This is a genomic window from Burkholderia sp. Ax-1719, from assembly GCF_011753055.1.
Lineage (GTDB): Bacteria > Pseudomonadota > Gammaproteobacteria > Burkholderiales > Burkholderiaceae > Paraburkholderia.
Window position 1 is genome coordinate 1 of the sequence record NZ_VWWJ01000045.1, and the last position, 40,437, is coordinate 40,437.

Consider the following 40,437-nt stretch of genomic DNA (forward strand, 5'->3'; position numbering starts at 1 on the left):
GCAGCAGCGTGGACTTGCCGCAGCCCGAGCTGCCGAGCAGGGCGAAGAGCTCGTTCTTCGCGATGTTCAGGCTCACGTTGTTCACGGCGGTGCTGTCGCCGAACTTTTTGACGACGTTTTCGATGCGGATAAACGAAGCCGCGGGTGTCGCCAGCTTGATGCCGTTATTCGTATTGCTCATTGCCTGTCTCCATGTTTATGCGAATCCAGTTGCTACGGGCGTGCGTATCCCGCGCACCGTGTGACGGTGCAAATCGATGAGGAATAGGAAAGAGGGTTCGCCGGGCGCGGCCCGCGTAACACGCTGCGGACCGCGAGGCTGGTGTGCGATTAGTGCCCGGTCTTGAGCTGTGCCCAGAGACGGTTTTCGAGGCGCAGGATGTCGGCGGGGAGTGCCTTCATCATTGTCATTTTCGCGAGCACATCCGGCGGCGGATAGACGCCGGCATCATTGGCCACCGATGCGGTTACGAAGGGGCGCGCCGCCTTGTTCGGCGTGGGATAGAACACTTCGTTGGTGATGCCCGCATTGACCTTCGGGTCCTCGATGTAGTTGATCCACGCGAGCGCCGCTTCAGGATGGGGCGCATCCTTGGGAATGCCCATGATGTCGAACCATATCAGGCCGCCTTCCTTCGCATTTGAAAACTTGATGTCGTAAGCACGTTTGGCGTCCACCGCGCGGCGATGCGCGATACCAATGTCGCCGGACCAGCCAAATGCCACGCAAATATCGTTGTTCGCCAGATCGTTGATATACCCCGACGAATTGAACTGCGTGATATACGGCCGGATCTTCTTCAGCGTCTCGTACGCAGCCTGATAATCGCCGGGATTGGTGCTGTTCGGATCTTTGTGCATGTATTGCAGCGTCGCCGCGAATACATCGACGGCCTGATCGAGGAAAGACACACCGCAACTCTTGAGTTTCGACAGGTTCTCAGGATCGAACACCAGCGCCCAGCTATCCACAGGCGCGTTGCCGCCCAGCGCCTTCTGCACGGCCTGTACGTTGTAGCCCATCCCATCGGTGCCATAAGCGTAAGGCGCGCCGTACTGATTGCCCGGATCGGCCTGCGCGATGATCTTCATCAGGCCGGGATCGAGATTCGCCAGATTCGGCAATTTCGATTTATCGAGCTTTTGATAAATGCCGGCTGGAATCTGGCGCGCCATGTAATTCGATGTGGGCACCACGATATCGTAGCCGGAGCTGCCTGCCAGCAGTTTGGCCTGCAGCGTGTCGTCGCCGTCGTAGTTATCGTATTTGACCTTGATGCCCGTCTGCTTTTCGAAGTCCGGAATCGTGTCCTTGCCGATGTAGTCAGACCAGTTATAGACGTTCAACTGCGTTTCGGCGGCCATCGCGGGTGAAGCCGTGAAAGCGCCTACGCTGGCGATGGAGGCCAGTGAAGCCACTGCAATCGCGGGACGCACAATCTGCCGGAATCGATCGATGCTCATGATGTTCTCTCTACGGATGAAATAGACGGGAGTCCATGCGCCTGCTGCGTGAAGACCGTGATGGGCGCACGAAAGATCAGAGATGCAACAGCAAATGCTTGCGTTCCCACGAACTGATGGGCCGGAAGAACGCGTCGTATTCGGTTTTATTGAGTGCGGCGTGGCGCAAAGGGCGAGACAGGAATGGAGTGATCGCCTCGACTTCCGTGACGCGATGCTTCCGTAAAAGCTTGTCGATTTCGTTCATGCCGCCTTCTTTCCGCCAGGTTGGTGGTGGGCGCTGCTCCGATATCCCTGTCGTCTCGTCGAGCTGGTCATATGAGCGGACCGCGACGAACGACGGCTGAAGCGTAGCACCGCGAAAATGGCGAGAAAAAAATAGTTTAGCTAGCTCATGTATAGATTTTTTCTATGTACAAATCAGGTTCAGTAAAAATCCGGAAAGCATCTAGAAAGTCTGAGCCTGGAGAGTCGTTAGCGGCGACTGGATCGCATAGAAAAATCCAATGCAATAGCCAGAAATTGCTTTCTTTACCTTCTTATTTTGTCGATGGAGAGTGACTCGAAGCTGGTGATCGCACTTGTTGCGAGCACCGAGGGTAAGCACCAGGAGCAACGGTGACCAATCGAAGTCCGAATTCTGGAACCTGAATATGAATGCACACGATCTTCCCCAGCGCAGCACCCGTGACTACCAGACGAGCGATGCCGCGCATCATCTGCATGCTTTCGTCGACCAAAAGGCGTTGAACGCGGAAGGCCCGCGCGTGATGGTGCGAGGCGAGGGCGTCTATCTCTGGGACAACGACGGCAATCGCTATCTGGACGGGATGTCGGGTTTGTGGTGCACGAACGTCGGCTATGGGCGCAAGGAACTGGTTGACGCGGCGGCGGCGCAGATGAAGGAACTGTCTTACTACAACATGTTCTTTCACACCACGCATCCTTCGGTAATCAAACTGTCGGAGAAACTGTTTTCGCTGCTGGGCGGGAAGTTCAGCCACGTGGTGTATACAAACTCGGGCTCCGAATCCAATGAAGTGCTGATCCGCACCGTGCGGCGCTTCTGGGACGTGATGGGCAAGCCTGAAAAGAAAGTGCTGATCGGACGTGTCAACGGCTATCACGGCTCGACGGTGGGCAGCGCGTCGCTGGGCGGCATGGCATTCATGCACGAGATGGGCGATCTGCCGATTCCCAATATCACGCACGTGGACGAACCCTACTGGTACGCCAACGGCGGCGATCTCTCGCCCGAGGCCTTCGGCAAGGCTGCGGCGCAATCGCTGGAGCGCAAGATTCTTGAACTCGGCGCGGATAAGGTGGCGGCCTTCGTTGCCGAACCATTCCAGGGCGCCGGCGGCATGATCTTCCCACCGGACGGCTACTGGCAGGAAATCGAGCGCATTTGCCGGCAATACGATGTGCTGCTCTGTGCGGATGAAGTGATCGGTGGCTTTGGGCGCACGGGCGAATGGTTCGCTCATCGCCACTTTGGCTTCGAGCCCGATTTGATCTGCATTGCGAAGGGATTGACTTCGGGTTACGTGCCCATGGGCGGCCTCATCATGAGCCGTCGCGTGGGCGAAGCGCTGGTTGAGCGCGGCGGCGTCTACGCGCATGGGCTGACCTACTCGGGCCATCCCGTTGCGGCTGCGGTGGCGCTCGCGAATCTGGATGTACTTGACCGCGGTGGCCTGGTCGAACGCACAAAGACCGACACCGGCCCCTATCTGCAGAAAGCATTGCGCGACGCATTTGCCGATCACCCGCTAATCGGCGAGGTGCAGGGTGTAGGCGCCGTCGCGGCGATCCAGTTCGCGAAGGACAAGACCACGCGCGAGCGTTTCGCCAATGAAGCGGATCTGACGTGGCATAGCCGCTCCGTAGGCTTCGATCTGGGCGTGATCGTGCGCTCGACGAATGGCCGTTTGATCGTCGCGCCGCCGCTGGTGATCGATCATGCGCAGATCGACGAACTGGTGGACAAGATGCGCCAGGCGGTGGATGCGACGGCGAAAAAAGTGCTGGGCCAGGCGACCTGACGCGACCGTAGTCGACAGATAGAGCGGGTGATCTCCACGCCCGTCTCGCTCTCATGCGGGGGCGAGCGGGCGTTTTTTATTGCGCGCCGATTCAAATTAAAAACATTTCAAAAAAGCCGAAAAACTTTTTTGCTTGGCAGGAACGACAAAAATCATCGTTTCGCAAATCACCGACTCTGAACAGAATAGACACGACACAACATCACTCACCACGGAGTCGCACAGGCGCTGTCTACGCCGATTACAGACCGCCGTGCATAAGGAAACCGCAATGACAATCGAAACCGTAGATACGCTCGTGGTCGGCGCTGGCCAGGCCGGCGTGGCGATGAGCGAACACCTGGGCAAGCTGGGTGTGCCGCATCTCGTGCTGGAGCGCGAGCGCATCGCCGAGCGCTGGAGAACCGGCCGCTGGGATTCGCTGGTGGCGAACGGCCCGGCGTGGCACGACCGCTTTCCCGGGCTGGAATTCGACGATCTCGACCCGGACGCTTTCGCATCCAAGGATCGGGTGGCTGACTATTTCGAAGCGTACGCCAAGCAGATCGACGCACCGATCCGCACGGGTGTCGATGTGACGAAGGTGGTGCGTAACGAAGGTCGCCCCGGCTTTACCGTCGAAACCAGTCGTGGCGTGATCGAGGCGCAACGCGTCGTCGTGGCCACCGGCCCGTTCCAGCGTCCCGTGATTCCGCCGATCGCGCCCACGGCATCCACCGATCTCGTGCAGATTCACTCGGCCGACTATCGCAATCCGCAGCAATTGCCCGAAGGAGCGGTGCTCGTAGTGGGCGCAGGCTCATCGGGTGTGCAGATCGCCGAGGAAATGATGCGTGCGGGCAAGCGTGTCTATCTATCGGTCGGGCCGCATGACCGCCCGCCGCGCGCGTATCGCAATCGTGACTTCTGCTGGTGGCTGGGTGTGCTGGGCCTCTGGGATATGGAGACCGCCGTGCCGGGCCGGGAACACGTGACGATCGCCGTGAGTGGTGCGCGCGGCGGCCATACCGTGAATTTCCGCAAGCTCGCGCACGAAGGTATGACGCTCGTGGGCTTGACCAAGGCTTTCAACGATGGCGTGGTGACGTTCGAAGCGGATCTCGCGACGCATCTTGCGAATGGCGACGCCAACTATCTTTCGCTGCTCGACGCTGCCGACGCCTACGTAACGCGCAACGGTCTCGATCTGCCGGAGGATCCTGAAGCTCGCGCCAGCGTGCCGGACCCCGAATGCGTGACCCAACCCATTCTGGAACTCGACCTGCGCGCGGCCGGTGTGACTTCGGTCGTCTGGGCCACCGGCTACGCCAACGATTACGGCTGGCTCCAGGTCAATGCCTTCGACGCCAAGGGCAAGCCGAAGCATCAACGCGGTGTGTCCAGCGAACCGGGCGTTTATTTCGTGGGCTTGCCGTGGCTCTCGCGGCGCGGTTCATCGTTCATCTGGGGCGTGTGGCACGACGCGAAACACGTTGCCGGCCATATCGCCACGCAGTCCCAATACCTCGACTATCGCGACGCCACGCAGCGTAAGCAGGGCGAGCAGAACACACCGGGCCGGCACGCAGAAGGCGTGGAAACCGGCTCGGAAATCAACAACGCAATGGGAGTCGTTTAAATGCCTACGCATACCCGTATCCGCATGTTCAACACCAAGGATACTTATCCGAATCAAACGCTCGACAATGATTTGTGCCAGGCCGTTCGCGCCGGCAATACCGTCTATGTGCGCGGCCAGGTGGGCACCGATTTCGACGGCAAGCTCGTCGGTCTGGGCGACCCGCGCGCGCAGGCCGAACAGGCGATGAAGAACGTCAAGCAATTGCTCGAAGAAGCTGGCAGCGATCTCACGCACATCGTCAAGACGACCACGTATCTGATCGATCCGCGCTACCGTGAACCGGTTTATCAGGAAGTGGGCAAATGGCTCAAGGGCGTGTTTCCGATTTCGACGGGTCTGGTGGTGTCGGCGCTCGGTCAGCCGCAATGGCTCATGGAGATCGACGTGATCGCCGTGGTTCCGGACGGCTGGACGCCGGTTCAGGCCTGAAAACAAGGTAGAAAATCAAGGAGAGCACGCCATGACCTTTTCGATTGTGGGCCGTTGCGCCGAAACCGGGCAGCTTGGCATCGCCATCAGCTCGTCGAGCATCGCGGTGGGGGCGCGCTGCCCTTGGGCGCGCGCGGGCGTGGGCGTGGTGGCCACGCAGAATGTGACGCTGCCCGCACTGGGCCCGCAGGTGCTCGATCTACTGGAGCATCAACAACTCGACCCCGCTGCCGCGCTGGACCGGGCGCTGAACTCGAACGGCTGGAGCCAGTATCGCCAGGTGACGGTGATCGACGTGCAGGGCCGCACGGCGTTTTTTAGCGGTAAGGAAGCGCTGGGCGTTTATCACGCTGTGGCGGGCGAGCAGTGCGTGGCGGCGGGCAATATGCTCGCGGGCCCCGAGGTCGTCGAGGCCATGGTGCAGGCCTTCGAAGGCGCGTCGGGCGTGCTGGCCGACCGGCTGCTGGCCGCCATGCACGCGGCCATGGCGGCAGGCGGCGAAGCGGGACCGGTGCATTCGGCGGCGCTGAAGATCGTCGACGACCATACCTGGCCCGTGGTCGATCTGCGCGTCGATTGGGCGGATCACGATCCGTTGGGCGAACTTGACCGTCTGTGGCAAGCCTATCGCCCGCAGATGCAGGACTATCTGACGCGTGCGCTGAATCCCACCGCCGCGCCAAGTTACGGAGTGCCAGGCGATGAATGAGCGAACCAGCCGCGCGTTGCTGGAACGGTTGATCGGCTTCGCGACGGTCAGCCGCGATTCGAACCTCGAATTGATCGCATTCATTGAACGCTATCTCGCGGAATACGGCATACGCAGCGAGCTTTTCTACAACGCCGAGCGCACCAAGGCCAATCTGTTTGCCACCATCGGCCCGCTGGATCGCGGCGGCGTGGTGCTTTCGGGGCACACGGACGTGGTTCCCGTGGACGGCCAGGCGTGGACGGTCGAGCCGTTTCGCCTGAGCGTGCGCGACGGTCGTCTCTACGGACGCGGTACGGCGGACATGAAGGGCTTTATCGCTTCCGTGCTGGCTGCCGTCCCCGACTTTCTGGCCGCCGATCTGAAAACACCGGTACATCTGGCGTTTTCGTATGACGAAGAAGTGGGTTGCCTTGGCGTGCGTCCGATGCTCGAAGAGCTGGCGAAGCGGCCACACAAACCGCTCCTGTGCCTGATCGGCGAGCCAACGGAACTGAAGCCCGTGCTGGGCCACAAGGGCAAGCTCGCGATGCGCTGCTGCGTGAAGGGCGCGGCCTGTCATTCGGCGTACGCACCTTACGGCGTCAACGCGATCCAGTACGCGGCCAGGTTGATCGGGCAACTCGACGAGATCGGTACGCGGCTTGCCCTCCCGGAACATCGTGACGAGCGCTTCGATCCGCCGTATTCAACCGTGCAAACGGGGCTCATCAAAGGCGGCCGCGCGCTCAATATCGTGCCGGCGGAATGCGAATTCGATTTCGAAGTGCGCGCGTTGCCGGGTTTCGAGGCGCAAACCGTCGCTGACGAACTAGAGCACTACGCGCAGACGGAATTATTGCCCGCCATGCGCGCCGTGCAGCCGGATACCGATATTCAATGGCAGCCGCTTGGCGAATACCCTGGGCTGGCGACGCCGCCTGAAAGCGAGGCCGCGCGTCTGCTCACGCACATCAGCGGTTCGACCGAATTCGGCACGGTAGCGTTCGGCACCGAAGGCGGGCTGTTCGAGCAGGCGGGCATTCCGACCGTGGTGTGCGGCCCCGGCAGCATGGACCAGGGCCACAAGCCCGATGAGTTCATTAGCGAGACACAGCTCGCAGATTGTGACGCCATGCTCGAACGACTCGCGCAATATCTCGCGCAATAAGCGCGATGTGCTCGATGTGCGGGGCAATCAGCCGCGCGCCTCGTGCAGGCTCGCGAGGCGTTCGCGGCAGAAGTCCACGAACAGCTGCGCGGGCTTGGTCAATTGACCCCGCTTCAGGCGCGCGCTCACGAGACCGGAGGTGGCCACGGGCTCGGCGATGTCGATCATGAGCACTTTCTGGCCGTCGTAAGTGCATTCGGAATGCGGGCGCGTGACGAGCAGCGAAAAGCCGAAACCCTGGCCAACCATGCCGCGCACCATTTCGATCGAAGGCGAGCCGAACACGATGTTGGGCGTAAGCCCCAGGTCGTGAAAGAGGCTGACGAAATAGGTGCGGCTGGGCTGCACGTCGAGCAGGATCATCGGCTCCGCGCTGAGGTCGCGTAGCGAAACATGGGTTTGACCCGCGAAACGATGATTGGCGGGGAGCAGCACATAGGGCTTTTGCGGCGGCATCAGCGGTTCGGTGGCGATGGTGCCGTCCAGTTCGTGATCGTAGAGAAAGGCCACGTCGAACGTGCCAGCGGTGAGACCCTGAACGAGTTCTTGCTGTTCGCCGTCACGAATGCGGATATTGACGCCGGGATAGCGCTCGCGAAAGCCCGCAATCAGTTGCGGCAGATAGAGCGGGGCGACGGTTTCGAAGCAGCCGATGTCGATCTGGCCTGTGATGACGTCGTTGTCAGCCAGCGCGTTCTGCTCGAATTCGTGCGCCATGCGTAGCAGTTCCTGCGCCTTGCGATAGAAGCGCGTGCCGCCCGGTGTGAGCGATACGCCTTGCGCGTGGTGGCGGATGAACAGCTTGACGTTGAAGCTTTCTTCCAGCCCTTTGATTGCGCTGGAAATGGAGGGCTGGGCAATATGAAGCTGGCGCGATGCCTCGGCCACGCTGCCGGCTTCGACGGTGGTCACGAAGTACTTGAGTTGTCGCAATGTATAGAAAGCCACCTGGACCTCTGCTGCATGGCCGCGCTCACCTAGGTGGGCGGCTTGATGAATCGGTTCGAAATGCGCAGTGTTTTAAAGCGCGGAGTAAGGCGTTTTTTGCCGTTACCTTACCCTGGTAGCGCAGCCGGAAAAAAACCTTTTTGCATAGTTTTATCGTATGACCCGAGAATATTTTTATTCATTTTCCTTTGCCAGAAAATGACGCACCATCGCCGCTAACCCTTGCTTTTCCCTATGAACAAGGGCTGCCAAGGCCGCCCTACAGGAGTCCAGCATGTTTGATCTCGGCTATTGGCAGCGCCGCGCTGCCGGGCAGGTTTTCATCGACCAGGCGCTGATTGGCGGCCGGCGCGTGGCGGCTGTTTCCGGCGCCACGTTCGACGCCGTGAATCCGGCCACGAACCGCCTGCTCGCGCGCGTCGCGGCATGCGACGAGGCGGATGTCGATCTTGCCGTGCGCGCCGCGCGCGAAGCTTTCGACAAAGGCGTCTGGTCACGCACGCCGCCCGTCGAACGCAAGAAAGTGCTGCTGCGTCTGGCTGAATTGATGCTCGCGAATCGCGAGGAACTCGCGCTGCTCGATTCGTTGAACATGGGCAAACCGGTGGCGGATGCCTGGAACATCGATGTGCCGGGCGCCGCGCACGTGTTCGCCTGGTATGGCGAGTCGCTCGACAAACTCTACGATCAGGTCGCGCCCACGGCCCCCAATGCGTTCGCGACCATCACGCGCGAGGCGCTGGGCGTGGTGGCGGCCGTCGTGCCGTGGAATTTCCCGCTCGATATGGCCGCCTGGAAACTCGCGCCGGCGCTGGCCGCGGGCAACAGCGTGGTGCTCAAGCCTGCGGAGCAGTCGCCGTTTTCCGCGCTGCGCCTGGCTGAACTCGCGCTGGAAGCCGGTTTGCCAGAGGGCGTGCTGAACGTCGTGCCGGGTCTGGGAGAGCAGGCGGGGCGTGCTCTCGGTCTGCATCCCGATGTGGATTGCCTGGTCTTTACAGGCTCGACCGAGGTCGGCAAATACTTCATGCGTTACGCGGCCGAGTCAAATCTCAAGCAGGTCTGGCTCGAATGTGGCGGCAAAAGCCCGAACCTGATTTTCGAAGATTGCGGCGATCTCGATCTTGCCGCTGAAAAAGCGGCCTTCGGCATCTTTTTCAATCAGGGCGAAGTTTGCTCGGCGAATTCGCGCCTGTATGTGCAGCGCTCGATTCAGGACGACTTCATTGAACGGCTGTTGAGCAAGGCGCGCGACTGGATGCCGGGCGATCCGCTCGACCCCGCAAGCCGTGCAGGCGCAATCGTCGATGCGGGGCAGACTACGCGCATCGTGAATGCGATCGAACGGGCCCAGCGCGATGGCGCAAGACTGCTCAAAGGCGGCAAGCGTCTGAGTTTCAATGGTTCGGACAATTTTATCGAGCCGACGATCTTTACCGGCGTGCGCAACGACATGCCGATCGCGCGCGAAGAAGTGTTCGGCCCGGTGCTGGCAATCAGCGCCTTCGACACGGAAGAGGAGGCGCTGCGCCTCGCCAATGACAGCGTGTACGGTCTCGCGGCCTCGCTGTGGACAGACAATCTTAATCGTGCGCATCGCGTGGCGCGTGCGCTGAAGGCGGGTACGGTGTCGGTGAATACCGTGGATGCGCTGGATGTGAGCGTGCCGTTCGGCGGCGGCAAACAATCGGGCTTTGGCCGCGATCTCTCGCTACATTCGTTCGACAAATACACGCAGTTGAAGACGACCTGGATCCAGTTGCGCGGTTGATGCAGGACAGCAGACCGACTGCGTTAAGAACGCAGCCGGTCTGATCAAAGCAGAAGTGTCATGAAGTGTCATGCAGGCGAAAACGTCAATCAGTAATCCGAATCGATGGGTGAAAGAGCCCATGCAGGAGACAGTATCGTGGCCAGTACGGATAGCAGTAACGCGCAGTTGATCGAGAAACACACCATCGGCTATGTGCCGCCCGAGGATCGTCACGGCAAGGTCCGCGATCTTTTCACGCTCTGGTTCGGCGGCAATATCGCGCCGCTGCCTATCGTCACGGGCGCGCTCGGTGTACAGATGTTCCACCTGAATCTGTTTTGGGGAATTATTGCGATCGTTGTTGGGCAGGCAGTGGGCGGCGTGCTGATGGCGCTGCATTCGGCTCAGGGGCCGCAGATGGGCATCCCGCAGATGATTCAAAGCCGCGCGCAGTTTGGCTCATGGGGCGCGCTGCTCGTGACGGTAATTGCGGGCGTGATGTATGTGGGCTTTTTTGCTTCGAATATTGTGCTTGCCGGCAAGTCGCTGCACGGGATCGAGGCGTCCGTTTCGGTGCCGGTGGGTATCGTGATCGGTGCGGTGGGATCGGGGCTGATCGGCATCATCGGATATCGATTCATCCACTTCCTCAATCGCATCGGCACGTGGGTGCTGGGTATCGGCATTTTCGTGGGCTTTGCGTATATTTTCACGCACGTGTCGACCGCCGATTTCCTCACACGTGGCGGCTTCAATATTGCCGGCTGGCTCGCGACGGTTTCGCTCTCCGCGCTGTGGCAAATTGCGTTTGCGCCGTATGTCTCGGACTACTCGCGTTATCTGCCCGAAGACGTGCGCGTATCGTCGACGTTCTGGGCCACCTGGCTCGGTTGCACGATAGGCTCGACGCTCGCGTTCGTATTCGGCGCGGTGGCGGTGCTCGCCGTGCCGCCTGGCGCGGACACGATGGACGCGGTCAAGCTCGCAACGGGGCCGCTCGGTCTGCCGATGCTGGTGTTGTTTCTGCTGAGTGTCATCAGCCATAACGCGTTGAATCTCTATGGGGCAGTGCTTGCGAGCATCACGTCCATCCAGACGTTTGCCAGCCGCTGGATTCCTACGGCCAATGCCCGGGCGGTGTTTTCAGTGGTGATCCTCGTTTCGTGCTGTTACGCGGCGATTGGCGCGTCGACCAATTTCGTCAGTAACCTGGTCGATCTGGTGCTGGCGCTGCTGGTTGTGCTGGTGCCGTGGACGGCGATCAACCTGATTGATTTCTACGTGATTCACAAAGGCAAATACGACGTCGCCTCCATTTTCGAAGCCGATGGCGGGATCTATGGCCGTTTCAACCCGCAAGCCTTGATTGCCTACGCCGTGGGTATCGCCGTGCAGATTCCGTTCATGAACACGCCGATGTACGCGGGCCCGGTGCCCCAATACCTGGATGGCGCGGACTTGTCCTGGGTGATAGGACTGGTGCTCACTTCGCCGCTGTATTACTGGCTCGCGACGCGCGACACGGCTTATCGCCGTCGGGTCGATGCGGGAGCAGGGGCGGCATTGCGATAAAAATTGAATTCAATCGCCGGTTTGTACACAGGTTAGATAACGCCGCTTCGCCTTGAAGCGGCGTTTTTTGTTTTGGGGCTCAAGCCTTTAGCAACGCCCGCAAAGCCCCTTCACGCAAGCCACGGCATCTCTTCTTACGATTCCATGCAGGTATGGTGCGCCGCACTATCTAACCCTCGACAAAATCCACCATACCTACAGAGTATGGAAACCGGTGTCCAAAAGTATTGGACGGTCCATTTGGCCGGGGCGTATAAAACCATTCCATGAACTCCACGCATGCAACGCCCGCCATGACCTCAGTGACGATTGAACGCATCGAAACCCGCCTCGTTGATCTGCCGACGATCCGCCCGCACAAATTGTCGGTTGCGACGATGTACGGGCAAACCCTGATGCTGGTAAAGATCTATTGCAGCGATGGCGTGACCGGCATCGGCGAGGGCACCACGATCGCAGGTATGGCCTACGGCCCCGAAAGCCCGGAAGCGATGAAGGTGGCTATCGATACCTACTTTGCGCCCGCGATGATCGGCCAGGACGCCACGCGCATCCAGGCGCTGATGGCATATCTGAGCAAGCTGGTGAAGGTGAACCACTTTTCGAAGAGCGCGCTGGAAACCGCGTTACTCGACGCGCAGGGCAAGCGCCTGGGCGTGCCGGTGAGCGAACTGCTGGGCGGCCGCCGTCGTGACCGGTTGCCGGTTGCGTGGACGCTGGCTTCGGGCGACACGGCAAAAGATATCGCTGAAGCCGAGCACATGCTCGAAGTGCGCCGCCATAACGTCTTCAAGCTGAAGATCGGCGCGAAGGCGCTGGAAACCGATATCAAGCACGTTGCCGAAATCAAGAAGGCGGTGGGCGACCGCGCTGCCGTGCGTGTCGACGTGAATATGGCGTGGAGCGAAACGCAGGCTGCGCGTGCGATTCCCGCGCTGGCCGATGCGGGCTGCGAACTGGTCGAGCAACCGGTGGCGTCGGCCGCAGCGCTTGCGCGTCTGATGCGCCGTTTCCCCGTCGCGCTGATGGCTGACGAAATCCTGCAAGGCCCGGAAAGCGCCTTCGACATCGCGAAGAATAACGGCGCGGATGTCTTCGCGATCAAGATCGAGCAGAGCGGCGGCTTGTTCGCTGCCCAACGCGTGGCCGCGATTGCAGACGCCGCAGGCATTGAACTGTATGGCGGCACCATGCTCGAAGGCGCATTCAGCACGGTCGCATCGGCGCATCTCTTTGCGAGCTTCGCCAACCTGCAGTGGGGCACCGAATTGTTCGGACCGCTACTTATCACCGAAGAGATTCTGACGAAGCCGCTCGATTACAGCGATTTCGCGCTGACCGTACCCAGCGGCCCGGGTCTGGGCATCGAGCTGGACGAAGCGAACGTTGAGCGCTTTACGCGCGACGGCCTGAAGAAAGTCACGAAGTAACCCGAATCACGTAACAGGACGCAGACAATGCTTTTCCACGTACGCATGGATGTGAATATCCCGGCCGATATGCCCGCCGAGATCGCCAACGAGATCAAGACGCGCGAGAAGGCCTATTCGCAGGAACTGCAGCGCAGCGGCAAGTGGCGCCATATCTGGCGACTGGTCGGCGAATACGCGAATTACAGTATTTTCGATGTCGAAAGCAACGCGGAACTGCACGATATTCTCACCGCGCTGCCGCTGTTTCCGTACATGAAGATTTCGGTGACGCCGCTGTGTCGCCACCCGTCGTCGGTTCGCGACGACGACGCCTGAAGCTAAAAAACCATTCAGGCGATTTTCCCCAAAATACAAGTGTGGAGACACTAATCATGAGCGTCAAAGTATTCGAAACCGCAGAAGTTCAGGACTTGCTCAAGGCCGCAGCGAATCTCGAAGGCAGCAACGGCAGCGCGCGTTTCCAGCAGATCGTGCACCGCCTGCTGGGCGATCTGTTCAAGGCCATTGACGATCTCGACATCACGCCCGATGAAGTCTGGGCGGGTGTGAACTACCTGAACAAGCTGGGCCAGGATGGGGAAGCGGCGCTGCTTGCGGCGGGCCTGGGTCTGGAAAAATACCTCGATATCCGCATGGATGCGGAAGACAAGGCAGTCGGTCTGGACGGCGGCACGCCGCGCACGATCGAAGGCCCGCTCTATGTGGCCGGCGCACCGGTGCGCGATGGCGTGGCGAAGATCGACTTCGACGAAGACGCCAACGCCGGCCCGCTGGTGATTCGCGGCACGGTCAAGGGCACGGACGGCAAGCCTATTGCGAACGCCGTGGTCGAATGCTGGCACGCCAATTCCAACGGTTTCTATTCGCACTTTGACCCGACCGGCAAGCAAACCGACTTCAACCTGCGCGGCGCGGTGAAGACGGGCGCAGACGGCGTGTACGAATTCCGCACGCTTATGCCGGTGGGCTACGGCTGCCCGCCGCACGGCGCCACGCAGCAATTGCTCAACGGTCTGGGCCGTCACGGCAACCGTCCCGCACATGTGCACTTCTTCGTCACGAGCGGCGATCATCGCAAGCTCACCACCCAGTTCAATATCGAAGGCGATCCGCTGATCTGGGATGACTTCGCTTACGCCACGCGCGAAGAACTGATTCCGCACGTTGTCGAGAAAACCGGCGGCGCAGCGCTTGGCCTCAAGGCCGATACCTACAAGCACATCGAATTCGACGTCACGTTGACGCCGCTGCTGCAAGGCAAGGACAACCAGATCGTCCAGCGTCCGCGCGCAGCGGCCGAGGCTACTGCCACCGCCTGAACGCCTCACACGGCGGCAGCCGCCAGCATAGTTCGCGCTGCCGCCATCCCCAGATTCCCCCGCGAGAACCCGTTCGCCACCGATGCATGCGTCCCGTGCAGGGATCGGTGTAAGCATAGGGAGAGGAAACATGTCCGCCATCATCGACAAAGCCAACGAACTCGACCATCTGCTGGCCACCGCCGTGCAGGACGACAGGCAAGCCGGGATTTTCCGCTGCCGTCGCGATATCTTCACTAACCCCGAATTGTTCGATCTGGAGATGAAACATATCTTCGAGAGCAACTGGGTGTATCTGGCGCATGAAAGCCAGATTCCGAATAACAACGATTACTACACGACGTGGATCGGTCGCCAGCCCATCGTCATTACGCGCGACAAGACCGGTGAGTTGAACGCGGTGATCAATGCCTGCGCGCACAAGGGCGCGATGTTGTGCCGTCGCAAGCACGGCAACAAAGGCAGCTTTACCTGCCCGTTCCACGGCTGGACCTTCTCGAACACCGGCAAGCTGCTCAAGGTGAAGGACGAGAAAACCACGGAATATCCCGTGCAATTCAACACGCATGGCTCGCACGATCTGAAGAAAGTTGCGCGTTTCCAGAACTATCGCGGTTTCCTTTTCGGCAGCCTCAATGCGGATGCGATGCCACTAGAAGAATATCTGGGCGAAGCGCGCGTCATCATCGACCAGATCGTCGATCAGGCGCCCGGCGGTCTGGAAGTGCTGCGCGGCAATTCCTCGTATGTGTACGAGGGCAACTGGAAAATGCAGATGGAAAACGGTTGCGACGGTTATCACGTCAGCACCGTGCACTGGAATTACGCCGCCACCATGGGCCGCCGCAAGGAAGAGGGCACCAAGGCTGTCGATGCGAATAGCTGGAGTAAGTCGGTGGCGGGCGTCTATGGCTTCGAGCACGGCCATATTCTGCTGTGGACCCAGACGATGAATCCGGAAGTGCGTCCGGTTTATCACCAGCGCGACGAAATCAAGGCGCGCGTGGGCGAAGTCGCTGCCGATTTCATCGTCAACCAGACGCGCAATCTGTGCCTTTATCCGAATGTGTTTCTGATGGATCAATTCAGTACGCAGATTCGCGTGGTGCGTCCGATCAGCGTCGACAAAACCGAAGTATCGATTTTCTGCTTCGCACCGAAGGGTGAGAGCGCAACGGATCGCGCCACGCGCATCCGCCAGTACGAAGACTTCTTCAACGTCTCCGGCATGGGCACTGCTGACGATCTGGAAGAGTTTCGCGCCTGCCAGAACGGCTATGCCGGCATCACGGCAATGTGGAACGATCTGTCGCGCGGCGCGCCGCTGTGGGTCGAAGGCCCCGACGAGAACGCGAAGAAGATGGGCCTTAAACCGCTTATCTCGGGCGAGCGTAGTGAAGACGAAGGTCTTTTCGTGTGCCAGCACGAATACTGGGTGCACACGATGCAAGACGCGCTGGAGAAAGAACGCGAGGAGTCCGTAGCATGAGCTTCGATTATCAAACCCTGTGTGCGGTGCTCTATCGTGAGGCGCGCCTGCTCGACGACCGTCAGTGGGACGAATGGCTCACCTGCTACACCGAGGACGTCACCTACTGGATGCCGGCGTGGGACGACGACGACCAGCTCACCGACGACCACGAAAGCCAGATCTCGCTGATGTACTACCCGGATCGCGGCGGCCTGGAAGACCGCGTGTTCCGTATCAAGACCGAACGCAGCGGCGCATCCACGCCGGAGCCGCGCACGAGCCACAACGTCAATAACGTGGAAGTGCTGGCCACGCGCGATAACGAAGTGGATCTGCGCTACAACTTCCAGACGCTCAACCATCGCTACCGTACGACGGATTTTTTCTACGGCACGATGTTCGTTACGTTGCGTCTCGTCGAAGGTCAGTGGTTGATCGCCTATAAAAAGATCGTGCTGAAAAACGACTATATCCGGCAGGTTCTCGACGTTTACCACGTGTAATTAACGCGCGACGTCGAACGCATCAATATCAGGTAGTTGGAGGAGGTCCCTATGTCCAGTTTCAATATTGCGCTGAATTTCGAGGATGGCGTTACGCGCTTCATCGAATGCAAGGCCGGCGAGAAAGTCCTCGACGCGGCATTTCGCGCCCGCATCAATCTGCCGATGGATTGTTCCGACGGCGTGTGCGGCACCTGCAAATGCAAGGCCGAAAGCGGCAACTATGACCTTGGCGACGACTATATCGAAGACGCCCTGAGCGACGATGAAAAAGACGGCGGTCTCGTGCTCACGTGCCAGATGGTGCCGCAAAGCGATTGCGTCATTGCGGTGCCGGCCTCGTCGGCGGTATGCAAGACGGGGCAAAGCAAATGCGCCGCGAAAGTCGCAAAGATCGAATTGCATAACGACGCGGCGGTCGTGCTGGAATTGGACGTCGAAGAAAACGCCCCCGTGTTTCTGCCGGGCCAGTACGTGAATATCGACGTGCCCGGCAGCGCTCAGCATCGCTCGTATTCGTTTTCATCGGCGCCTGGCGATTCGAAGCTCAGCTTTCTCATCAAGAAGATTCCCGGCGGCGTGATGAGCAGCTGGCTCGAAGCTGCAAAGACGGGCGACAAGCTCGAACTGATCGGGCCGCTTGGCAGCTTTTATTTGCGTGACGTGCAGCGCCCGTTGCTGTTTCTCGCGGGCGGCACGGGGCTCGCGCCGTTTCTCTCGATGCTGGAAGTGCTGGCGCGCGCGAATTCGCAGCAGAAGGTGCATCTGATCTATGGCGTGACGCGCGATCTCGATCTCGTGCAGGTCGAAGCTATTGAAGCCTATACGGCGAAGCTGGCCAATTTCAGCTTCAGCACCGTGGTGGCGGACGAAGCGTCGAATCATCCGCGCAAAGGCTGGGTCACGCAGCATATTCCCGCCGATGCCCTCAACGATGGCGATGTCGACGTGTATCTGTGTGGACCGCCGCCGATGGTCGATGCGGTGCGCAAGCATTTCGACGATAACGGCGTGAAGCCCAACAGCTTCCACTACGAAAAATTCACGCCCAACGTCGCACCGAAGGCGGCAGCATGAGCGCACAACGTTTTGCGGGCAAAGTGCTGGTCGTCACCGGCGCAGCGCAGGGCATCGGGCGCGGCGTGGCGCTGCGGGCGGCGGCGGAAGGCGGCAAGGTGCTGTTCGTCGACCGTGCCGATTTCGTGGCCGAAGTCGCGGCTGAAGCAGGCGGCGATCACACTGCAGGTTTCGTCGCGGACCTCGAAACCTACGAAGGTGCGCGCGCAACCATGGCATTCGCCGTGGAGAAGTTCGGCGGCATCGACATTCTGATCAACGGCGTGGGCGGCGCGATCCGCATGCGTCCGTTTGCGGAGTTCGAGCCCGAGCAGATCGACGCGGAAATCCGCCGCTCGCTCATGCCCACGCTTTACACCTGTCACGCGGTGCTGCCGCATCTGCTGGCGCGCGGCGGCGGCACTATCGTCAATATCTCGTCGAATGCCACGCGCGGGATTCGCCGCGTGCCGTATTCGGCGGCGAAGGGTGGTGTGAATGCGATTACGCAGGCGCTGGCGATGGAGTACGCGGAACACAATATCCGCGTAGTGGCGACGGCGCCGGGCGGCACCAGCGCGCCGCCGCGCCGCGTGCCGCGCAATGCCGCAGGCGATAGCGAACAGGAAAAAGCGTGGATGAACGAAGCCGTTCATCAGGTAACCGAATCGACCTTTTTCAAGCGCTATGGCAGCATCGACGAGCAGGTCGCGCCGATCCTGTTCCTCGCGTCGGACGAAGCGAGCTATATCACCGGCTCGGTATTGGCGGTGGCAGGCGGCGATACGGGTTGACCCGTGAGCCAAAGAGCCCCTGAAAATCAGCCTTTTTTGGCGTGAGCCTCGCGATCGGTCGGCGCGAGGTACGCCATGCCTTGCTCGTCGTAGAGGTCGTAAATCAGTTGCAGCATGCGCTGCAGATCCTCGGATTCGTCGAGCATGCGCATGCTCATGATGATTGGCGACACCAGATTGGCGTCGTCGAGATCCTTGTAGAGGACGTCGTCGCGCTTGAGGCCGTAGACGCTCTTCGGCACGATCGAAATCCCTTCTCCCGCCGCCACGAGGCCCAGCGCCACCTGCAATTCGCGCGTCTCCAGCACGCGGCCCGGCTTGAGCGCGCGATCGTGAAAGGCCGCCAGCACCTGATCCGCGTAACTGGGGCGCGGCGACTTCGGGAAAATAATCAGCGTTTCGTTGAGCAGGTCGTGCAGCGACAGTTCGGCTTTCGCGTCGCCCAGCGCATGGCCCTGCGGTAGCGCCACGATCATGCGCTCCTCGCGCAGCACCACGCGGCGGATGCTCGGATCGTCCAGCCGGATGCGCCCAAATCCCACGTCGATACGGCCTTCCTTGAGCGCCTTGATCTGGTCCATCGTCGACATTTCGTTCAGGCTCAATTCGACCTCGGCATGCTGCTGCCGATAGCGCCGGATGATTTTCGGCAGCATCCCGTATAGCGTCGAGCCGACGAAACCCACCGACAGATTGCGCTCGATCTTGCCGACCCGGCGCGTCATCGATTCGAGTTCCGCGGTTTGTGCGAGCAGCTGTGAGGCGTGCTGATAGAAGAAGCGTCCGGTATCGGTGAGCTTGAGCGGGCGCGAATTGCGCTCAAATAGCTGCACGCCGAGGATTTCCTCGAGCTGCTGGATCTGTCGGCTCAGCGGCGGCTGCGCGATATGCAGCCGTTGCGCCGCGCGCGTGAAGCTGCGCTCTTCGGCGACGGCCACGAAGTAGCGAAGATGGCGCAACTCCATGTTCCAACCTCTGGGATATTGATTCGTTACAAAAGGGCGCTCAGACGCATCTCATTATACCTGCGAGGCATGGTGTTTCATGGCGTCACCGTCCCAATAATAGTTGAAATTTTCAACTATTTGTCTATACTCCGATGCGTCGTCGGCCAGGTTTCAACCTTCATCCGGCTTTCATCTTTGGAGCGCGCTCTTGTCTTCCGGCTTGCATCCCGGCTTTCTCACCTTCAGGCTCGATCTCGCGAGCGCGCTGCTGAGCGAGCGCGCCAATGCGATCTACCGCGAGCGGTGGGGCCTGGACGTGCGAGCGCTGCGCGTGCTGCGGCTCGTCTGCGCCGAAACGGGCATCACGCCCAAGACCGTTTCGCAGCGCGCGTTGATCGAGAAAACGCTGCTGTCGAAAACGCTCGCCGAACTTGAAGCGCGCGGCCTGATCGTGCGCGATACCCACGCGCAGGACCGCCGCAGCATCGCGCTGAGCGGCACGCCCGAGGGCGTCGACGTGGCGCAGGCATCGGCGAAAGTCGGCGCGGATCTGGAAGGCGAACTGGCCGCTGCCTTGACGGCGAACGAACGCAAGACGCTCGACCGTCTGCTCGAAAAGCTTTCGGACAGCTTGCTCAACGGCGCGGCCTAGCCCGTGCGCCCTCGATCGGCAAGCCCCACAATCCCAGGAGTCACCATGACCAGATTGATCGATACGCTCGCGCCCGCCATCGGCGCGCTGTTGCCTGAACTGGAGACGATCTACAAGGACCTGCACGAGCATCCGGAACTCTCGATGCAGGAATTCCGTACCGCGAAGATCGTCGCCGATTACGTGGAAAAACTCGGCTACGAGGTCACGCGCGAAGTCGGCGTGACGGGCGTGGTTGCAATCCTGCGCAACGGCGCGGGCCCGGTCGTGATGCTGCGCGCCGATATGGATGCGCTGCCGATGGCCGAAGACACCGGCCTGCCGTACGCCAGCAAGGTGGTGACAAAAGACGAGGACGGCGTGCAGGTGGGCGTGGCGCATAGCTGCGGGCACGACATGCATGTGACCTGGCTGCTGGGCGTCGCACGCCTGATGGCCGAGCATCGCGGCGCCTGGAACGGCACGCTCATGGCGGTATTCCAGCCCGGCGAGGAAGTGGGGCGCGGGGCGCGCAGCATGGTCGACGACGGCATGATCACGCGCTTCCCGAAACCCGACGTGATCTTGGGCCAGCACGTGATGGTGGGCGCGGCGGGCACGGTGGGGTATCGCAGCGGCACGATTCTTTCGGCGGGCGACAGCCTCAAGGTCAAACTGTTCGGGCGCGGATCGCACGGGTCGCAGCCGCAGACTTCGATCGATCCGGTGATCATGGCGGCGTCCACTACGCTGCGTTTGCAGACCATCGTGTCGCGCGAAATCTCGCCGCGCGACAGCGCCGTGCTGACGATCGGCAGCCTGCAGGCTGGCACCAAGGAAAACATCATCCCCGACGACGCTACGCTCAAGCTCAACGTGCGCACCTACGATGAAGACGTGCGCGAGTACATGCTGGGCGCGATCCGCCGCATCTGCTGCGCCGAATGCACGGCGTCCAACGCGCCGCGCGAGCCGGAGTTCACCACGCTCTCCAGCTACCCGCTGACCGTCAACGACGACGCCACCACGGAGCGTCTGCGCACGGCCTTCGAAGCGCAGTTCGGCGAGCGCGCGTACGAGACGGAACCGGCGGCGGCCAGCGAAGACTTCAGCGTGTTCGGCCGCGAGTGGGGCGTGCCTTACGCGTTCTGGTTCATCGGCGGCACTGACCGCGAGGTGTTCGAAAAAGCCCGCGCAGAAAAGAAGATCAACCAGATTCCGAGCAATCACTCGCCGCGTTTCGCGCCGGTGATCGACCCGACGCTGCGCACCGGCCTGGAAGCGATGCTCTGCGCAGCGGGCGCATGGCTGGGCCACGACGCCGCAGCAGCGGATCAACCGATGAGCGAGGCGGCGTGAGCATGGCATTGGGCGCGCACGTTAGCGCGCATATGAACGCCCACACCGCGTACACGGCGCTCGATCTCATCGGCACCTTTGCCTTTGCGATCTCGGGCGCTGTTGCGGCGCGGCAGCGGCGGCTGGATCTGTTCGGCATCCTCGTCGTGACCTTCATGGTGGCGTGCGGCGGCGGTATCGTGCGCGATGTCTGTATCGGCGCGATTCCGCCTGCGGGGCTGTCGAACTGGGCCTATATGGCGGTGACGGTGCTGGCCGCGCTGCTGACCATCGTCGCCTATCCGCAGGTGCGGCGGCTGCGTCATCCGGTGTTGTTCTTCGACGCGATCGGCCTTGGCCTGTTCGCGGTGGCGGGCGCGCAAAAGACGTGGATCTGGACCGATAGCGCGGAAACGGCCATCGTGCTCGGCATGGTGAGCGCGGTGGGCGGCGGCGTGCTGCGCGACATCATGTTGTCGCGTGTGCCGGCGATCCTGGAGCGCGAGATTTACGCGTCGGCGGCGCTGCTGGGTGCGGCGTTGCAGGTCGGGCTGACGTATATGGACTGGTCGACGTTCTGGACGCCGTGGGTTGCGACGCTTGGCTGCGTGGCGCTGCGTCTGGCTTCCCTGTATTTCGGCTGGCGTTTGCCGGTGTTCCATTCGCGCGAGGTCAAGAAGCGGATTCGCGCGATGGAGCAGGAAGCGTTGGAGGCCGGCGAGGATGCGCGGCACGACGGGCGCTAGATGCGCCGTGCGTGCCGTGAAAAGCCTTAGAACGTGATATCCGCCGTTCGTACGGCGCTAATGCGCGGCCCAAAGCTGCGCATGCTCGACAGCGTCTGGTTGTGGTGCTCGCGAATCGTCGCTGCCGTGGCGTGCGATTTGTCGTGCGTGGTGTGCGCATCGGCGACGAGCGTCACCGTGAAACCGTTGGCGGCGGCGCGGCGCGTGGTCGTATCGACGCAGAATTCCGTGGCGTAGCCGCAGATCACCACATGTTTGATCGCGTGCTCTTCAAGCAGCGCGCCCAGCGCCGTGTTCAGGAACGAATCGGGCGTGCGCTTGCTCACAAAATAGTCGCTGGCCTGCGCTTGCGCGGCATCGGCGATTTTCCAGGCTTCGCTGCCGGGCGCGAGTTCTTCGTCCTCGTGCTGGATGAAGACCACCGGCACGCGGGCGGCGCGGGCGCGCTCCGTCAACTGAAAGACGTTGGCGGAGATAGCGGCCGCGTCGCCCGGCAGCGGATCGGTGGCGACTAGTCCGTTCTGGAAATCGATGACGAGCAATGCAGTAGTCATAAAACAGTTCCCCTGGAAAGAGCCGATTCTATCTGCTCGCTTTCTCCTGAAACAGCGCCAGCCCCACCAGGCTGACAATTCCACATCCCAGCACGTACCACGCGGGCGCGAACAGCAAGCCGCCAGCGTCGTCGTCGCCACGCTCACCAACGAGAGGGCCGCACGCGCGGCTCACGATGGACTTACACTCGGCTGGATGAACGACGAAACCGCCGGGCAATGGGCCGCCAACCAGCCGAGCGTACAGCAACAACCTAAGAGCAGCCTAGCGCGCTGCTGTCGTCGCACTTAAGTCGATCTAAGAGCTTGGACATATTGTCTACAACTTTGGATTGGCATTTGATCTGTACCTCGTCCCCCTCATTTCGAGATACGGCTACACCGTATCTAGGCACTGGAGACTCAGTTGCATCGTAGTTTCGAAATATTGAATATTTATAATCTGACTTGATGAATGAGACTCGCGTATATTCAACGCTCGGTCGAAAGTAGTGATTGTATAAAAAATCATTCCCATTGCTCGCTGTTGCTACATAAGACATTTCTATTTTTCCGGGGGATCCAAATCTGTAAGTTATAGTTTGAGGGTGGTTGTTCATGCATAAAGCGACTGACTTTGATTTTGAAGTGGAGCACGAAAAAATCACCGTCTCTGCAGAGGAGCATAATGAGGGCGTGGCTTGAGTTGCATCACATATTGCGAAAAAAAATAAAATTACAATCTTTGATAATTTTTTTTGTGAATGCATTTTTATCCCAAATCCCTGTAATTATTCGCGATGATTGTGTCGTAACCTTGTTGAGCAGGGCCATTGTATCGAACTGCAAACCCGTGCCAGTTTTTGTTGCATATTGCCGCCTTTAGAACGGGGTCTGCCTTGATAAATGACACAAAGGCCCGAAGCTGATTGGCCTCTGATTCGCTTACTGATTCGACGTAGTCTTTTACACTCTGAAATCCTGCCGCCCTGAAATTTTTTCCCAGTATTTGAAATCGCCCCCAAGACGCGGAACGCAGCGCCGCGTCTGGGTCGAGTGCATAAGCCTCCAGTAGCTTCTCGTATTGAATCGATTTTGTCCCGTAACCACCTTGCACGGCATTGGAAATGCGGGAATGACTTTGATCATATATTCCGTGGGTGGCGTGATGAAATAAGTGTCGCTCAAAGAGAATTGCAGGTACCGGGTCATCCCCGGACGCTAGATCTTGACCGGGTTTAAAGTACGGACCCGATGAGCCGGTTTCGGTTTTTGCAACGGCCTTGATCGCCCGTGCTTCACAACCTAGTTCTGTCGCTGCATCCGTGTAGTCCTTTTCAGTAAGGGATTGCCCATTGGATTTATGCAAGAACTGGATTTCGATTCGTTGTCCCTGAATAGTAATGACTGGGTGCGCCGCACAGTTAGCAAAATTCCCCACCAACCCAACCGGATGGATATGCCACACAACCGCGCTGGCCGGAAAGCCATTGACCGTCTGGACCTTGTCCCACCATTGCAGTTTCTTGATGCGCTCCATTTCGGTCGTCCAGGTGGGCTTGCCGACTTCGCCCATGAGCGGCAGGAATTTTTCCCACTTGCCCATATTGCCGCCCCATTCGCTCTCATAGCGGAACATCAGGTGCGAGATGCTTCCGGCGAGCCACGGAACCGTCAATGTGCGGCGTAGATCAGCGGGCTTCACGGTTGCGCTGCCGTCGCCCTGGCGCTTCGCTGCCTTCTCCAGCTTGCCGATAAGCGCGCCAGCGTTTACGTTCGCGGCGATGACGCTGAATTCCTTCTCGTCGTCGCCCTCAGTCAGCCGCGTTGTTTCGAACAGGTTGCGCCGGTACATGTCGAGCAACGGCACGTCCGTGGTGTCCACCGTTTCGAACCCCGGCCACGCCCACGGGCTTTGCCATTGCGTGCCGGGATGGCCCTTTTCGCATATCCATCCAGAGAACGTCCTGCCGTCGCTGTCGCCCGCCTCGACGGACCACCATAGGGTGTCCTGTTCGTCCGTTGCCCTGTCAATTTCGCGTCCCTGGTCAAGCTGCGTGCGCGAGAATACCTGCGGGAATTCGACCGTCGAGCCGCCGGCACTGGCAAGCTGCAACGGGAAATCCGTCCAGGTTGGAAGGGACGCGCCAGCAACCTTGCCCGCATACTTCGTGCGCTCCACCCACAGCGGACTGCCTACTGGCGTACCACTGGCTGGATGGCTTTGCGAATGACCGTGAGCGTGACCGTGGGCATGCGCGGCTGGCTGTGCAGCAGGCCGCGTTGGCTGAACCTTTGCCCAGAGTCCCTTGCCGGGGTCTCCCTGCTTACCTGTCGCAAGCGCCAGCGTCAGCCCCGCAAGCCCAGTGTTGGCCTTCGGATCGGCTGGCTTGACAAGCTTTGCGCCCTGCTGGATCAGCAGTAGTGTTTTTCCGCTTTCCGGCAGTTTCTTCGCCCGCTCCTGGCTGCGCTTGATGAAATCCGCAATCTGCGCCCCGGTAAAGACTTCGACGTGTAGCAGGGGGCGGATGCGTTGAGGCGGTAGCCGGCTCGCTTCGGTGGAGTTCTGGTACTCGCCCAGGTAGCCCACCACGTCGCCCGCCTTGACAGGGAACGGCTTGTCGAGCACGACCACCGTATCCAGCGGTTGCGGTTCGATTACCGCGTCGAGTTCGTCCAGATGCACCCAGCCCGTCGCGGCGCGCGGATCAGGTGTGCCGCCTGCCACGGAGGCGACCGGCGCACCCTTCGTCACGACAGCGATCTGCGCCCAGCCCCTGGCCGCGTTGCCGACGATCTTCAGTTCACCGCCACGCGGCAGGAGGCCAATGACATTGCCGGACGCACGATCGCGGATGCCGATACCAGGGGCACACTGCGGGGCGCTTGCTGCACCGCCTGGCGGCACGGTATAGCGCACCTGGTCCGGATACGTCGTGAGTGCGTCAATACTGTCCGGCGTCGGTCCTGTTGCCACACCGCCAAGCATCGCGCTACCGCCCGGCGCAGCCGTATTCAGCGCAGTTGATGACGTGCGGAGATTGAGCGGTGCGTTCAGTGACCGGGGCTGGGCCTGCTGGTCTTTTGCTTTCGCGCCCACGCGGAAAAAACGGTCGCCCTGCCAGAACGGCAGCGGATGAATCGACATTGCGGCTGCATCGCCGCTGGCCTGTGCCTCCTGATAGCCCTTCCAGTCGAGCTGGTGCATGTACAGACTGTAGAACTCCAGCACGTCATCAGCGGGTGGCTCGTAAGTCTGCGCACCATCGGTGCTGGATGCGCTGGGAGCAGGCGTAGCGGACGTCGCTGGAGCGGGCGTTTCAGGTGTGCCTGTCGGTTTGGGTTCGGGCGGCAGGACAAGACGATGGCGCAGCAGCGCGAAGCCTGTCGAATACAGCGCGTAGCGCGGCGGAAACGGTGTGTAGGCGAGTTCGGGATAAGTCGAATCGAGCCGGTACGCTACTACCTCGCCATCGGCAATGGCCCTGACGCCTTCGCCCTGTTTCAGCTTGCCACCCGTGCCCACGTTGAAGTGAATTCCGCCGTGATACATCCCGTTCGAGCCAAGCGGATAGAAGCCGTCGTCTGATTGCGCCAAGGCACGCAGCCACGTTTGAGGATCGGCTGAATCGCCGTTCGCGGGAGGAAACGGGAAACTCCAGTTCAAGGGTTGCCATTGTGGTGGCGGAGGAGTGGTAGGAGTGGGCGGGGTGGTCGGTGCCGCCGGATGCTGTGGATGACCGTGATGTACCGTCATGGATGGGCCTGGCCTCACTAGTTGTTACCAACAGAGACGCGGCCCGGTACGTCAGGACAGCAAAAATCAGGAAGGCCGCGCGCTGGATGAGCCGGATTTCGGCTCATCCAGCGCTTCTATCGCGCTAGGCGCGCGCCCTCAACCAGGCAAAGGTAAACAACGTTCAAAAGTGCTGTGTGGCTTGATGTTGCGCAAGCGCGCATTTTCGCGAGCGCGCGCCGATTCTCCTTGCATTACGCTGAGTTGATCATCGACGCGTCTAGTGGCCCATGAGTTTGGCGCAGCTGCGTCACCCGGCAGCCGATCCGTGGCAACAAGGCCTTTCTGGAAAACGCTGACGAGCAATGCAAGTGCAGTAGTGTTAAGCGAGTCCCCTGGAAAGAACCGATTCTATCCGCTCGCTTTCTCCCGAAATAGCGCCAATCCCACCAGGCTGACGATTCCACATCCCAGCACGTACCACGCGGGCGCGTAGAAGCTACCCGTCGCGCGCCACAACGCTCCCACGGCCAGTTGCGCAAACCCGCCAAACAGCGTCACGCCCACGGCGTAGATGATGCCCAGCGACGTCGCGCGCACTTCGGGGCGCAGCGCTTCCAGAATCATCAGAAAGCCGGCTGGGCTCGTAAGCGTCATCAATCCAATCAGCACGATGGCGACGATCAACACCGTGTCCACCGTCGGCCTTGCTGCGATCGCAGCGAACGCCGGAAACAGCAGGGCCAGCGAGACAACCGAAGCAACGGCGAGCAGCGGCTTGCGACGCGGCAGCCGATCCGCCAGCTTGCCTGCGAATGGTGAACCGATCAGCAACACCAGACCCGCCGCGCAACCGCTCACCGATGCCGTGGCCGCGGGCATATGCAGTGTGAGCGCGAGGAACGCGGGCAGGAAGAAGACGATGGTGTACATCGTGCCCGTGCCGCCGATCACCAGCATCGTGCCAGCCACGATCACACGCAGCGGCAGCTTGCGGCGCACAGCGGGCGTTTTGGCTTCCGCGTGTGCATGGTGCCCATGGGCTTGCGCAGGCAACGTATCGTCCAGTCGCGCACGCAGGAAAAAGCCCAGCGGACCAATCGCAAGACCGATCAGGAACGGCACACGCCAGCCCCACGTAATCAAGTGCTCGTGCGAAAGCGACTTCGACAGCAGCAACGCGATCAACGCGCCTGCCAGCGCCGCTCCGCCCTGACTCGCCATCTGCCAGCTCACCAGCAGCCCGCGTCGGCCTTCGCGTCCGGCTTCCATCAGCAGCGTGGTGGCCGCGCCCACTTCGCCGCCCGCCGAAAATCCTTGCAGCAAACGGCCCAGCACGATCAGCGCAGGCGCGGCAAGGCCGATCTGCGCGTAAGTGGGCGCAAGGCCGATCAACCCGGTGCCCAGCGCCATCAGCAGCACGGTGAGGATCAGCGCGGGTTTGCGGCCCGCACGATCCGCATATGCGCCGATCGTCACGCCGCCCAGCGGACGCACCACGAAGCCCACGCCGAACGTCGCCAGCGACATCATCAGCGATGACAGCGCGTCATGCGACGGGAAAAATAACTGGCCGATCAGCGCGGAAAAGAAGCTGTAGACGGTGAAGTCAAAAAACTCCAGACCGTTGCCGAGTGCGGCGGCCAGCACCATCGTGCGGCTCGTGCGTGCGGGTGTTGCTGCGCCATGAGTTGCTGCGCGTTCGTGTACGACGTTCATGCGGATGCCTCGATTGCTTGTGCCTGCTTTTTGCCTGTTGTTCAGGCGTTGGCGAAGCGGCGCGCCTGCCTGAAGCGCCGCTTCGCGGGGTGCCTGCGACGACTACTGGCTGCCCTTGATGCCTTCGTCGTCGCGAATCACCAGTTTGGTCGTGACCGAACGCACGCCGCTCACGCCTTGCGCGACGGAGGTGGCCAGTTCGATCTGGCTTTCGCTGGCGACCACGCCCGAGAGCGTGACGGCGCCGTCACGCGCCCGCACGCGGATAAAACTCGACTTCAGCCCTTGCTTGCGCGCCGCCTTGAGCGCGTGACGCACGCTTGCGGCCAGCGCCCGATCCGCGCCCGACGACGCCGCGACTGCAGGCGTGGCGTGTTGCGAAGCCGAAGCCGAAGCCGTGGCCGATACCGCGCTGGCCTCGCTGCCGCCCTGCGCGTAAGCGCCGTGAGCGGACAGCCCGGCGGCGACGCACATGGCGGCGGCCACGAAGCGCAGCGCCCCGCGCGATTTCATCTGCATGTTCATCCCCTGTCTCCTGTGTCGATGCGAACGGTGTTCAGAACTTGTGATACATGCCGACGAGCACCAGGTGCGGCGACTGATACATTTCCGTTCCCGTGCTGCCGGTATAGCTGTTGCTGATATTGTCGACAGTCGGCTGCTGCGACGGGTAGCGTCCATAGGTGGGCGTCGCGCCGGTGTTGTGGATTACCGCGCCGCGCACATAGAGGGCGGTGCGCTTCGACAGGTTGTAGTCATAGCCGAGCGTCAGGCCGTACGAATGGCTGCTCACGCCCGCCACGTCGCGATACGCCACTTCCACGCGGAAGTCGTTGCGCTGCTGATAGCGATACAGCGCGCCCAGCGTATAGAGCGAGGCCACGCGGTCGCCTTCCAGACGCGGCGCGAGAAAGCTGTAGCCTGCCGAGAGCACGTAGTGCCCGGCGTCGTACAGCAGGCCGGCCGCGAAGTTGTCAGTGCGCACGTACTGCGAGGTGGTGAGCGCATTCAGGCCGTAGTTGCCCAGATAGCTCAGCGTGCCGAACAGATGGCCGTCAAAGTAATTCAGCGCCACGGCGCGCGTGACGATCGTCGGTGCGCTGGAACTGCTGTCGTGCAACGACAGCGCCACTTGCGCATTGAGCGGCCCGAACCACGGCGACGAATAGCTGATCGCATTCGACAGACGGCTCGCCTCGAAGCTCGCGCCCGGCCCCAGATCGTAGACCCACGCCGTCATATAGGCGACGGTGGAAACCGTGCCCACCTGACCGAACACGTCGATGAAAAGCGGCACGCCCACATCGTCCTGCAAGCCGAGCTTCAGCTCGCCGGTCTTCTGCGACCCGATGCTCACCCACGCCTCACGATTGAACAGCGTATTGGCCGTGCCCAGCTGGCCGTTGGCGGCATTGAAGCCGTTTTCCAGATCGAAGCGCACGCGATAGCCGCCGCCCAGATCCTCGACGCCATACAGGCCGATCTTCGAGGTCCATTCCCCGCCGCTTTGCTGCACGAACGCTGTCTGCGCGCCCTTGGTGAAACCAATCGACTGGTCCACCGCACCATAGAGGCGCACGCCCGGCGAGTACGCGCCGGTCGTGGCATACGGCACGCCCTGAAAATAGTCTTCGAGAAAGAGATTCGAAGTCTGGGCGTGCGCGCCCAGCGAGGCGCCGCTCATGAAAGTTGCGCACGCAACCAGACGCGCGGCGCGCGCGATGCGGGTTTGCCGTAACGCGCGTGCGTCTGCGAGGGGCCGTGCGCCGTCGCTCGGGTTCTGTGGCGTGATGCTGCTTGCTGACATTTATAGACTCTTAAGGTTGGTCAGAAACTGCGGGGAGGGCGGCGCGCGAGGGCGAGAAGTAGGCGCGCCTGGCCTTTTATCGTTGCGTGCGGGCGCATGACGTCCCTGTCTCGTCAGGACGCCACGCGCGGGCGGGATGCGGATCTCAGTCCGCTTGTTCCGCTGGTTCAGCCCTGGCGCAGATAGCGCTCGACGAGCGCGACGAACCACGCCGCGCCATAGGGGATCGCATCGTCGTTGAAGTCGTAGCCGGGGTTGTGCACGGAGCAGCCGCCGACGCTGCCCACGCCATTGCCGAGGAGTACGTAGCAGCCGGGCAGTTTCTCGGTCATCCAGGAGAAGTCTTCGCTGCCCATCACGGCCTCGGGCATCATCGTCAGCCCGCTTTTGCCGACCAGCGATTGCATGACTTCGATGGCGAGATCGGTGGCGTTCTGCTCGTTGACGAGCGGACGTGAAATCGCCTTGTATTCGACCGCGGCCGTTGCACCATAGGACTGCGCCTGCAGTTCCGCGATACTGCGGATGCGCGTTTCCAGCAGATTGCGCGTCTCGCTGTCGAGTGCGCGCACGGAAAGCTGCAGCGTGGCGCTTTCCGGAATCACGTTGCCGGCCTTGCCCGCGTGGATTGCACCCACCGTCACCACGGCGGCGCGCGTGGGCTCGACGTTGCGCGCCACGATGCTTTGCAGCGCCATCACGATGCTTGCGGATGCAACGATCGGATCGCAGCCCATTTGCGGCATCGCGCCGTGCGCGCCGCGTCCGGTCACGGTGATCGTGACGGTATCGGAGGACGCCAGCATGCAGCCGTGACGCACCGCGAAATGGCCCACCGGCAGGCCCGGCGCGTTGTGCAGCGCGAACACCTGATCGCACGGGAACCGCTCGAACAGACCGTCGGCGATCATGCGCGATGCGCCGCCCAGGCCTTCCTCGGCGGGCTGGAAGATCACGTTGAGCGTGCCGTCGAATTGCGCGTCAGTCGCCAGATATTGGGCGGCCGCCAGCAGCGTGGCCGTATGGCCGTCGTGGCCGCACGCGTGCATGGTCTGCGCGACGGTGCTGGCGTAGGGCAGGCCGGTGTTTTCCTGGATCGGCAGGGCGTCCATATCGGCGCGCAGGCCGATGGCGCGCTCGCCCGTCCCGCGCTTGATGCGTCCCACCACGCCCGTGCCGCCGATGCCCGTCGTCACCTCGTAGCCCCACTCGGCGAGCTTTTCGGCCACGAGTGTGGAGGTGCGCGTTTCGGCAAAGCCGAGTTCGGGGTGCGCGTGAATGTCGTGGCGAATCTGCACGAACGGTGCGCGGCGCTCGCGCAGGGTTTCGACGAGCGCGGCGCGTTCGGCGTCGGAGGTGAGGGGGGCGGCGTTGGCTTGCGTCATGTCTGGGTTCTCTTGTCTGGCCGTACGGGTGACGGCCTCTGGAGTCACAGACTAAGGACGATCGGTCAAAATAAAAAAGCAAAAATGCGTATGTCGATAACTGTTGGTAATATCCTCCGCATCATGAAAGGTGACCGATGAAGATCCACCAACTGCGCGCGCTGGTCGAAATCGCCGCTACCGGCAGCATTAATGGCGCGGCGCGGCGTCTGCACGTGACCCAGCCGGCCATCACCAAGGCCGTGCGCGATCTGGAAGACGAGTGCGGCGTGCGCCTGCTTGAGCGTAATCCCTGGGGTGTAGTGCCCACGGCCGAAGGCGCGGCGCTGCTGCAGCGCGCCCGCACCGTCGTGCGCGAACTCGAACGCGCCGAGGAAGACCTCGCCCACCTCAAGGGGCACCGAACCGGCAAGCTGGTGATCGGCGTGACGCCGATTGCGGGCACGGCGGGTCTGGCTGAAGCCTTCACCGATTTCCGCCGCCACTGGCCGCAGGTCACGGTCGAATTCCGCGAACTGGGCTTCAACCAGTTGCGCGAAAATCTGAGCAACCGCACGCTCGACCTCGCTTTTGCGGCCTTTCCGACCAGCCCCGGCGACGATTCTGGCACGGTCCGGCCGCTCTTCGCCTTCGATTCGGTGTTCGTGACGCGCGCCAACGGCGCGTTCGCCCAGGCCACATCGCTCGCCCAGGTGCAGGACGCCGAGTGGATCCACACCGACGTCACCGATGGCTATCCGGCCAATATTCGCGGAATGTTCGAGCGCGCGGGCCTCGCGCCGCCGCAGCGCATCACGCGCTGCACGTCCTACGGTTTGCTCTACGGCCTCGCGCTGAACAACGACGCGGTGTTCGCCTGGACGCGTCATACCTTGCAGACCGCCGAACTGGGCCGCGCGTTTGTTGAACTGGATCTGCCGGTGCGCCCGCCGGCCTTGCAGCTCTATCTGTTTGCGCCGCCCGAGGCGCAGATCACCCGGCCCGCCGAGTATTTCGTCGATTGCATTCTCGCGGTGGCCGCCGAGCGCGCGCGCGGCGGCCTGGGTGGCACGGTATTAACCGGCGGTTGATCCCCCACAACTGAAGTCGCTGGTTGCGGGCGTTTTGCGCGGCTATCGTTGTCGGCACATGTTGTCAGCACAACGAAACCGCCAAAGGAGACGCCCGTGACGACCGCCGTGCCCGCAGCAGCCCGACCTGCTTCACAAGCCGCCGACGCGTCGCTGGGTGCGAGCCGTACGCGTCGGGCAATCGTGCTCGTCGCGCTCTTCGCGGCCTGGGCGGTCGCCTACACCGATCGCATCGTGATCGGCACGGCCATCATTCCGATTTCGCGCGAACTGGCCTTGAGCGACGCCGCTAAGGGCTACGTGCTGGGCGCGTTCTATGCCACCTACGCGCTGATGCAACTGGGCGGCGGCGCGCTCGCCGACCGCTTCGGCGCGCGCCGCGTGCTGGTGGGCTGCCTCGCGCTCTGGTCGTTATTTACGGCGCTCACCGGCGCGGCGTGGTCGCTGGGCTCATTGCTCGCGTTCCGCCTGCTGTTCGGCATCGGCGAGGGCAGTTTTGCGCCCGCCAGCTCGACGGCCATCGTGCAGACTTTTCCCGCGCGCGTGCGCGCCCGCGTGCAGGCGCTGCTGTGCAGCACCGTGTTTCTCGGCAGCGCGGTGGGCGCCGCCAGCGTCGGCTGGACCATCGCGCGCTTTGGCTGGCGACAGACCTTCGTGATGCTCGGTGCGCTGGGCGCGATGGTGGCGTTCGCGCTCTTTGTGGTGCCGTCGCGCAGGCACATCGACCCTGCCGATGCCTCGGGCCACGCCGCGCAAGCTCGTCCACGCTGGCGCGACATCGCACGCGAACCGCTCGTCTGGCGTGTCGCGCTGACGTGGTTTGGCTGCTGCGTGCTCGCGCTCGGCCTGCAGGCGTGGCTGCCGGTCTGGCTCATGCGCACGCGCGGCATCGACTTGCTTCATATCGGCCTGATTTCGGCGATTCCCTTGCTGGCGAGTTTTGTCGGCACCAATCTCGCCGGCTTTGTCATCGACCGTCTGCCTGCCGCGCGCCTAAAGCATCTGCTTGCGGGCGGGGCGCTGGCGAGCGCGGCGTTTGCCGCCGCCATGCCGTTCGTCGCCTCGCTGCCCGCGCTGATCGTCTGCTGGACGCTGTGCATGCTCGCCTTCGACGTGGTCTATGCCGGTGTTTTTGCCATTCCGCTCAAGCACTTTCCGGCCAGCGTGGCTGGACGCACCACGGGGCTGATCAACTTTGCCGGGCAACTGGCGGGTGCGATTTCGCCGGTCGTGGTGGGCGCGCTGGTCGGCCACGCGGGCTGGACCGCCGCCTTCGCGTTCCTCACGAGCGGCGCGTTGATCGCAAGCGTCGCCGCGCTGGGTTGCCGTTTCCAGATGCGGCCGCCGACGCTGAGCCATTGATTCCTTTCGTTTTTTCTTCGCACCGAGTCCCGCCATGAAATGCTTCGTCGCCGGTCTGCTCACCGAGACCAATGCCTTCGTCAATCTGCCCACCAGCCTGGAGATGTTCATGCGCGGCCATATTCCGCCAGGCGCGTGTCCCACTGACGATACGCCCACCGCAGGCGCGGAACTGCTGTGGGCCGCGAAACGCCGCGCGGCAAAAGGCGAGTTCACGCTGATTGAAGGCAGCTGCTTTCGCGCGACGCCCGCAGGCATCACCAGCCGCGAAGCCTACGAGACCATGCGCGAACGCATCTTGGACGAATTGCGCGCCGCGTTGCCCGTCGATGCAGTGATGCTCGGCTTGCACGGCGGCATGATTGCGCACGGCTATCCGGACCCGGAAGGCGATCTGATCGCCCGCGTGCGCGCGCTCGTGGGCAAGGAATGCGTGATCGGCGTGGAATTCGACCCGCACTGCATCGTCAACAACACGCGCCTGGACCATAGCGACATCATCGTGCTCTACAAGGAGTACCCGCACACGGATACGGTCGAGCAGGCCGAGCGCGTGATCGATCTCGTCAAAGCGATGGTGAACGGCATGCCGCGTCCGCGCGCTTCGCTGTTCGACTGCCGCCAGATCGACTCTTATCCGACCACCGGCGCAGCCATGCGCGCGCTGGTCGACCGCGCGAAAGCGATCGAGGCGGACGCGGATTCGGGCATCGTGTCGATCTCGATCGTGCACGGCTTCATCTATGGCGATACCGCCGATCTGAGTACGCGCGTGCTGGTCTACGCGCACGACAAGGCGCGCGGCGATGCGGTAGCGCGCGAACTGGGCGAGGCGCTGGTGGCGTTGCGAGGGCAGACAGCGTCGCCCTTGCTGCCGATCGACGCGGCCATCGATGCGGGTCTTGCCCCCCCGGACCCGGCAAAGACGGGGCCGGTCGTAGTTGCCGATCCCACCGACAACTCGGGCGGCGGCGCTCCGTCCGACAACACCGACGTACTCGCGCGCCTGCTGGCGCGCGGCGTGGAAAACGTCGCCGCGGGGCCGCTGTGGGACCCGGGCGCGGTGCAACTGTGCTTCGACGCGGGCCTGGGCGCGGTGTTGCCGCTGCGTATCGGCGGCAAGGTCGCGCCGACTTCAGGTCAACCCGTCGACGGTCTCGCCGAAGTGATCGGCCTGCGGCGCGGCGCGTGGCAACGTTTTGGCCCGAGCCGCGTGGAATGCGGCGACGCGGCCGCGATCCGCATCGGCGGGGTGGAAATCGTGCTGATGACGCAGCGCGCCCAGGCGTTCAGCCTCGAAGCCTTCGAGCAGGTGGGCATCGATCCGCGCGCGAAGCGCATGGTGTTCGTGAAGTCGGTCAATCATTTTCACGCGCATTTCGGGCCGATCGCGAGCCGCGTGCTGTACGTCGACGGCGGCGGCCCGTTGCAGCGCGACTACGCCAAAGTGGCCTGGCGCAACGTTCGCCGTCCGCTTTGGCCGCTCGATGCCGAGGCCGCGCCGGCATTGATCCGCTGAATCCGCGTTGTTCTTCATGGGCGTGACCGCGTTAATATCCGCGGCTTCTCCTCTGCAACTTTGCGCGCGCCCATGAAGCAGCATCAGCTCCACGCCTTTCTCGCGCTGGCCGCAGGCGGCAGTCTCACCCGCGCCGCCGCGAGCCTGAACCGCACCACGGCCGCCATCTCCAAGTCGATCCGCGAACTCGAAGGCGAATTCGAGGTTCAGCTGTTCGAGCGCACGCCGCACGGCATGTCGCTATCGGCGGCGGGGCGGGCATTTCTGCCGCGCGCCCAGGCCGTGGTCGCCGAGATGACGCGCGCACACGAGGAATTGAGCGCGCTGCGCGGTCAGCACGGCGGCCATCTGCGCATTGGCCTCACGCCCGCGGTTTCGGTGCTGATCGCGCCGGATCTGGTGGCCGGATTTATGGCGCGCCACCCGACGGTGCAGGTCGAACTCTACGAATACCAGCGCGAGCAAATGCTGCATCGCCTCGACGACGGCACGCTCGATGTCGCGCTGCATGCGGTGCCGTCGTTCTCGGAAACGCGCCCCGACTCCCTTCAGGACAGCCGTTCGCGGCTCGTGTTCGAGACCACGTTCGCGCTGGTGGCCGCCCGCGCCGGGCGTCACGCGCAGGCGGCGTCGCTCGACGCGCTGTGCGAGGCGCGCTGGATTTACACCGACCCGAGCGGCGCACAACAGCGCTACGTCGATCGCGTTTTCGAGCACGCCGGACTCGTTGCGCCCGCAAGCACCTTGATGTGCGCGGCCTCGGTGCCGGGAATCGCGCTCGCGCTGAAGATGGACGCGGTGATGCTGGTCGCGCGTCCCGTCATCGAGACGCGGCGCGAGCTGATGGAGCTGCCATTTTTTCCCGATCCTCCTGCGCTGCGCGTCTGGTGCACCGTGCGCCATGCCGCGACAATGCCGCCTCAGGTGAGCGCCTTTCTCGACGAAGCCCAGCGCTGGCAGGCGCGCACCGGACCCGGCACGCCACAATAAAAATTAAGGTACGGAACGTGCTATCGCTTCCCGGCTGAAGAGATTGCGTGCTTGAGCCTACGATTGAGCTTACGAAAGCGAAAAGTCGACCTGGGGTTACGGCCAGCGGGGAATTCGGCAAAACCCCGTCGGGGTTTTGCCCGATTGCGTAAAGTTGGATGCGAAATTCGCTCTGGACTGCTATAGTCCGACCCCGCTGCGACCAGCCAGAAAGCACCATTCCAGATGACGCGCTATATTTTTCAGGCGTCATGTGCTTCCGGCGGTACGCATCGAACAAAACGTCGCCACCGGGCACAGCGCGAAGCATCCCCAGCGAAGCGGACTTTATCGACCCGTTTCACTGCTTTCGGCACGGCCATTTTCGGGATAACCGGATCTGGCTTTCACGGACTGCAAGGCGCCAGGCGCAGCGAGACCACGCAAGTGGCCTTCAGGCGGCCCGGTCGGCACGGACAACGAAAGAAGAATCCATCTGGGAGCTGACGTGAAAAAACAACTGGGCGCAATCGCCCTGCTGGCAGCGAGCACGGCTGCCTCGGCGCAATCGAGCGTGACGCTCTACGGCCGCGTCGACGGCGGCATCGAATATCTGAATCACATTGCCAATGGCAACGGCGGCACGTCGAGCCGCTGGAGCGCGGAAGGCGGCGACTGGGGCACCAGCATGCTCGGCATGAAGGGCACCGAGGATCTGGGCGGCGGCACCTCCGCGCTGTTCGACCTCGAAACCGCGCTGCAGATCATGAACGGCACTTCGGGCGGCGGCAAGCTGTTCTCGCGCCGTGCGTATGTCGGCTTGAAGAACGACACCTGGGGGCAAATCCAGGCCGGTCGCAACCTCTTCATCGACAGCGACGGCGTGTGGGAATTCGACCCGTTCGTGCAGCAGGCGGTGTCGTCGGCGTCGCTGGTGCGCGGTCGTAACTGGCAGCAGACCAGCAATAACGTCGAATACCACAGCCCCGTGTGGCACGGCCTCGACGTGCAAGGTCAGTACGCCTTCGGCAACCAGACGAGCGGCTTCAACAATGGCGCCGACGGCGACTTTGGCCGCTCGGACGGCGTCATGCTGACGTACCACTCGCCGCTGTTCGACGTGCGCGGCATCTACGACGAGCTGCGCGACTCCAGCGGCCGTTTCTCCAACATCTTCACGGCATCGCGCGAATTCTTCGTGGGCGGCAATCTGCGCGTCGACAACTGGAAGATCCAGGCGGCCTACACGCACTACGCCGCGCCGGATTCGCCGGTAGGTGTAGCCGACAGCGCCGACCACTACTGGCTGGGCGCGACGTATCAGGCGACGCCGAAGTGGGCCGTCACGGCGGCGGGCTTCTACATCCACGTGGGCGAGGGCAGCGGCGACGCTTCGCACGATCCGGGCAGCCACGCCATGCTGTACGCGCTCGGCACCACCTATAACCTGAGCAAGCGCACCTTCCTGTACGGCACGGTGGCTTATGTGGACAACAGCAAGAACGGCAACTTCTCGGTGTTCGCCACGCCGCGCGACTCCAGTTCGCCGACCAGCCCGAACGTGGGCGAATCGCAGACCGGCGCTTACGTCGGGATGATGCACGTCTTCTAAAGCAGCAGGTTTTTCGCGGAGCGTTTTCCGCACAACCGGCCGCTGCGGGCGTAGCGCAGTGGCTGGACGACTCGCCGGCGTTCGCGTCGGCGCGCCTCGCCGCCGGCATCGTGTGACAGGCGATGCAAGCGGCGTCCTCAAAAGAAGGTTGAGATCATCATGTCCAGATCCAGAGAATCATCATCGCCGGGGTTCATCGGCGTCATCACATTACTATTCATCGCGCTCACATCGCTGTTTCTGCTGATCGGCGGCGCGTACCTGCTGTCGCTCGGCGGCTCGGCGTATTACGTCGTGACCGGCGTTGTGCTGCTGGCCGTCACGTGGCTGCTGTATCGCCGCAGTCCCACCGCGCTCGTGCTCTACGCGCTCGTGCTCGTGGGCACCGCCATCTGGTCGCTGTGGGAGTCGGGTCCCGACTTCTGGGCGCTCGCACCGCGCTCGGGCGTGCTCGTCGTGTTCGGCGTGTGGCTGCTGCTGCTCGTGAGCTGGCGTCTCGAAGCACCGCGCAAGCTGGGCGTGCAATCGCTCGTCGGCGCGCTGGTGATCTGGGCCGGCGTGCTCGTGTACGCCTGCTTCAACGATCCGCAGACGGTCAACGGCACGCTCGCTTCGTCGACGGGTTCGCTCGCCGCGAACGCGAACGGCATCGACAATGGCGACTGGCCCGCTTACGGTCGTACCCAGGAAGGCACGCGCTACGCGCCGCTGCAGCAGATCACGCCGGATAACGTGAAGAACCTGCAAGTGGCCTGGACCTTCCGCACGGGCGACATGAAAGGCCCGAACGATCCGGTCGAAATCACCAACGAAGTCACGCCGATCAAGATCGGCAATCTGCTCTACCTGTGCTCGCCGCACCAGAAGCTTTTCGCGCTCGACGCGCAGAGCGGCACGCTCAAGTGGACCTTCGATCCGAAGCTCAAGACCGATCCGTCGTTCCAGCACGTGACCTGCCGCGGCGTGTCGTATGTCGATCTGACGGCAAATGCGGCGGCTCCGGCAGACGCGGCTGCTGCACCGGCCAGCGATGCGGCTGCGACTGCTGCTGCCTCGGACGCTGCCGCTTCGGCTCCGCAAGCGGCTGCTTCGGACGCCGCTGCTTCGGCTGCCACGGCTGCGGCATCGACCGCACCGGCCAGCGACGCGACCACCACGGCCGCCGCTCCGGTGACGGGTGCCTGCTCGCGCCGTATCTATCTGCCGGTCAACGACGGTCACCTGTACGCGCTCGACGCGCTGACGGGCGAGCGTTGCGCGGGCTTCGCCAATAACGGCGATCTCGATCTGCAGCACGCCATGCCGGTCACGACGCCGGGCATGTACGAGCCGACTTCGCCGCCGATCATCACCAGCAAGGTGATCATCGTCGCGGGCGCGGTGGAAGATAACTTCTCGAACCGCGAACCGTCGGGCGTGATCCGCGGCTTCGACGTGCGTACGGGCGAACTCCTGTGGGCGTTCGATCCGGGTGCGAAGGACCCGAACCACATCCCGGGCCCGGGTGAGCACTACACCTGGAACTCGCCGAATTCGTGGGCCCCGGCGGCTTACGACGCGAAGCTCGACATCGTCTATCTGCCGATGGGCGTGCGCACCCCGGACATCTGGGGCGGCGACCGCACGCCGGAGATGGAACGCTTCGCCAGCGGCCTGCTCGCGCTGCACGCTTCGACCGGCAAGCTGGCCTGGTTCTACCAGACCGCTCACCATGACCTGTGGGACATGGATATGCCGTCGCAGCCGACGCTCGCCGACATCACGACCAAGGACGGCAAGACCGTGCCGGTCGTGTACGGCCCGGCCAAGACCGGCAACCTGTTCGTGCTCGACCGCCGCACCGGCGAAACCGTCGTGCCGGCTCCGGAACTGCCGGTGCCGCAAGGCGCCGCGCCGGGCGACCGCACTTCGCCGACGCAGCCGTTCTCCGAACTCACGTTCCGTCCGAAGAATCTGCTCACGGACAAGGACATGTGGGGCGCGACGATGTACGACCAGCTGGTCTGCCGCGTGATGTTCCACAAGCTGCGTTATGAAGGCACCTTCACGCCGCCGTCGCTGCAAGGCACGCTGGTGTTCCCGGGCAACCTGGGCATGTTCGAGTGGGGCGGTATTGCGCTCGACACGGATCGTCAGATCGCCATCGCCAACCCGATCGCGCTGCCGTTCGTCTCGCGTCTGATCCCGCGCGGTCCGGGCAACCCGATGGAACCGGAAGCCGGCGCCAAGGGCAGCGGTACGGAATCGGGCATCCAGCCGCAGTACGGCGTGCCGTACGGCGTCACGCTGAACCCGTTCCTCTCGCCGTTCGGTCTGCCGTGCAAGCAGCCGGCATGGGGCTATATCGCCGGTATCGACCTGAAGACCAACGAGATCGTGTGGAAGAAGCGTATCGGTACGGTGCGTGACAGCTCGCCGATCCCGCTGCCTTTCAAGATGGGTATGCCGATGCTGGGCGGCCCGATGGTCACGGCAGGTGGCGTGGCGTTCATCGGCGCAACGGCGGATAACTTCATCCGCGCGTTCGATGTGAACAACGGCAAGCAGCTCTGGGAAGCCCGTCTGCCGGCCGGCGGTCAGGCTACGCCGATGAGCTACTCGATCAACGGCAAGCAGTACGTCGTGATCGCAGCAGGCGGCCACGGCTCCTTCGGCACCAAGCTGGGCGATTACGTGATCGCTTACGCACTGCCGAACTAAAGCGCGTTTGACGTGCACGGCGTGTGTCGCGAGGGCGTTCTAACCTCGCGACGCACGCAACGGCACTGGAAGCACCGGAAGCGGCATGCCTGGCATGCC

At 62.2% G+C, this 40,437-nt stretch carries 34 protein-coding genes; 23 read left to right on the forward strand and 11 right to left on the reverse strand.

From position 1 onward, the window contains the following. The 3 genes from F3J17_RS34540 to F3J17_RS34550 form a co-directional block, all read right to left on the reverse strand. Positions 1-181 (reverse strand): ATP-binding cassette domain-containing protein (locus tag F3J17_RS34540; protein WP_167070097.1); only part of this gene is annotated, 181 nt, incomplete at its 3' end. A gap of 149 nt (positions 182-330) precedes the next feature. Next, positions 331-1,464, reverse strand: a complete 1,134-nt coding sequence (locus F3J17_RS34545; protein WP_167070099.1) for a polyamine ABC transporter substrate-binding protein — start codon at positions 1,462-1,464, stop codon at positions 331-333. Between the two features lie 76 nt (positions 1,465-1,540). Further along, entirely contained in the window at positions 1,541-1,711 is a 171-nt protein-coding gene (locus F3J17_RS34550; protein ID WP_167070095.1) for a hypothetical protein, read from the reverse strand. A gap of 406 nt (positions 1,712-2,117) precedes the next feature. On the opposite strand from F3J17_RS34550, the gene F3J17_RS34555 reads away from it, so the two are divergent. From F3J17_RS34555 to argE, 5 genes are all read left to right on the forward strand, one after another. Then, on the forward strand, positions 2,118-3,509 hold the full coding sequence (locus F3J17_RS34555; protein ID WP_167070101.1) for an aspartate aminotransferase family protein: 1,392 nt from the start codon (positions 2,118-2,120) through the stop codon (positions 3,507-3,509). A 271-nt stretch (positions 3,510-3,780) separates the two neighbouring features. Next, positions 3,781-5,127, forward strand: coding sequence for an NAD(P)/FAD-dependent oxidoreductase (locus F3J17_RS34560; protein ID WP_167070103.1), 1,347 nt, complete (start codon positions 3,781-3,783; stop codon positions 5,125-5,127). Then, the gene (locus tag F3J17_RS34565) at positions 5,128-5,559 is read left to right on the forward strand and encodes a RidA family protein (RefSeq protein ID WP_167070105.1); all 432 of its coding nucleotides are present in this window, start codon (positions 5,128-5,130) and stop codon (positions 5,557-5,559) included. It begins immediately after the preceding gene. Positions 5,560-5,590: 31 nt separating this feature from the next. Further along, entirely contained in the window at positions 5,591-6,268 is a 678-nt protein-coding gene (locus tag F3J17_RS34570; RefSeq protein ID WP_167070107.1) for a DUF1028 domain-containing protein, read from the forward strand. Continuing rightward, positions 6,261-7,418 (forward strand): acetylornithine deacetylase, encoded by a 1,158-nt coding sequence (gene argE / locus F3J17_RS34575; RefSeq protein ID WP_167070109.1) that lies wholly within the window; start codon positions 6,261-6,263, stop codon positions 7,416-7,418. Before F3J17_RS34570 ends, argE begins: the two co-directional genes overlap by 8 nt. 27 nt (positions 7,419-7,445) lie before the next feature. Here the strand turns inward: argE and F3J17_RS34580 are convergent, their stop codons facing one another. After that, on the reverse strand, positions 7,446-8,366 hold the full coding sequence (locus tag F3J17_RS34580) for a LysR family transcriptional regulator (protein ID WP_167070111.1): 921 nt from the start codon (positions 8,364-8,366) through the stop codon (positions 7,446-7,448). 274 nt (positions 8,367-8,640) lie between these two features. Between F3J17_RS34580 and F3J17_RS34585 the strand changes: the two genes are divergently transcribed. From F3J17_RS34585 to benD, 9 genes are all read left to right on the forward strand, one after another. Beyond that, positions 8,641-10,134: an aldehyde dehydrogenase gene (locus F3J17_RS34585; protein ID WP_167070113.1), complete on the forward strand. Its 1,494-nt coding sequence runs from the start codon at positions 8,641-8,643 to the stop codon at positions 10,132-10,134. A gap of 138 nt (positions 10,135-10,272) precedes the next feature. After that, positions 10,273-11,688, forward strand: coding sequence for a cytosine permease (locus F3J17_RS34590; protein ID WP_167070115.1), 1,416 nt, complete (start codon positions 10,273-10,275; stop codon positions 11,686-11,688). A 293-nt stretch (positions 11,689-11,981) separates the two neighbouring features. Next, the gene (locus F3J17_RS34595; protein WP_167070153.1) at positions 11,982-13,118 is read left to right on the forward strand and encodes a muconate/chloromuconate family cycloisomerase; all 1,137 of its coding nucleotides are present in this window, start codon (positions 11,982-11,984) and stop codon (positions 13,116-13,118) included. 27 nt (positions 13,119-13,145) lie between these two features. Beyond that, the gene (catC, locus tag F3J17_RS34600; protein WP_167070117.1) at positions 13,146-13,436 is read left to right on the forward strand and encodes a muconolactone Delta-isomerase; all 291 of its coding nucleotides are present in this window, start codon (positions 13,146-13,148) and stop codon (positions 13,434-13,436) included. 56 nt (positions 13,437-13,492) lie between these two features. After that, a complete protein-coding gene (gene catA, locus F3J17_RS34605) occupies positions 13,493-14,440 on the forward strand; it encodes a catechol 1,2-dioxygenase (RefSeq protein ID WP_167070119.1) in 948 nt (315 codons plus the stop codon). A 130-nt stretch (positions 14,441-14,570) separates the two neighbouring features. Next, complete coding sequence (locus tag F3J17_RS34610; protein ID WP_167070121.1) at positions 14,571-15,929, forward strand: Rieske 2Fe-2S domain-containing protein; 1,359 nt, start codon at positions 14,571-14,573, stop codon at positions 15,927-15,929. Then, complete coding sequence (gene benB / locus F3J17_RS34615) at positions 15,926-16,414, forward strand: benzoate 1,2-dioxygenase small subunit (protein ID WP_167070123.1); 489 nt, start codon at positions 15,926-15,928, stop codon at positions 16,412-16,414. The genes F3J17_RS34610 and benB overlap by 4 nt, the downstream gene beginning before the upstream one ends. A 51-nt stretch (positions 16,415-16,465) precedes the next feature. After that, positions 16,466-17,491, forward strand: coding sequence for a benzoate 1,2-dioxygenase electron transfer component BenC (gene benC, locus F3J17_RS34620; RefSeq protein WP_167070125.1), 1,026 nt, complete (start codon positions 16,466-16,468; stop codon positions 17,489-17,491). Beyond that, positions 17,488-18,264: a benzoate diol dehydrogenase BenD gene (benD, locus tag F3J17_RS34625; protein ID WP_167070127.1), complete on the forward strand. Its 777-nt coding sequence runs from the start codon at positions 17,488-17,490 to the stop codon at positions 18,262-18,264. The genes benC and benD overlap by 4 nt, the downstream gene beginning before the upstream one ends. 26 nt (positions 18,265-18,290) lie before the next feature. Here benD and F3J17_RS34630 read toward each other — a convergent pair whose 3' ends face one another. Continuing rightward, positions 18,291-19,229: a LysR family transcriptional regulator gene (locus F3J17_RS34630; RefSeq protein WP_167070129.1), complete on the reverse strand. Its 939-nt coding sequence runs from the start codon at positions 19,227-19,229 to the stop codon at positions 18,291-18,293. 190 nt (positions 19,230-19,419) lie between these two features. Between F3J17_RS34630 and F3J17_RS34635 the strand changes: the two genes are divergently transcribed. Genes F3J17_RS34635 through F3J17_RS34645 form a run of 3 tightly spaced genes read left to right on the forward strand, consistent with a single transcriptional unit; the run spans position 19,420 to position 21,926 of the window. Further along, on the forward strand, positions 19,420-19,863 hold the full coding sequence (locus tag F3J17_RS34635) for a MarR family transcriptional regulator (RefSeq protein WP_240161260.1): 444 nt from the start codon (positions 19,420-19,422) through the stop codon (positions 19,861-19,863). 45 nt (positions 19,864-19,908) lie between these two features. Next, positions 19,909-21,201, forward strand: a complete 1,293-nt coding sequence (locus tag F3J17_RS34640; protein WP_167070131.1) for a M20 family metallopeptidase — start codon at positions 19,909-19,911, stop codon at positions 21,199-21,201. 32 nt (positions 21,202-21,233) lie between these two features. Continuing rightward, entirely contained in the window at positions 21,234-21,926 is a 693-nt protein-coding gene (locus F3J17_RS34645; protein WP_167070133.1) for a trimeric intracellular cation channel family protein, read from the forward strand. A gap of 26 nt (positions 21,927-21,952) precedes the next feature. Here F3J17_RS34645 and F3J17_RS34650 read toward each other — a convergent pair whose 3' ends face one another. The 6 genes from F3J17_RS34650 to F3J17_RS34675 all read right to left on the reverse strand — a co-directional run bounded on the left by F3J17_RS34650 (position 21,953) and on the right by F3J17_RS34675 (position 31,106). Continuing rightward, complete coding sequence (locus F3J17_RS34650; protein WP_167070135.1) at positions 21,953-22,480, reverse strand: cysteine hydrolase family protein; 528 nt, start codon at positions 22,478-22,480, stop codon at positions 21,953-21,955. A gap of 751 nt (positions 22,481-23,231) precedes the next feature. After that, positions 23,232-26,126: an N-acetylmuramidase family protein gene (locus F3J17_RS34655; RefSeq protein WP_205195094.1), complete on the reverse strand. Its 2,895-nt coding sequence runs from the start codon at positions 26,124-26,126 to the stop codon at positions 23,232-23,234. 480 nt (positions 26,127-26,606) lie between these two features. Further along, positions 26,607-27,914, reverse strand: coding sequence for an MFS transporter (locus tag F3J17_RS34660; protein WP_167070137.1), 1,308 nt, complete (start codon positions 27,912-27,914; stop codon positions 26,607-26,609). A gap of 102 nt (positions 27,915-28,016) precedes the next feature. Further along, positions 28,017-28,439 carry a BON domain-containing protein gene (locus F3J17_RS34665; RefSeq protein ID WP_240161261.1) on the reverse strand — a complete coding sequence of 141 codons (423 nt, stop codon included), beginning with the start codon at positions 28,437-28,439 and terminating at the stop codon, positions 28,017-28,019. Between the two features lie 31 nt (positions 28,440-28,470). After that, positions 28,471-29,721 carry a porin gene (locus F3J17_RS34670; RefSeq protein WP_167070139.1) on the reverse strand — a complete coding sequence of 417 codons (1,251 nt, stop codon included), beginning with the start codon at positions 29,719-29,721 and terminating at the stop codon, positions 28,471-28,473. Positions 29,722-29,888: 167 nt separating this feature from the next. Beyond that, the gene (locus tag F3J17_RS34675) at positions 29,889-31,106 is read right to left on the reverse strand and encodes a M20 aminoacylase family protein (RefSeq protein WP_167070141.1); all 1,218 of its coding nucleotides are present in this window, start codon (positions 31,104-31,106) and stop codon (positions 29,889-29,891) included. Positions 31,107-31,243: 137 nt separating this feature from the next. On the opposite strand from F3J17_RS34675, the gene F3J17_RS34680 reads away from it, so the two are divergent. The 6 genes from F3J17_RS34680 (at position 31,244) to F3J17_RS34705 (ending at position 40,338) form a co-directional block, all read left to right on the forward strand. Continuing rightward, positions 31,244-32,176, forward strand: coding sequence for a LysR family transcriptional regulator (locus tag F3J17_RS34680; protein ID WP_167070143.1), 933 nt, complete (start codon positions 31,244-31,246; stop codon positions 32,174-32,176). A 96-nt stretch (positions 32,177-32,272) separates the two neighbouring features. Further along, on the forward strand, positions 32,273-33,538 hold the full coding sequence (locus F3J17_RS34685; protein WP_167070145.1) for an MFS transporter: 1,266 nt from the start codon (positions 32,273-32,275) through the stop codon (positions 33,536-33,538). A gap of 34 nt (positions 33,539-33,572) precedes the next feature. Next, complete coding sequence (locus tag F3J17_RS34690; RefSeq protein ID WP_167070147.1) at positions 33,573-35,057, forward strand: M81 family metallopeptidase; 1,485 nt, start codon at positions 33,573-33,575, stop codon at positions 35,055-35,057. A gap of 72 nt (positions 35,058-35,129) precedes the next feature. Then, on the forward strand, positions 35,130-36,047 hold the full coding sequence (locus F3J17_RS34695) for a LysR family transcriptional regulator (RefSeq protein WP_167070149.1): 918 nt from the start codon (positions 35,130-35,132) through the stop codon (positions 36,045-36,047). A 487-nt stretch (positions 36,048-36,534) separates the two neighbouring features. Further along, positions 36,535-37,638: a porin gene (locus tag F3J17_RS34700; protein ID WP_345891287.1), complete on the forward strand. Its 1,104-nt coding sequence runs from the start codon at positions 36,535-36,537 to the stop codon at positions 37,636-37,638. Between the two features lie 159 nt (positions 37,639-37,797). Next, positions 37,798-40,338 (forward strand): glucose/quinate/shikimate family membrane-bound PQQ-dependent dehydrogenase, encoded by a 2,541-nt coding sequence (locus F3J17_RS34705; protein ID WP_167070151.1) that lies wholly within the window; start codon positions 37,798-37,800, stop codon positions 40,336-40,338. The last annotated feature ends 99 nt before the right edge of the window (positions 40,339-40,437 follow it).

Coding starts and splice junctions, on each gene's coding strand:
- F3J17_RS34705 (WP_167070151.1), top strand. CDS start 37,798: ATGTCCAGATCCAGAGAATCATCATCGCCGGGGTTCATCGGCGTCATC.
- F3J17_RS34565 (WP_167070105.1), top strand. CDS start 5,128: ATGCCTACGCATACCCGTATCCGCATGTTCAACACCAAGGATACTTAT.
- benD (WP_167070127.1), top strand. CDS start 17,488: ATGAGCGCACAACGTTTTGCGGGCAAAGTGCTGGTCGTCACCGGCGCA.
- F3J17_RS34555 (WP_167070101.1), top strand. CDS start 2,118: ATGAATGCACACGATCTTCCCCAGCGCAGCACCCGTGACTACCAGACG.
- F3J17_RS34630 (WP_167070129.1), bottom strand. CDS start 19,229: ATGGAGTTGCGCCATCTTCGCTACTTCGTGGCCGTCGCCGAAGAGCGC.
- F3J17_RS34550 (WP_167070095.1), bottom strand. CDS start 1,711: ATGAACGAAATCGACAAGCTTTTACGGAAGCATCGCGTCACGGAAGTC.
- F3J17_RS34675 (WP_167070141.1), bottom strand. CDS start 31,106: ATGACGCAAGCCAACGCCGCCCCCCTCACCTCCGACGCCGAACGCGCC.
- catA (WP_167070119.1), top strand. CDS start 13,493: ATGAGCGTCAAAGTATTCGAAACCGCAGAAGTTCAGGACTTGCTCAAG.
- F3J17_RS34650 (WP_167070135.1), bottom strand. CDS start 22,480: ATGACTACTGCATTGCTCGTCATCGATTTCCAGAACGGACTAGTCGCC.
- F3J17_RS34560 (WP_167070103.1), top strand. CDS start 3,781: ATGACAATCGAAACCGTAGATACGCTCGTGGTCGGCGCTGGCCAGGCC.
- F3J17_RS34690 (WP_167070147.1), top strand. CDS start 33,573: ATGAAATGCTTCGTCGCCGGTCTGCTCACCGAGACCAATGCCTTCGTC.
- F3J17_RS34585 (WP_167070113.1), top strand. CDS start 8,641: ATGTTTGATCTCGGCTATTGGCAGCGCCGCGCTGCCGGGCAGGTTTTC.
- F3J17_RS34695 (WP_167070149.1), top strand. CDS start 35,130: ATGAAGCAGCATCAGCTCCACGCCTTTCTCGCGCTGGCCGCAGGCGGC.
- F3J17_RS34680 (WP_167070143.1), top strand. CDS start 31,244: ATGAAGATCCACCAACTGCGCGCGCTGGTCGAAATCGCCGCTACCGGC.
- F3J17_RS34670 (WP_167070139.1), bottom strand. CDS start 29,721: ATGTCAGCAAGCAGCATCACGCCACAGAACCCGAGCGACGGCGCACGG.
- F3J17_RS34610 (WP_167070121.1), top strand. CDS start 14,571: ATGTCCGCCATCATCGACAAAGCCAACGAACTCGACCATCTGCTGGCC.
- F3J17_RS34665 (WP_240161261.1), bottom strand. CDS start 28,439: ATGAACATGCAGATGAAATCGCGCGGGGCGCTGCGCTTCGTGGCCGCC.
- F3J17_RS34645 (WP_167070133.1), top strand. CDS start 21,234: ATGAACGCCCACACCGCGTACACGGCGCTCGATCTCATCGGCACCTTT.
- F3J17_RS34595 (WP_167070153.1), top strand. CDS start 11,982: ATGACCTCAGTGACGATTGAACGCATCGAAACCCGCCTCGTTGATCTG.
- F3J17_RS34640 (WP_167070131.1), top strand. CDS start 19,909: ATGACCAGATTGATCGATACGCTCGCGCCCGCCATCGGCGCGCTGTTG.
- F3J17_RS34660 (WP_167070137.1), bottom strand. CDS start 27,914: ATGAACGTCGTACACGAACGCGCAGCAACTCATGGCGCAGCAACACCC.
- F3J17_RS34545 (WP_167070099.1), bottom strand. CDS start 1,464: ATGAGCATCGATCGATTCCGGCAGATTGTGCGTCCCGCGATTGCAGTG.
- benC (WP_167070125.1), top strand. CDS start 16,466: ATGTCCAGTTTCAATATTGCGCTGAATTTCGAGGATGGCGTTACGCGC.
- benB (WP_167070123.1), top strand. CDS start 15,926: ATGAGCTTCGATTATCAAACCCTGTGTGCGGTGCTCTATCGTGAGGCG.
- argE (WP_167070109.1), top strand. CDS start 6,261: ATGAATGAGCGAACCAGCCGCGCGTTGCTGGAACGGTTGATCGGCTTC.
- catC (WP_167070117.1), top strand. CDS start 13,146: ATGCTTTTCCACGTACGCATGGATGTGAATATCCCGGCCGATATGCCC.
- F3J17_RS34570 (WP_167070107.1), top strand. CDS start 5,591: ATGACCTTTTCGATTGTGGGCCGTTGCGCCGAAACCGGGCAGCTTGGC.